Annotated in this window: 53 protein-coding genes and 1 tRNA gene (2 of these 54 only partly in view); 15 read left to right on the forward strand and 39 right to left on the reverse strand. The window is 33.0% G+C overall.

What is annotated here, in order from left to right:
• The 4 genes in view from Q0822_RS07185 to Q0822_RS07200 are tightly spaced (at most 11 nt apart) and all read right to left on the reverse strand, a layout consistent with a single transcriptional unit that may run on beyond the window.
• Positions 1 to 1,099, reverse strand: the 5' portion of a protein-coding gene (locus Q0822_RS07185; RefSeq protein WP_299121923.1) for an efflux RND transporter permease subunit. Its footprint begins 2,465 nt before the window's first position; only the first 1,099 of its 3,564 coding nucleotides appear in the window; it begins with the start codon at positions 1,097 to 1,099; its stop codon lies beyond the left edge, outside the window.
• Between the two features lie 6 nt (positions 1,100 to 1,105).
• Positions 1,106 to 2,275: an efflux RND transporter periplasmic adaptor subunit gene (locus Q0822_RS07190; RefSeq protein ID WP_299121925.1), complete on the reverse strand. Its 1,170-nt coding sequence runs from the start codon at positions 2,273 to 2,275 to the stop codon at positions 1,106 to 1,108.
• Positions 2,276 to 2,286: 11 nt separating this feature from the next.
• Complete coding sequence (locus tag Q0822_RS07195; protein WP_299121927.1) at positions 2,287 to 3,633, reverse strand: TolC family protein; 1,347 nt, start codon at positions 3,631 to 3,633, stop codon at positions 2,287 to 2,289.
• Positions 3,634 to 3,640: 7 nt separating this feature from the next.
• Complete coding sequence (locus Q0822_RS07200; RefSeq protein WP_299121929.1) at positions 3,641 to 4,246, reverse strand: TetR/AcrR family transcriptional regulator; 606 nt, start codon at positions 4,244 to 4,246, stop codon at positions 3,641 to 3,643.
• Between the two features lie 149 nt (positions 4,247 to 4,395).
• On the opposite strand from Q0822_RS07200, the gene Q0822_RS07205 reads away from it, so the two are divergent.
• Together Q0822_RS07205 and Q0822_RS07210 are read left to right on the forward strand one after the other, a co-directional pair.
• Entirely contained in the window at positions 4,396 to 5,370 is a 975-nt protein-coding gene (locus Q0822_RS07205) for a polyprenyl synthetase family protein (RefSeq protein ID WP_299121931.1), read from the forward strand.
• Complete coding sequence (locus Q0822_RS07210) at positions 5,370 to 5,720, forward strand: hypothetical protein (RefSeq protein WP_299121933.1); 351 nt, start codon at positions 5,370 to 5,372, stop codon at positions 5,718 to 5,720. The genes Q0822_RS07205 and Q0822_RS07210 overlap by 1 nt, the downstream gene beginning before the upstream one ends.
• Here Q0822_RS07210 and Q0822_RS07215 read toward each other — a convergent pair whose 3' ends face one another.
• The 9 genes from Q0822_RS07215 to Q0822_RS07255 form a co-directional block, all read right to left on the reverse strand.
• Complete coding sequence (locus Q0822_RS07215; RefSeq protein WP_299121935.1) at positions 5,721 to 6,152, reverse strand: hypothetical protein; 432 nt, start codon at positions 6,150 to 6,152, stop codon at positions 5,721 to 5,723.
• A 2-nt stretch (positions 6,153 to 6,154) separates the two neighbouring features.
• Positions 6,155 to 6,937 (reverse strand): ABC transporter permease, encoded by a 783-nt coding sequence (locus Q0822_RS07220; protein ID WP_299121937.1) that lies wholly within the window; start codon positions 6,935 to 6,937, stop codon positions 6,155 to 6,157.
• The gene (locus tag Q0822_RS07225) at positions 6,930 to 7,637 is read right to left on the reverse strand and encodes an ABC transporter ATP-binding protein (protein ID WP_299121940.1); all 708 of its coding nucleotides are present in this window, start codon (positions 7,635 to 7,637) and stop codon (positions 6,930 to 6,932) included. The genes Q0822_RS07220 and Q0822_RS07225 overlap by 8 nt, the downstream gene beginning before the upstream one ends.
• Complete coding sequence (locus Q0822_RS07230; protein ID WP_299121943.1) at positions 7,631 to 8,872, reverse strand: nitrous oxide reductase family maturation protein NosD; 1,242 nt, start codon at positions 8,870 to 8,872, stop codon at positions 7,631 to 7,633. Before Q0822_RS07230 ends, Q0822_RS07225 begins: the two co-directional genes overlap by 7 nt.
• A 9-nt stretch (positions 8,873 to 8,881) precedes the next feature.
• On the reverse strand, positions 8,882 to 9,310 hold the full coding sequence (locus tag Q0822_RS07235; RefSeq protein WP_299121947.1) for a nitrous oxide reductase accessory protein NosL: 429 nt from the start codon (positions 9,308 to 9,310) through the stop codon (positions 8,882 to 8,884).
• Positions 9,307 to 9,924, reverse strand: a complete 618-nt coding sequence (locus Q0822_RS07240) for a hypothetical protein (protein WP_299121948.1) — start codon at positions 9,922 to 9,924, stop codon at positions 9,307 to 9,309. The genes Q0822_RS07235 and Q0822_RS07240 overlap by 4 nt, the downstream gene beginning before the upstream one ends.
• Positions 9,925 to 10,021: 97 nt before the next feature.
• Positions 10,022 to 11,977: a Sec-dependent nitrous-oxide reductase gene (nosZ, locus tag Q0822_RS07245; protein ID WP_299121951.1), complete on the reverse strand. Its 1,956-nt coding sequence runs from the start codon at positions 11,975 to 11,977 to the stop codon at positions 10,022 to 10,024.
• A 30-nt stretch (positions 11,978 to 12,007) separates the two neighbouring features.
• Positions 12,008 to 12,592 carry a fasciclin domain-containing protein gene (locus tag Q0822_RS07250; RefSeq protein WP_299121954.1) on the reverse strand — a complete coding sequence of 195 codons (585 nt, stop codon included), beginning with the start codon at positions 12,590 to 12,592 and terminating at the stop codon, positions 12,008 to 12,010.
• A 30-nt stretch (positions 12,593 to 12,622) separates the two neighbouring features.
• Positions 12,623 to 13,102, reverse strand: coding sequence for a cytochrome c (locus Q0822_RS07255; RefSeq protein WP_299121957.1), 480 nt, complete (start codon positions 13,100 to 13,102; stop codon positions 12,623 to 12,625).
• Positions 13,103 to 13,223: 121 nt separating this feature from the next.
• Between Q0822_RS07255 and Q0822_RS07260 the strand changes: the two genes are divergently transcribed.
• Positions 13,224 to 13,655, forward strand: coding sequence for an Rrf2 family transcriptional regulator (locus tag Q0822_RS07260; RefSeq protein WP_299121960.1), 432 nt, complete (start codon positions 13,224 to 13,226; stop codon positions 13,653 to 13,655).
• A gap of 1 nt (position 13,656) precedes the next feature.
• On the opposite strand, the gene Q0822_RS07265 is transcribed toward Q0822_RS07260, so the two are convergent.
• Positions 13,657 to 14,202, reverse strand: coding sequence for an alpha-ketoglutarate decarboxylase (locus Q0822_RS07265; protein ID WP_299121963.1), 546 nt, complete (start codon positions 14,200 to 14,202; stop codon positions 13,657 to 13,659).
• Positions 14,203 to 14,316: 114 nt separating this feature from the next.
• On the opposite strand from Q0822_RS07265, the gene Q0822_RS07270 reads away from it, so the two are divergent.
• Together Q0822_RS07270 and odhB are read left to right on the forward strand one after the other, a co-directional pair.
• Positions 14,317 to 17,073, forward strand: coding sequence for a 2-oxoglutarate dehydrogenase E1 component (locus Q0822_RS07270; protein ID WP_299121966.1), 2,757 nt, complete (start codon positions 14,317 to 14,319; stop codon positions 17,071 to 17,073).
• Positions 17,074 to 17,117: 44 nt separating this feature from the next.
• Positions 17,118 to 18,374 carry a 2-oxoglutarate dehydrogenase complex dihydrolipoyllysine-residue succinyltransferase gene (gene odhB, locus Q0822_RS07275; protein ID WP_299121970.1) on the forward strand — a complete coding sequence of 419 codons (1,257 nt, stop codon included), beginning with the start codon at positions 17,118 to 17,120 and terminating at the stop codon, positions 18,372 to 18,374.
• Positions 18,375 to 18,893: 519 nt separating this feature from the next.
• Here odhB and Q0822_RS07280 read toward each other — a convergent pair.
• Positions 18,894 to 19,517: a response regulator transcription factor gene (locus Q0822_RS07280; RefSeq protein ID WP_299121972.1), complete on the reverse strand. Its 624-nt coding sequence runs from the start codon at positions 19,515 to 19,517 to the stop codon at positions 18,894 to 18,896.
• Between the two features lie 61 nt (positions 19,518 to 19,578).
• Positions 19,579 to 20,019 (reverse strand): retropepsin-like aspartic protease, encoded by a 441-nt coding sequence (locus tag Q0822_RS07285; RefSeq protein ID WP_299121975.1) that lies wholly within the window; start codon positions 20,017 to 20,019, stop codon positions 19,579 to 19,581.
• A gap of 47 nt (positions 20,020 to 20,066) precedes the next feature.
• Between Q0822_RS07285 and Q0822_RS07290 the strand changes: the two genes are divergently transcribed.
• The 8 genes from Q0822_RS07290 (at position 20,067) to Q0822_RS07325 (ending at position 25,216) form a co-directional block, all read left to right on the forward strand.
• A complete protein-coding gene (locus Q0822_RS07290) occupies positions 20,067 to 20,834 on the forward strand; it encodes a TatD family hydrolase (RefSeq protein ID WP_299121979.1) in 768 nt (255 codons plus the stop codon).
• A 1-nt stretch (position 20,835) separates the two neighbouring features.
• The gene (locus tag Q0822_RS07295; RefSeq protein ID WP_299121983.1) at positions 20,836 to 21,864 is read left to right on the forward strand and encodes an asparaginase; all 1,029 of its coding nucleotides are present in this window, start codon (positions 20,836 to 20,838) and stop codon (positions 21,862 to 21,864) included.
• 76 nt (positions 21,865 to 21,940) lie between these two features.
• Positions 21,941 to 22,028, forward strand: a tRNA-Ser gene (locus Q0822_RS07300).
• A 74-nt stretch (positions 22,029 to 22,102) separates the two neighbouring features.
• Positions 22,103 to 22,873 carry a MotA/TolQ/ExbB proton channel family protein gene (locus Q0822_RS07305; RefSeq protein ID WP_299121987.1) on the forward strand — a complete coding sequence of 257 codons (771 nt, stop codon included), beginning with the start codon at positions 22,103 to 22,105 and terminating at the stop codon, positions 22,871 to 22,873.
• A 9-nt stretch (positions 22,874 to 22,882) separates the two neighbouring features.
• Positions 22,883 to 23,326, forward strand: a complete 444-nt coding sequence (locus tag Q0822_RS07310; protein ID WP_299121989.1) for a hypothetical protein — start codon at positions 22,883 to 22,885, stop codon at positions 23,324 to 23,326.
• 6 nt (positions 23,327 to 23,332) lie between these two features.
• Complete coding sequence (locus Q0822_RS07315) at positions 23,333 to 23,947, forward strand: biopolymer transporter ExbD (RefSeq protein ID WP_299121992.1); 615 nt, start codon at positions 23,333 to 23,335, stop codon at positions 23,945 to 23,947.
• Positions 23,948 to 23,958: 11 nt separating this feature from the next.
• Entirely contained in the window at positions 23,959 to 24,423 is a 465-nt protein-coding gene (locus Q0822_RS07320) for a biopolymer transporter ExbD (protein WP_299121995.1), read from the forward strand.
• A gap of 94 nt (positions 24,424 to 24,517) precedes the next feature.
• Entirely contained in the window at positions 24,518 to 25,216 is a 699-nt protein-coding gene (locus tag Q0822_RS07325; protein ID WP_299121998.1) for a porin family protein, read from the forward strand.
• Here the strand turns inward: Q0822_RS07325 and Q0822_RS07330 are convergent.
• From Q0822_RS07330 to Q0822_RS07435, 22 genes are all read right to left on the reverse strand, one after another.
• Positions 25,211 to 25,819 carry a hypothetical protein gene (locus Q0822_RS07330; protein WP_299122001.1) on the reverse strand — a complete coding sequence of 203 codons (609 nt, stop codon included), beginning with the start codon at positions 25,817 to 25,819 and terminating at the stop codon, positions 25,211 to 25,213. The two genes, Q0822_RS07325 and Q0822_RS07330, sit on opposite strands and share 6 nt — an antisense overlap.
• Positions 25,820 to 25,831: 12 nt before the next feature.
• Positions 25,832 to 27,298: an RNA polymerase factor sigma-54 gene (gene rpoN, locus Q0822_RS07335; protein WP_299122004.1), complete on the reverse strand. Its 1,467-nt coding sequence runs from the start codon at positions 27,296 to 27,298 to the stop codon at positions 25,832 to 25,834.
• Positions 27,299 to 27,369: 71 nt separating this feature from the next.
• Positions 27,370 to 28,815 carry an asparagine--tRNA ligase gene (gene asnS, locus Q0822_RS07340; protein ID WP_299122006.1) on the reverse strand — a complete coding sequence of 482 codons (1,446 nt, stop codon included), beginning with the start codon at positions 28,813 to 28,815 and terminating at the stop codon, positions 27,370 to 27,372.
• A gap of 24 nt (positions 28,816 to 28,839) precedes the next feature.
• Positions 28,840 to 31,260, reverse strand: a complete 2,421-nt coding sequence (locus Q0822_RS07345) for an efflux RND transporter permease subunit (RefSeq protein WP_299122008.1) — start codon at positions 31,258 to 31,260, stop codon at positions 28,840 to 28,842.
• Positions 31,261 to 31,335: 75 nt separating this feature from the next.
• Positions 31,336 to 32,613 (reverse strand): DUF5686 family protein, encoded by a 1,278-nt coding sequence (locus Q0822_RS07350; protein WP_299122013.1) that lies wholly within the window; start codon positions 32,611 to 32,613, stop codon positions 31,336 to 31,338.
• A gap of 70 nt (positions 32,614 to 32,683) precedes the next feature.
• Complete coding sequence (gene frr, locus Q0822_RS07355) at positions 32,684 to 33,235, reverse strand: ribosome recycling factor (protein ID WP_299122018.1); 552 nt, start codon at positions 33,233 to 33,235, stop codon at positions 32,684 to 32,686.
• A 43-nt stretch (positions 33,236 to 33,278) separates the two neighbouring features.
• Positions 33,279 to 33,986, reverse strand: coding sequence for a UMP kinase (gene pyrH / locus Q0822_RS07360; protein ID WP_299122022.1), 708 nt, complete (start codon positions 33,984 to 33,986; stop codon positions 33,279 to 33,281).
• Positions 33,987 to 34,065: 79 nt separating this feature from the next.
• Entirely contained in the window at positions 34,066 to 36,405 is a 2,340-nt protein-coding gene (locus Q0822_RS07365) for a tetratricopeptide repeat protein (RefSeq protein ID WP_299122027.1), read from the reverse strand.
• A 110-nt stretch (positions 36,406 to 36,515) separates the two neighbouring features.
• Positions 36,516 to 37,490: a translation elongation factor Ts gene (gene tsf, locus Q0822_RS07370; RefSeq protein ID WP_299122032.1), complete on the reverse strand. Its 975-nt coding sequence runs from the start codon at positions 37,488 to 37,490 to the stop codon at positions 36,516 to 36,518.
• A gap of 81 nt (positions 37,491 to 37,571) precedes the next feature.
• Positions 37,572 to 38,372, reverse strand: coding sequence for a 30S ribosomal protein S2 (gene rpsB, locus Q0822_RS07375; protein ID WP_299122036.1), 801 nt, complete (start codon positions 38,370 to 38,372; stop codon positions 37,572 to 37,574).
• 179 nt (positions 38,373 to 38,551) lie between these two features.
• The gene (rpsI, locus tag Q0822_RS07380) at positions 38,552 to 38,938 is read right to left on the reverse strand and encodes a 30S ribosomal protein S9 (protein WP_299122041.1); all 387 of its coding nucleotides are present in this window, start codon (positions 38,936 to 38,938) and stop codon (positions 38,552 to 38,554) included.
• Entirely contained in the window at positions 38,938 to 39,393 is a 456-nt protein-coding gene (gene rplM, locus Q0822_RS07385; RefSeq protein WP_299122046.1) for a 50S ribosomal protein L13, read from the reverse strand. Before rplM ends, rpsI begins: the two co-directional genes overlap by 1 nt.
• A 162-nt stretch (positions 39,394 to 39,555) precedes the next feature.
• Positions 39,556 to 40,653, reverse strand: a complete 1,098-nt coding sequence (locus Q0822_RS07390; protein WP_299122050.1) for a DUF3179 domain-containing protein — start codon at positions 40,651 to 40,653, stop codon at positions 39,556 to 39,558.
• A 5-nt stretch (positions 40,654 to 40,658) separates the two neighbouring features.
• Complete coding sequence (locus Q0822_RS07395; protein ID WP_299122053.1) at positions 40,659 to 41,630, reverse strand: transporter; 972 nt, start codon at positions 41,628 to 41,630, stop codon at positions 40,659 to 40,661.
• A gap of 72 nt (positions 41,631 to 41,702) precedes the next feature.
• Positions 41,703 to 42,659 carry an L-threonylcarbamoyladenylate synthase gene (locus Q0822_RS07400; RefSeq protein WP_299122056.1) on the reverse strand — a complete coding sequence of 319 codons (957 nt, stop codon included), beginning with the start codon at positions 42,657 to 42,659 and terminating at the stop codon, positions 41,703 to 41,705.
• A gap of 42 nt (positions 42,660 to 42,701) precedes the next feature.
• On the reverse strand, positions 42,702 to 44,330 hold the full coding sequence (locus Q0822_RS07405; RefSeq protein WP_299122063.1) for an FAD-dependent oxidoreductase: 1,629 nt from the start codon (positions 44,328 to 44,330) through the stop codon (positions 42,702 to 42,704).
• 2 nt (positions 44,331 to 44,332) lie between these two features.
• Complete coding sequence (locus Q0822_RS07410; RefSeq protein ID WP_299122067.1) at positions 44,333 to 44,611, reverse strand: UBP-type zinc finger domain-containing protein; 279 nt, start codon at positions 44,609 to 44,611, stop codon at positions 44,333 to 44,335.
• Between the two features lie 99 nt (positions 44,612 to 44,710).
• Positions 44,711 to 47,560 carry a DNA polymerase I gene (gene polA / locus Q0822_RS07415; protein WP_299122072.1) on the reverse strand — a complete coding sequence of 950 codons (2,850 nt, stop codon included), beginning with the start codon at positions 47,558 to 47,560 and terminating at the stop codon, positions 44,711 to 44,713.
• A 139-nt stretch (positions 47,561 to 47,699) separates the two neighbouring features.
• Complete coding sequence (locus tag Q0822_RS07420; RefSeq protein WP_299122076.1) at positions 47,700 to 48,239, reverse strand: cupin domain-containing protein; 540 nt, start codon at positions 48,237 to 48,239, stop codon at positions 47,700 to 47,702.
• A gap of 106 nt (positions 48,240 to 48,345) precedes the next feature.
• Positions 48,346 to 49,761, reverse strand: a complete 1,416-nt coding sequence (locus Q0822_RS07425; RefSeq protein ID WP_299122080.1) for a T9SS type A sorting domain-containing protein — start codon at positions 49,759 to 49,761, stop codon at positions 48,346 to 48,348.
• Positions 49,762 to 49,795: 34 nt separating this feature from the next.
• Positions 49,796 to 49,993, reverse strand: coding sequence for a hypothetical protein (locus Q0822_RS07430; RefSeq protein ID WP_299122083.1), 198 nt, complete (start codon positions 49,991 to 49,993; stop codon positions 49,796 to 49,798).
• 156 nt (positions 49,994 to 50,149) lie between these two features.
• On the reverse strand, positions 50,150 to 54,175 hold the full coding sequence (locus Q0822_RS07435) for a response regulator (protein ID WP_299122088.1): 4,026 nt from the start codon (positions 54,173 to 54,175) through the stop codon (positions 50,150 to 50,152).
• Between the two features lie 159 nt (positions 54,176 to 54,334).
• Here Q0822_RS07435 and Q0822_RS07440 point away from each other — a divergent pair, with 159 nt between their 5' ends.
• Positions 54,335 to 55,267, forward strand: a complete 933-nt coding sequence (locus tag Q0822_RS07440; RefSeq protein WP_299122093.1) for an isoaspartyl peptidase/L-asparaginase — start codon at positions 54,335 to 54,337, stop codon at positions 55,265 to 55,267.
• On the opposite strand, the gene Q0822_RS07445 is transcribed toward Q0822_RS07440, so the two are convergent.
• Positions 55,264 to 56,127 carry a cyanophycinase gene (locus Q0822_RS07445; RefSeq protein ID WP_299122100.1) on the reverse strand — a complete coding sequence of 288 codons (864 nt, stop codon included), beginning with the start codon at positions 56,125 to 56,127 and terminating at the stop codon, positions 55,264 to 55,266. The two genes, Q0822_RS07440 and Q0822_RS07445, sit on opposite strands and share 4 nt — an antisense overlap.
• Before the next feature lie 95 nt (positions 56,128 to 56,222).
• Between Q0822_RS07445 and cphA the strand changes: the two genes are divergently transcribed.
• Positions 56,223 to 57,671, forward strand: the 5' portion of a protein-coding gene (cphA, locus tag Q0822_RS07450; protein ID WP_299122101.1) for a cyanophycin synthetase. 1,191 nt of this gene lie beyond the right edge of the window; 1,449 of the gene's 2,640 nt are visible here — the first part of the coding sequence; its start codon is at positions 56,223 to 56,225; its stop codon lies off the right edge, out of view.

Raw genomic sequence — 57,671 nt, forward strand, 5'->3', positions numbered from 1 at the left:
TGATACCGAATATGATGTTGTTGACTAAGTCATCTACTTGTCCAATAGTTTTGGAAGATTGATCATTGGTAATTGTCAGTTTTAAATTAGTTGGTAATACATTAGCTTTAGCATCTGCTACAATGGCTTCAATTTTTTCTGCTGCAGCGACCATATTTTTTCCTGCACGTTTTTTAACATCTAGCATTACTACTGCATCCCCTTCTTCTGTTTCTGTATTAAACTCTCTTGCGTACGTTGTTTTATCTTTAGACTTAAATGTTATTGTAGCTAAATCTTTTAGATAAATAGGGTTATTGTTTTCAGCCTTCACAACAAAATTTTGGAGTTCTTCAGGATTATCTATCTCGCCTATTATTCTTATAGTTCTGCGTTGTCCACTCGTAATAAAATTACCTGCAGACATGGTCATATTACCATTACCAATAGCATCTATAATTTCATTGAAGTTTACTTTAGAAGCCATCATTTTATAAACGTCTACAGCAACTTCAACTTCTTTTTCTTGGGCACCTCTTATGTCTACTTTCTTAATTTCTGGTAGGTCTTCAATCTCTTCTTCTAAATATTCTCCAAACTCCTTTAACCGCTCCACAGTATAATTACCTGAAATATTAATATTAAGAATTGGCATTTCTTCAGACATACTCAACTCAAAAACATTAGGCTCTACTTTGGCACCATTAAATGTTGGCCAATCTTCACTTGAGGTTTCACTGTCAATTTCATCCTTAACTTTTTGTTTTGCAGCTTCTACGGTCAAATCTTCATCAAACTCAACAACAACCATTGAGTAATCTTCAGATGATGTAGAAGTAATCTCAACCACGTTACTCACGTTTTTGAGTTTATCTTCTAATGGATCTGTTATCAGCTTTTCTATATCCTCAGCTGTGTTTCCAGGGAATAACGAACTGATATAAATTTTCGTTTCTCTAATCTCTGGAAAACTCTCTCTTGGCATACTAAAATATGCGGAGCCTCCAAGGTATAGTATTAGTGCAATGGCCACATACATTGTGGTTTTATTATTAATAGCCCAAGACGATAAACCAAATTCTTTATCGACCTTCTTCTTGTTTTTCTTTTTTGGAGTCATTGGTTATTAGTCTTTGTTGATTATCTTTACTGATTGCCCATCTTTAACACTACGAGCACCTTCTTTAATTATCTCAATATTACCTTCTAAACCAGACAGCACTTCAATTTGATCGCCTTGAGTTTTGCCAGTTTCAATAATCACTTGTTTAGCAGTAGCCTTGTCTTCTTTTTTATCTGTAAGAATATATACGTATTGGTCACCATTAGCATTTTCAGAAATAATGCTCTGAGGAATTAAAATAGCTTTATCGTTGGTGTAGTCATTAATTTTTAATCGAGCTGTTAGATTAGGTTTAATAGTTTTATCCTTATTTGGTACATCAATTTCTACTTTAAAGGTTCTATTTGCGGGATTAATAAAATTGCCTGTTTGTCTAATTTTAGATGATATCGTTTTTCCTAAAACAGGAAACATAACTTCTACTTCTTTACCAACTGTAATGCTTGTTATATAACTTTCTGGAATATCAGTTTGAATATACATATTATTAAGATTCACTATGCGTATTAATTCTGATTGACCAGCGGCAACAATACTCCCTTGTTCCGTAATGACATCATCAACCACTCCTGAAAAAGGTGCTCTTACATTAGACTTGCCTAATTGTTGTTTTAACTGATTTACCATTTCTAGAGAACTCTCATATGTTGATTTAGCTTGAAGGAATTGAATTTCGCTACCTATTTTTTGATCCCACAGACGTTTTTGCCTATCATAAGTTGTTTTAGCTAAATCTGCTTGTATTTGAGCAGATGAAATTTGTTGACTTAACCCACCATCATCAATTCTAGCTAACAACTGACCTTTAGATACTCTGTCTCCTTCCTTTACATAAACTTTATTTAGGATGCCTGGCATTTCTGGTGTCAACACAATATTCTGCTTAGTTTCTACACCTCCTTGCAACTCTAAATAATGTTTAAATTCTTCAACTTCTGCTTTTATAGTTGTTATTAGTGGGATATTACGATCTGGACTAATACTCTCCAATTTTTCATCTAATTGTTTAATCTGCACAACAAGTGCTTGTTGCTCATTAACCAATTCATCTTTTCGCTTTTGAATAGCTTCAGCATTGTCCGTAGTTATTAGTTCTTCAATGGATTGTTTTTTTTCGCCTGAGCAAGCTAATACTAGTGTGGCTAGAAGGATTATACTAAATATTTTTTTCATGATGATATATTTTAAAAGTTGGTTGTTTTGTTGGTTATGGTTTCTAGTTCTGCTTTAGCATTGATAACATCGAGCATAGCTTGTAATAATTCTTGCTGTACTATATATAATTGAGTCTGAGCTTGTCTTAATTCAAAACTAGAGCCAATGCCTTCAAAAAATTTGGTTTGATTTTTAGATTCTATACGTTCAGCAAGTGCTAAGTTTCGCTTTTTGTTTTCATAGTCTTCAATAGCGAATTGATAATTGCTTTTTGCAGCCGAAATCTCAAACTTTATACGTTGTTCTGTTTCAGAAAGTACAGTTTGGGCTTTTTCGAGATTTATCTTAGCTCGCTGAGTTGAAGCATTTCGCATACCAGAACTAAAAATAGGAATATCTAAGCTGAGACCTAATAATGATGAACCGAACCATTGCTGATCACTATTAAAAAAGGTGAATTCATTTTCAAAGGCAGAATATCCTCCATTCAAAAATGCATTTAGAGTTGGTAATGCTTTACTTTTTTCGAGCTTTACCATAAGTTCCTTAGCTTTAGTGTCATTTTCAGCAATAAGAAAATCTATAGTGCTTTTCGGATTGTTTTCAATCTCTAAAAGCGAGAGTGAAATATTTTTTTGAGTAAGCGTTTCAAGATTATCGCTCAAAATCAAATCGTTATAAACATCTAATCCTAAAGTGATATTTAGCATTTGATATGAGAGCGTATTAAGGCGCTCCGCATTATTTAAGTTACTTCTTAAATCCGAAAGTGTTATTTGTAATTGTTCTACACTTTCTTCCTCACCCAATCCATTTTCATATATTTTTTGGGTCTCAAAAAGGTTCTTTTCTACCGTTTCTATATTCCTCTTAAGAATCTTTACACTTTCTTCTGTTAAGAGTACATTTCCGTAAGCATCAATAACTGCTCTTCTAACTTCTAAATCGGTTTTGAATTTAGCATTTTCTGAAATTTCCAAAAATACTTTAGCAGACTGAAGTCCAACAATGTAAGAGCCATCGAAGACTTTTTGATTTAAAGTAGCAAAGGCATTTACACTCTGTTTTGTGCCAAAAATGACTTCCGTAAACTCTCCAGCATTACCACCAAAAAATTCAGCAGGAATAACAGAGACTTGCTGTTTTAAGAAATTTTGATAATCTATCGATCCGCTAAGCTGAGGTAGACCACTTGCAGTAGTTTCCCATTTTTGCTGTTTTGCAGCTTCAATGTCTCTAGCTGCATTTAAGGCTTGTCTATTATTTTCCAATGCATAATCTATAGCCTCCTGAAGTGTGAAACTGGTGGGTTCATCTTGCGAAAACCCGATGGAAGAGAAAATTAGACTTAGTATTAGTATGAGTGTTTTTCTCATAAGTATTTTAATTTTTATTGGTTTTTAATAATTCTGTAAGCGTCTCAATACCTTTAGGTGTAGAGATACCTCTTAAGTGATACTCTATGTAATTGTCCATCAACATATGCATTGAAAATTTTTCAATAGGAAAGATGTCGTGATCTTTTAAAGAGAGCATTCCATTAAAATAAAGTCGAGCCATAAAATCAATGTTTATTTCTTTTCTGTATAGATTTTGTGATACTCCACGTTCAAGATTTTGGGAAACACAGCCTAACATTTTTTCGAATTGTTTTTGCTTTAGTGTTGCAAAAATTTTCGGATAATACTTCTGAAGCTGATATTGAGGTGACGATTTCTCGTTTTTAAGATGGAGCATTACAAACTTTTTAATCTCATATATTTCTTCAATAGGATTTTTGTCTAGTTCACAAATACAATCTATACCATGAGAAATGTTTTCAAAAACATGTAAGGTGGTAGCCTCAACTAGTTTTGTCTTATTTGCAAAATGCTGATAAATCGTTTTTTTTGAAATACCCATTTCATTGGCAATGTCATCCATAGTGACACTTTTAAAGCCAAGGTTTAAAAAAAGATCTACCGATTTATTTATTATTTTTTCTTTCATTTTTAAGATTCGACGAATAGGAATCAATTTTATTTTGAGCAAAATTACAATAGGAAACTTTAAAAACCAAAAAAGTTTCCAAAGTTTTAATGATTTTTTAACATACCTAACATTAGCTTAAAATATGTTTAAAGCATTATTTTTGTCTTATGGAACACATCGAAGCCTATCAAAAATCTTTTATTACATATTTAGAGGATTTTGCAGTAACTAAAGAGCCTAAGAATCTTTATGAACCCATAAATTATATATTAAGACTAGGAGGAAAGCGACTGCGACCAGTCTTAACTTTAATGACTTCAGAAGTCTTTGGCGAAACTGCTCAAAACGCTATGGATGCTGCATTATCGGTTGAGGTATTTCATAATTTTTCTTTAGTGCATGATGACATTATGGACGAAGCACCTTTGCGAAGAGGTCAGGAAACAGTACATAAAAAATGGGATTTAAACACAGGAATTCTATCTGGTGATGCCATGTTGATTTTGGCGTATCAGCTTTTTGAAAACTATGAACCAAGCACATTTCAGGCATTAGCAAAACTTTTTAGTAAAACAGCATTAGAAGTCTGTGAAGGGCAGCAATACGATATTGATTTTGAAACACGTAATGATGTTACAATTCAAGAATATCTAAAAATGATAGAATATAAAACAGCAGTTTTAGTGGGTGCTGCTATGAAAATGGGCGCTATTGTTGCTAGAGCTTCAAATGAAGACCAAAATGCTATTTATGATTTTGGTAGATATTTAGGTATAGCTTTTCAATTACAAGATGACTATTTAGATGCTTTTGGCAATCCTGAAACATTCGGAAAGCAGGTTGGTGGTGATATTTTAGAAAATAAGAAGACCTATCTATATCTTAAAACTCTAGAACTTGGTTCGGAGAGTGAAAAGACTAATCTTGTTGAGAACATGTCAAGCAGTTCAATTTCCGATAGTAATAAAGTAGAATCTGTAAAGGAGTTGTTTAATAATTCTGGTGCTTCAGAAGCAACTCAAAATGCTGTAAAGAATTATACCAATAAAGCTTTTACTGTTTTGAAAACATTAAATATTTCGGAAGATAAAAAACAACTTTTAAGATTGTTTGGCGAGCAACTAATGAATAGACGTGTGTAATGCCATTACCCTCTAATTTTGAAGACTTAATAGCAGAAGTAAATGATTTAAATCTCTATCATAAGCTTATCGTTCAACTTAATAAAGATTTGTTATTTGCTAATATAGATTTAGAATTAGATACTGAAATCTTACCAATTAGTTTGAAGTTAGTCTTACAAGAAACTGTTTTTCATCTCATTCAGAATAAATTTTCAGACTACCTCAATCTACTTTATCAGGTTGATGTTTCTGAAAAAAGGATTCGTTCACTTGATAGGGAAGACCTTTTTAAACTCTCTGAAGATGTTACTTTTTTAATTCTTCAACGCGAGTGGCAAAAGGTGTGGTATAAGGCTAATCATTCTTAACTAGGTTGTAAAGAATTCGAAATATATTTTAACTAAACGTTTTAAATAATCGGTTTTAGACTTTAATTGAGCTGTATTTTCTAAATCTTTAATTTCGGTGATTTCCTCTAAAATAGGTACTAAAACAACATGAAGTTGATCGTGCGCTTCACCTGTCATATCACAACTTTTAATGATGTGGCTGGTTTCTTTAGAAAGCGCGTTACCTAATACCTTTCCATCTTTTGATGTATTGTTTTTAAGAATGGAATCTATCCGTTTCATTCCGACATGAGTTTCTTCGTTGGCAACCCATTTTTCATTGTTATTTAGTGTGAGTCCTTCTAACTGAATTTTTGTTTCGGTATTAATCGGATGGCTTTCATCTTTACATGAATGAAAAGCCATAAAAAAGATGGCAATTAATATTATTGACGAGCTAAATTTCTTCATAATTAAAAATCTTTTTTCTTCGATTTAAAGACAATTCTTAAAATTGGTAACACCACCCAAATAGTAAGTGCTAAAAATGATATAATTAAGCCAAAACTAGTGCCAAAAAATTGTTTAAATACGGCTCCTGTATAGCCTAACAATGCTGAGATATCTAGCTTCAAAAGAATTAATGTTCTGGATAAATCAATAGGATTAAGCATGGTACCTATTAAAGACACTTTATCTAGTGGGTAATCTTCAAATAATATTAGTGACATTAAAAACAATCCGTCATAAATTATGGCTAAGAATAACCACATTAATATCGAATAACCGAATCCCTTAATTTTGTTTTCATTAGATAGTGCTATGTTAAAAGCTAAAGCACTAAATATGAAGGTTAAAAACACACCAACTACTAATAATAGTGAGAAGTCCCAAATAGCATTAGATTTAAATAATCCATACGCAATAAATGGTAATCCTAAACCCAGAACTAGACTCATGGAAAGTGAAATAGCTACTCCTAAATATTGCCCTAAAAAAATGGAAGACCGTTTTAACGGTTGTGCCAACAGCAACTCCGTAAATTCTTTAGAATTATAGTAATACATGACGCCGAAAATAGTTCCTATAAGTGGTACTAAAACAATGATTACATTCATTAGTGTTATTACGGCTTTAGATAAATCGTTGTTAAGAAAAAGGAGGACGATTCCTAATAAAAGGTAAAATGCAAAATAGACGTAACTCCAGCTACTACGCATTAAATCAAAAAAACTATATTTTAATATTTTAAGCATGGTTTTCGGTTAAAATGTTAGCAATGGCATGCTCAAAATCTTGTTGTTTCGTCTTTGTTTTTAATTCGGCAATACTGCCTTTAAAGTAAATTTTACCTTCGAGAATAAAAACTATTTTATCGGCAACTTCCTCAACAAAACTCATAATATGAGACGTGATTAAGATCGTTTTACCTTTTGATTTTTCTACTTCAATAAGCTCTTTTAATCGTATTAATGAAATCGGATCTAAACCAGTAGTTGGTTCGTCTAAAATGATAATTGGACTATTAAACATAAAAGTTAAAACGATATTAACTTTTTGCTTAGTACCGCCAGATAAAGTGCCAAGTTTTTTGTTTAAAAATGGCCCTAGTTTAAATTTCTCTATTAGGTTTTGATCTGCATCAGTCTTGCCTCTTAAATCCTTAATCATTTTAATAAGTTCACTGACTTTTAAGTTACTCGGAAAATTAGCAATCTGAGGTAAGTAATCTATTTGATGACGGTAATCTGAATTGTTCTTAACGTCAGTGTTAAAAACCTTAATACTTCCACGATCAGGAATCACCATACCAAGTATGGTTTTTATAATCGTAGTTTTCCCAGAGCCATTTGGCCCAAGTACAGCAAAAATACCACCTTCTTTAATGGAGAGGTCGATGCCATTGAGGACATCATTTTTACCAAACTTTTTATATAAATTGGTTATTTCTACCATTTAACTTGCTTCATTAGAGGTTGGTTATCAATGAGGTTTTCTGGTGTAAAAACAGGAGATACTTTTTCGGAAAAATCGATAATGTCTATAAAAAGACTGCGCAGTAATACGATGCTTTCTGGTGTACGATTTACTAAATACGAAAAGAGTTTTACAGGTCTATAAGGTATATCTCCAATACCGTTTTTATCTAAATCGTAACCCGTATAATTGCTCCAATAGTTATTTTCAAATTTGTTAGAATTTAGGTTGCCAGAATATGATAAGTCAAAAGAGTTATACAAGAAGTTATTTTTTGAATAAATATTGTCATAACATGCCCCATGTACTTTTATCGCATAGCCATTATTTTTGAAGGTATTTTCAGTATATGTTATTCGGTTTGTTCCATCTGCATTAATGCCAATAGTGTTATCTTCAAAAATATTATGTTTTAGTTCGGCATCATTAATTTCTTTTAGAAGAATACCATAGGAAGCTGTTCCCCAATTTTTCTTAAAGATATTGTTATACATTTTTATCTTCTTAGAAAACATCACAGCTACTCCTGCGCCATTAGCCTCGAAGATATTGTTTTCATAAGTATTATTATTTGAAAACATAAAATGTAGACCATAGCGCATATTTTCTGTAGAATAGTTATCGGATATATATGCATTACTTCCAAATTCTAAATAGATGCCATCGCGCATTCGTCTTACATCATTATTAGTAATATTCACATTTTCACAATGCCATAAATGAATGGCGTTACCAGAATCTGCTTCAGCTTTACCTTCTCCAGAAATAACATTATTATGTACAAGACCATCTTTAGATTTTTGAATTAAAAAACCAAAAAACGCATTTTCTACAGTAATATTTTCTATAACAAAGTCGTAAGATTTAAAAAGTAATATCGCAGCAAATTCTTTAGTGTAACTAACCTCGATATTTTTAATAGTTAGATTTTTAATAACAATATCTGTTGCTTCTACTGAAAATCCATAGCCATTATTTTGCGTATCAATTATGGTGCCTTCTTCACCATTGATATGAAGAGATTTTTTGTATATAATAATGTTAGATTCATTATAAAGACCAGCTTTTATAAATATGCGATCACCACTTTTAGAACTATCTACAGCAGTTTGAATAGATTTAAAATCACAACCATCTTTACAAACTGTAACTGTTTGAGCTGTTGTAAAGCAGATTGAGATGAAAAATAGAAGAATACTTAACTGTATTTTCATAGTATGAATTTAGTTCAGTTTTTTAAAAATACCTTCCCAGTCAAAGTATTCTGCTTTAGGATTATTAATTTTTGTCTTAGCTTGTTCTAAAGATGCAAAACCTGTTAAGTTTGCTCCCATAGGACTTGTGATTTCCTCACAAATAACATAACCACCTGTTTTTGCATCTACCATTACCCCAGGTTTTTTATAGTTAGTAATCAAGAGATTACTTTCCTCTATAAGCTCTTGCTTATCACCTAAAAATCTAACCATGCATTCAATAGCATCAAATTTATATTGTTTGCCTTTATCTGTAACCATTTGTGATGCATGTGTTTTTGTGACGATAGTCATTTGGCAAAAATTGCACATATCTGTTCCATAATTTATGGGTTGAGGCGTTTTACTACACCCAAACATTACAAAGAGAATTAGGAATAAGACAATACGTTTCATGCTTTTAAAGATTTTACTTTTTTATTTCCTATCCAATAGGCTACAAAAGTTAAGAACATACCAAAACCCATCATGTATGCTCCTTTGTGTGGATAAGAATGTGCTACAAAATTTAGAATATTCTTAGTGCCAAATAAAGGTGGTTTATAGCTTAAGGGATTACCGTTTGCATCTGTCATTTTCATAATAGCCTTAGGATCTAGATTAGTACCATAATCTACCATCCACGCATTAAAATCGTACATACCTAAGATACCCAAAATTATCATAAGGATCAACCAACCTAGAAACCATTTTGGTGAAATAAATTTAAATAAACCTATTAAACCTATTATAATTCCTAGTGCAGCCATGCTACCTATTACTTTTGGAAATGTACTAAACTCCCACATTTCGTCTGCTTTGGGTAATTTGCGCATACCAATGTAATGGTTAAGACCATCAATATTTTGGAGATCATGTTTTTCTTTACCTTGAAGTCCATCGAGATGAATGTTCATTCCAATTCCACTCGGATATTGTGGTGCTTCGAGTGTTATACTCCATAATGGAAATACAAATAGTCCCAGTAATAGAGCAGAACCTATTATCATTATTATACTTGCGGATTTCATATAAATTTGTTTTAAAAAAATGGGCGAGTTATTTCTACTCGCCCAAATATGAGTTAAATAACATTTTTAACACTAAAACTATTTAACTGCGCTTTTTTTATTCATCATCTAATGTAAACTTAATTGGTGTGTTAGAATTTGCTCCTGACACTCTTATGTAACCTTGCATTTCTTGGTGTAGCGCAGAACAGAAATCTGTACAATAAAATGGCCAAACACCTTCTCGTTTTGGTTCCCAAATTATTGTTTTGGTTTGTCCTGGCATTACTAAAATCTCAGATGTATTGGCACCAATTATTGAGAATCCATGAGGAACATCAAAATCTTGTTCTAGATTAGTCATATGCAGATATACTTTATCTCCAACCTTAACTCCTTCTATATTATCTGGTGAGAAGTGACTACGAATCATTGTCATACTAATATGTACTTCATTACCATTACGTGTTACGGTAGCTTCACTTTCGCTCTTGGCAGCGTAAGGATGTTCATTTTCAGATAATTCATAATATTTCTTACTCTTCTCTTTAATGATATCAGCTCTAATACCTGCTGCATAGTGAGGCTCACCATGTGTTGGGAAATCAGAAAGCAATTCCATTTTATCTCCAGAAATATCGTACAATTGGGCAGAGTGTTCTAACTCAGGTCCAGTTGGTAAGTAGCGATCTTTAGTAATCTTATTTAAGGCTACCATATATTTACCAAAAGGTTTTCTTGAGTTTCCTCCGGGAATCATTAGGTGACCAACAGAATAGAATGTTTTTTGTCGATCTAATATTTCCCAAGTGCCTAGTTTCCATTTTACCACTTCAGAAGAGATAAAAAAGGTTGTATAGGCATTCCCTTTTCCGTCAAACTCTGTATGTAAAGGACCTAATCCTGCAGCAGCCACAGTACCTGCCAATGTGTTTTCATAGCTTAATACTGGGATTCCGTATGCATCATCAACAAAATCTTTGTTTTCAATTGCTGTTAACATTTTGTCAAATGAATACACACTTAAATCTCTTGATAATTTACCACTACCTATAATATATTTGCCAGATGGATCAACATCGCAACCATGAGGTGATTTTGGAATTGGAATATAGAAAACGGCACCTTCAACATCCTTTGGATTGATAGAAATCACACCTTCTTTCATTGTTGATATGGCTGTATGTGTTTTTTCATCATAAACGTTATGCGCATAAGTACCAGCAACTTTCTCACCACCACCATTTTTAACATATTCTACTACTTTTTTCCAGTTAACGGCTGCTATATAATCCTTATCATTTTGTGAAGCATTAACCTCCATCAATGTATTTGCTTCTTCAGTATTGTAACTTGTAAAGAAGAACCAACCATGAGATTTATTACGCCCAGGATGTGCTAAGTCATAGTTGAATCCTGGCATATTTAATTGGAATTCTAGATTCATTCTTCCATTATCAGCAATACTAACAAAAGAAAGAGGGCCTTTAAATTGACCTTTCATTTCATTTATTGGCATATCACGTTGAGGATTAGGTACTGCAAAACGCGTACCTGCAACAATGTATTCCGTATTTTCAGTTACAAATGAAGATGCGTGATTACCTGCACTATTAGGGAGCTCAATAATCTCTTCAGTTTCAAATGTTTCTAAACTAATACGTGCAATACGTGGTGTGTTATTTTCATTAATAAAAATCCATCTACCATCTAATTCACCCTTAGTTTGTGAGATATCTGGATGGTGTGAGTCTCCCCATGGTACAAATCCGAATGAAGTGTTTAACATCGGTTTAGTTTCTTCAGAATAGCCATAGCCAGACGTTGGAAATTGAGAAAACACAGGAATTTCTTTAAGCATTCTACCACTAGGTAAGCCATAAACAGTAAGGTTTCCGCTATAGCCTCCAGACATAAAACCATAGTACTCGTCATGTTCACCTGGTGCAACATATACTTTTTCTGCCTTGCTAGAAGACATAGCGCCAGAGTTACTGTTATTATTGTTATTACCGCAATTTGTCATAAAGATAAGTGCAGAAATACCCAATAAATATTTGCCTATTTTATTCATATTATTTTGATTTTATTAGTTGTTGATTTATTAGTCTTTGGGTAAAATGACATCTTCAGTGACATGAACCCAACCATTACTTACGTTGACAGTGGCTATAATTTTAACACCGTCGACAAATATGTCTCCATCTTTTTCAACGACCTCTAAATACTTACCAGAAGCCATATATAATTTTCTGTTTTTTACAGCATTTTTCTTAAGTGTTTCAATAGGATAATTAGCAGGAGCAACATGATTCGTTAATATAAAAGCCAGCTTACTTTTATTTTCAGGCTTTAGTAAATCATTTAGTGTGGTTTCATCTATTTTAGCGAATCCTGCATTATTAGGAGCAAATACAGTTAGAGGACCAACATTTACTAAAGCATTTTCTACTCCTGCTGCTTGTACTGCAGCAACTAAAGTTGAATGGTCTTCAGATTGTATTGCTAATTGTAATGCGTTCGGTGTTCCACCTTCGTCCTTAATAAAAGCTTGTCCAGTCTTTTCTGTACTAGCTTCATTAGTCTTAGTATCATTTGTTGTGTTTTCAGAAGTCTTAGAATTGCTATTACAAGCAACAAAACATAGTAAAAGCACAACAGAAAATAATGATTTGATTAGTGTTTTCATTGGTTTTATATTTAGTATAATTATTGAAGTTTAGAGTGTTCTAAAATATTCAAGTACTGCTCTAGCTTCTTCTCTGGTCAAATTTTGATTTGCCATTGGAGAGCCATTAAATTCCATTAATAAATCTTTGGCTAATTGATCTTCTTTAACCATTTGTTCTGGGTTTAAAATCATATTCATTACCCATTCTGGTGAACGACGTTGTAAGATTCCTTTTGGCGAAGGACCAATAAATTTTTTCTCAGCTTTATGACAAGCTGTACACATTTTGTCATAAACTTCTTTGCCATGTGCGGCCATATCCTGATCAACTACTAGTCCTAAGTCAATGGATGTGACAGGGCCTACGCCTTTATTATTTAAATCTATTCGTTTAGAGGCAGGTTCTTTAATCTCTTTTTTTACAGGTTCCTTTTTACCATAAGAAGGCTCGTCTTTTTTATCGTTTCCTCCACAACTAAATAGTAATAGGGTTATAAATAAGGTTAATAGTTTTAGTGAATTTTTCATGTGCATCTAAAATTTAGTATGAGGCAAATATAGATGTGAGAAAGTGATTAAAATATGATAAAAATCATATTTAAGACAAAAAAGTCTTTTTTATATTTGTGGTAAATGATTAAATAAATTTATGTTTTCTAATTCTACTAAATACGCAATAAAAGCAACTCTTTACTTAGCAGTTCATTCTTCAGAAAAAAGGAAAATTGTTATAAACGATATTGCAGATCCTATAAACGTCCCCAAAGCATATATTGCTAAAATATTGCAGGTTTTATCAAAGAAAAATCTTATATCATCAACTAAAGGACCCAAAGGTGGTTTTTATACAAGTAAAGAAAATCTACAAGTAAAGATTAGTGATATAGTTAAAGCAATAGATGGGGAAGAAAGGATGAACTCTTGTTTACTGAGCCTAAAAGAATGTGATAGTAATAATCCTTGTTCACTTCATCATTTAGTATATTTTGAAAAGCAAAAAATCATTAAGAGATTAGGTAAAACTAGTCTGCATGATTTAGCTTCACACATAAAAGATGGTAAGTCAGTTCTGCCATTATAGATTAAAACCAAAATCGAACAAATGGCATCCAAGCTTGATTCTGTATGCTCTTGTCTTCATCATATAAAACATCATAGCGTATACCAAATGTTACATTTCCACTTCTGTAACCAGCACCTAAAAATAATGCAGGATACCAATAGCTATCATCTATATTACTTACAAACTGTTCATCAAAATTTCTACTAACATACGATTGTTCAAACTCAGTAGAGATTTGTAGTTCTGGATATGGATTAAATAAGCCGATTATACTTCCACCCAAAACTGTGGATTTAAACACATCGCGTTGTGAGCTATATTGAAAGTTGAGGCCTACACCAGTAGAAACATACGCGTTATGTCTGTACAAAGCAGCAGGTGCTAATCCACCACTAAAAAAGCCATCCCCCAAGTTTAAACCAATACCGCCTCCGAATTGTACATTTTTCCAAAAACTAGATTGATTGTCAGAATTATTTTGAGAAAATGAAAATGTGATAAAAAAAACGGTTAAAAGGCTAAGTATTATAGATTTTTTGATACTAATTGATTTAAACTTTATCATATCGAGAATTGTTATTTTCTAATTGTTATAAATATAATAAAACCAAAGCTATATTTAGCAAAAGTTGTATTTTTGAATAAATTTTGTTGAAACGATAACGTCTCATAAAAAATAATGGATAAATATTCCTTTCTTAACGCCGCACATACAGCATATTTTGCTGATTTATACGAGCAATACCTTAAAAATCCTGATTCTGTTGAACCTAGTTGGCGTGCCTTTTTTCAAGGTTACGATTTTGGTTCAGAAAGCTACGGAATGGAAGGCGAAATAGTTGAAGGCGTTTCTGCACAAATACCAGAACATATTCAAAAAGAATTTCAGGTTGTAAAACTTATTGATGGTTATAGAAATAGAGGTCATCTCTTCACAAAAACCAATCCTGTAAGAGCAAGACGTAAGTATGCTCCAACACTAGAAATTGAAAATTTTGGATTATCTAAAAGCGATTTAAACTCTACATTTTCTGCGGGCGAGATATTAGGTTTAAACTCAGCGACACTTCAAAATATTATTGACCATCTTGAAAGTATTTATTGCGATTCAATAGGTGTGGAGTATATGTATATTCGCAAGCCAGAAGAAATAGAATGGATACAGAAGAAATTAAATGTCAATGATAATCACTCAATATTTACTTCTGACGAGAAAAAGTATATCCTAAAAAAATTGAATCAAGCTGTTTCTTTTGAATCGTTTCTTCATACAAAATATGTGGGTCAAAAGCGTTTTTCTTTAGAAGGAAACGAATCTTTAATTCCTGCTGTAGATGCCATTATAGAGAAGGCGGCAGATGAAGGTGTAAAGGAATTTGTTATGGGTATGGCGCACAGAGGTCGCCTTAGTACATTAACCAATATTTTTGGAAAATCTGCCAAAGACATTTTTAGCGAGTTTGATGGTAAAGATTACGAGGAAAAAGTATTTGACGGAGATGTAAAATACCACTTAGGCTGGACCAGTAATCGTGAGACTTACAATAATAAAAAGATAAACCTAAATATTGCTCCCAATCCATCACACCTAGAAACTGTTGGAGCTGTTGTGCAAGGTATAGCTAGAGCTAAACAAGATAAAGATGAAATTACAGATGCATCTCAGGTACTTCCTATTGTTGTGCATGGAGATGCGGCTATTGCAGGACAAGGCTTAGTTTATGAAGTGGTGCAAATGGCAAAATTAGATGGTTATAAGACTAACGGTACCATACATATAGTAGTCAATAATCAAATTGGTTTCACTACTAATTATTTGGACGCAAGATCTAGTACATATTGTACAGACGTAGCTAAAGTAACCTTATCCCCTGTACTACATGTAAATTCTGATGACGCAGAGGCAGTAGTGCATGCAGCACTTTTTGCGTTACATTTCAGAATGAAGTTTAAGCGCGATGTATTTATAGATCTATTGGGTTATAGAAAATATGGACATAACGAAGGTGATGAGCCGAAATTTACCCAGCCATTACTATATAAAGCTATTGCAAAGCATAAAAACCCAAGAGATATCTATGCACAACGATTACTTGATGAAGGTGTTATAACTGAAGGTTACGTAAAACATATTGAGACTAAGTATAAAGAATCGTTAGAGGAAAAATTAGAGGACTCTCGTAAAGAAGATAAAACCGAAATTACCGCTTTTATGCAAGAGGAGTGGAAAGGTTTTACACGAGTTACTGAAAATACAATGATAGAACAAGTAGACACAACTGTCTCTAAAAAAGTTCTAAAAGATATTACTAAGGTTATTTCTAACCTTCCTTCTGATAAAAAGTTTATTCGTAAAATTCAGCGACTCATAGAATCGCGTCAAACTATGTTTGATGAAAATCGATTAGATTGGGCTATGGCAGAACATTTGGCTTATGGTTCTCTTCTAACCGAAGGCTTTGATGTTAGAATTTCTGGTCAAGATGTTGAGCGTGGCACATTCTCTCATCGACATGCAGTTGTTAAAGTTGAGGATAGCGAAGAAGAGATTATTTTACTGAAAAATGTTTCAGAAAATCAAGGTCAATTCAATATTTATAATTCATTATTATCAGAATATGGTGTTGTAGGTTTTGATTATGGTTATGCCATGGCAAGTCCAAATACACTAACCATTTGGGAAGCACAATTTGGTGATTTTAGTAATGGAGCTCAGATAATGATTGATCAATACATATCTTCGGGTGAAGATAAATGGAAGACCCAAAATGGTTTGGTAATGTTGTTACCGCATGGTTATGAAGGTCAAGGTGCAGAGCATTCATCTGGTCGAATGGAGCGTTATTTACAGATGTGTGCAAAAGACAATATGTTCATAGCAGATTGTACAACACCTGCGAATATGTTTCATTTATTGCGTAAACAAATGAAGGCAAATTATAGAAAGCCTTTAATTGTATTTACACCAAAAAGTTTATTACGTCATCCAAAGGTGGTATCAACTGTGGATGAATTTGCAAATGGAAGTTTTCAGATGCTTATTGATGATACAAATGCGAAAGCTAATAAAGTAAAATCTTTAATTTTCGTGACTGGTAAATTCTACTATGATTTATTAGAAGAACAAGAAAAGCTGGGAAGAGAAGACGTAGCAATTGTTAGAGTAGAGCAATTATTCCCGCTTCCTGCAAAAGAAATAAGAGCAGTTATTGCAAAATATAAAAATGCAGATGATATAGTTTGGGCTCAAGAAGAACCAAGAAATATGGGAGCTTATAGTCATTTATTAATGCATTTAGATGAAGCTAAACAATTTAGAGCAGCAACTAGAAGACCATATGGTGCACCAGCCGCAGGTAGTTCTGTTCGTTCTAAAATTAGACATCAACAAGTTATAGATTACGTTTTTGATAAAACCAAAAACAACCAGAGATAAAGAATTAATACAACTCAAATTAGAGCTTAAATAAAATAAAGCCCATGATTTTAGAAATGAAAGTGCCTTCACCAGGCGAATCGATTACTGAGGTGGAAATTGCAGAATGGTTAGTTGAAGATGGAGATTATGTGGAAAAAGACCAAGCTATTGCTGAGGTAGATAGTGATAAAGCAACTTTAGAATTACCAGCAGAGGCAAGCGGAACGATTACGTTAAAAGCAGAAGAAGGTGATGCTGTTGAGGTAGGTGCCGTGGTTTGTTTAATTGATACAAGTGCAGAACCAAAAGCCGAAGCTTCAACAACTTATAAAGGTGGTGACGAAGGAGGTAATGAAAAAGGTGTTGAAAAAGAACTTGCGAAGGAGCAAAAAGAAACTAAAGATACAGGTGAAAAGGCACCAAATCCTTCTGAAAAAACCTATGCTTCTGGTACTCCAAGTCCTGCCGCTAAAAAAGTATTAGCAGAGAAAGGAGTTAATGCTAACACTGTTACTGGTACTGGGAAAGATGGAAGAATAACTAAAGAGGATGCCGTTAATGCTGTGCCTTCAATGGGAACTCCAACAGGTGGAAACAGAGGTACATCACGAAGTAAAATGTCAATGTTACGCCGTAAGGTTGCGGAACGTTTGGTCGAAGCTAAAAATACAACAGCTATGTTAACCACATTTAATGAGGTTAACATGACTCCGATTTTTGAATTACGTAAACAATACAAAGAAGACTTTAAAGCTAAGCATGGTGTAAGTCTTGGGTTTATGAGTTTCTTTTCTTTGGCAGTGGTAAGAGCGTTGAAAATGTATCCTGCAGTAAACTCGATGATAGACGGAAAAGAGATGTTATCTTATGATTTTGTAGATATTAGTATTGCCGTATCAGGTCCAAAAGGATTAATGGTGCCAGTAATTAGAAATGCTGAAAACCTATCTTTTAGAGGTATAGAATCTGAAGTAAAACGTTTAGCTATAAGAGCAAGAGAAGGTGAAATTACTGTAGATGAAATGACAGGAGGTACCTTCACAATAACTAATGGAGGTGTATTTGGCAGTATGTTATCTACACCAATTATTAATCCACCACAGAGTGGAATTTTAGGAATGCATAATATTATACAACGCCCAATCGCTGTTGATGGTAAGGTTGAAATACATCCAATGATGTATGTCGCTTTGTCTTATGATCATAGAATTATTGATGGAAAAGAGTCTGTTGGTTTCTTAGTAGCTGTAAAAGAAGCGTTAGAGAATCCTGAAGAGTTATTAATGGATAATAATGTGAAAAAGGCTTTAGAGATGTAGGTCTATTATTTAACAAAACTTAAAAAGCGCAATTCTAATTAGAATTGCGCTTTTTTACTCCTAACTAACAAGAGTATAACTAACTAAAATTAACTAAAAAAATTAACAGCTATATTGGCGGATATTACAATTACAGAACTTATAATTAAAAGCACTATAAATATTCTATCGCTTTTTGAGGTATTGTTTTTCATTGTTTCCATAAAACTAATTTTTTTTAAACAAAGCTCTGAATCATAAGCTAATCCAGAGCTTTTAAGAATTTAATCTGAGGCTTTGATTAATAGCTGATGTAAATTTCCGAATAATTTTAATGCAATACTATACGTAGAACTACGTATATTTTGACTTTTTTAATACAAAATTGTAAGTTAATTCCATAAAAAGAGCCTCGAACAATGTCCGAGGCTCAAATAATCCCCTAAGAACTAACTAATAGCTCGTTATTAACCCTTAATTAATAACATGGTAAAGTTCTTAAATAAATCAATGCAATACTATACGTAGAACTACGTATATTTAGATATATTTTAAATTTTCTTTAGCAAATAAGTATAAACTCGCTGATTTTGAGTCTAATGCAAGTTTGGTTCTAATATGACTTTTGTGTTTTTCTACAGTTCTTACCGAAATAAATAACTCATCGGCAATCTCTGTAGCAGTTTTATTAGCAGCAATGAGTTTAAAAATCTTAGTTTCAGATTCCGTTAAAACCTTCAATTTTTCAGGCACGTTATTTACTTCGAGAAAAGTTAAAAGCTCAGGACTAAAATATGCTTTGTCTTTAATTACAGATGCAATGCAATTTTCTATTTCTTCAAGGGCAAATTCTTTAAGAACATATCCATATATACCCAATGTTTTCGCTTTAGTATAGGTTATCTCGTCTTTTTCAAAAGTAATGAGGACAATTTTTGTAGGTATATTGTCAGCTTTACATTTCTCTGCAATTTGTAAACCTGTGTAGAAAGGCATTTTAATATCTAAAATTGCTATATCAGGAACATGAGCTTTTATTAAGGCAAGTGCTTCTTTTCCATTTTTTGCACTCGCCAAAACATTGAAGTTTTTTTCATTTAAAAATTCCTGAAGACCTCTGAGAATCAAAGGATGATCATCAGCAATTATGATGGTTGGGCTCATTTTGCTATTAATTCAACTATAATATCTAAAGATAATAAGAATCTTCAGCATATGAAATTTCTTATAGCTTTAAATACAAGTATTTTTTTTCGTAGTCTATAATAGCTTTTCCTTTTTTTAAAACATCTGCGCCAATGATACCATCTACGGGCTCTGCGTCGTGGTTAATAAGCCCTGTGTTAACGTGTGATAAATTAAATAGAATTAATGCAATACGATTTTTTTTCCAAGTACCAATTTTCAAATGGTTAGAATTTGAGATTTTAGTAGCCATGTCAGATGCACCTGCACCTACAGCCTTTATTTCAGAATCTTTTACAATAAGATTAAAACGTTCAATAGCTTCAAATCCCACACAACTGCTCGAGGCTCCTGTATCTAAAATAAACTGACCCTTTACGTCATTAATTGAGGCCTTAATTTCGAAATGATTAGTTTTAGTAAGCTTAAGTTTAATTTTGGAATACCCTTTATTTATAAGGAAGTCCTTTAATGTTTCCATTTATAGAATTTTTGTAAATATAATATTTAAACGGTTATTTTTGCTTCATGATTATTACTGATACACATACTCACTTGTATAGTGAAGCTTTTGATACCGATAGAATTGAGATGATTAACCGAGCTATAGATGCCAATGTAAAGCGGTTTTTCATTCCTGCAATAGACTCTTCTTATACAGAATCTATGTTTCAACTTGAAAAAGCATTTCCTGATAATGTGTTTTTAATGATGGGTTTGCATCCAACTCACGTAAAAGAAAATTATTTGGAGGAGTTGAAACATGTTGAAAAGCAATTAGCAAAAAGAAAATTTTACGCCGTTGGAGAAATAGGTATTGATTTATATTGGGATAAAACCACTTTAGATATTCAGATTGAAGCCTTTAAGTATCAAATAAACCTTGCCAAAAACTATAAACTTCCTATAGTCATTCATTGCAGAGAAGCTTTTGATGAGATTTTTGAGGTTTTAGAACAAGAAAAATCAGAAGACCTCTTCGGAATTTTTCATTGCTTCACAGGAAGTTTAGAACAAGCACATCAGGCAATATCTTATAACATGAAGTTAGGTATTGGTGGAGTTGTTACCTTTAAAAATGGTAAAATAGATCAATTCATTAATCAAATAGATTTAAAGCATATTGTTTTAGAAACCGATTCACCATATTTAGCACCAAAACCATATAGAGGAAAACGTAATGAAAGCTCCTACATAAATATGGTATTAGAAAAATTATCCGAACTTTACGGAGAAAGTGTTCAAGACATAGCAAGTATAACGACAGAAAACTCAAAAGCTATATTTGGAATTTAAAATGATAGAAAAGCCTAACATACTACTAATATATACTGGTGGAACTATTGGTATGATTAAAGATGCCGATACAGGAGAGTTAAGAGCATTTGATTTTGAGAGTTTATTAGATAAAATTCCAGAACTCCGTCTTTTAGACTGTAATATTGAAACCATATCATTTGAAAAACCGATTGATTCTTCGAATATGAGCCCAAATTATTGGGCTGATATTGCAAAAATTATACATACTAACTACCAAAAATTTGATGGTTTTGTTGTATTACATGGAAGTGATACCATGAGTTATTCAGCATCTGCCCTTAGTTTTATGTTAGAAAACCTCGTTAAGCCAGTCATATTTACAGGTTCTCAATTACCTATTGGCGATTTACGTACAGACGCTAAAGAGAATTTAATTACATCTATTCAAATGGCATCTTTACGAAATAATGGAGAACCTACGATTAAAGAAGTTTGTCTTTATTTTGAATACAAATTATATAGAGGTAATAGAACCACAAAAATAAATGCTGAACATTTTGAGGCATTTGAGTCTCTTAATTATCCTTATTTAGCAGAATCTGGAGTGCATTTAAAAGTCAATACCGAGTTTCTACGACGACCAAAACCAGAAGAGGATTTAATTGTACGAACAGAAATGGATACCAATGTTGGTATTTTAAAACTATTTCCAGGTATATCTAGACCAATTTTAGAAGCAGTTTTAAGAAGTCAATTAATAAAAGGGCTAATAATTGAAACTTATGGTTCTGGAAACGCAACAACAGAATCTTGGTTTATTGATTTATTAAAAGAAGCTATTGACAAAGGACTTCATATCATAAATGTAACTCAATGTGCTGGTGGAAGTGTTAGAATGGGACAATATGAAACTAGTTCACAATTAAAGTCTATCGGTGTTATTTCTGGAAAAGACATCACTACAGAAGCAGCTATTACCAAACTGATGTATCTTTTAGGAGAGAACGTTGATGATAAGGACTTCAAAACTATTTTTGAAACATCACTAAGAGGAGAAATGTCCTAAAAATATTAGATTTAATTTCAGCGTTTAAAGTTTTTTTTGTTATTTGGCACTAATGTAATTTTTAAGCTAAAATTACAGAGAGGTGGCCGAGTGGTCGAAGGCGCACGCCTGGAAAGTGTGTATACTCCAAAAGGGTATCGAGGGTTCGAATCCCTTCCTCTCTGCTTATATTTTAACGATTGTTACATTATTTTTTTTATCTTTAACACTTTAACTAATAAAATTAAGATTCAGAACAATGAAAAGATTATTTTCTATCCTTGCCATAACATGTTTAATGGCTATCGGAACTGTTAACGCCAATGCAACAACATTAGCAACTACAACAGCAACTGTAACAAGTGTAACTCAAGAAACAGCTGAAGCTGTGGAAGAAGATTTGAGTTTCCATCAAGAATTAAAAAAGCGTTTTATTGAAGGTGGCCCTGGCTTTATGGGAATTGTATTATTATGTTTAATTCTTGGATTAGCAATTGCTATAGAGAGAATTATCTTTTTAAACCTTTCAACAACAAACACTAAAAAGTTAACTCAAAATGTAGAGGATGCATTAAATTCTGGTGGTATTGAAGCTGCTAAGGAAGTTTGTAGAAATACAAAAGGACCTGTTGCTTCTATATTCTATCAAGGTTTAGATAGAGCAGACGAAGATATTGATGCTGCTGAAAAAGCTGTAGTGGCTTACGGAGGAGTTCAAATGGGACAGTTAGAAAAGAATGTATCTTGGATATCCTTATTTATCGCTTTGGCACCAATGCTTGGTTTCATGGGAACTGTAATTGGTATGATTCAAGCCTTTGATAAAATTGAAGCTGCCGGTGATATGCAACCGTCTTTAGTTGCAGGTGGTATTAAAGTAGCGCTTTTAACAACAGTATTTGGTCTTATTGTAGCGATTATACTTCAAATTTTTTACAACTATATTATTGCTAAAATAGATAGTATTGTAAACGATATGGAAGACGCATCTATCACATTGATGGATTTATTAGTAAGACACAAAAAATAGAAATCAATTATGCATAAAATATTAAAAATTGTAGCCGCAGTTTTAAGTTTAATCGGAATTGTTTCTCTGGTTAGAATTATTGCAGCTGGTGATGAAGCCATAAAAACAGGCGGAGAGGATGGACTCTTTGAGCCTATGGCTTGGATAGGATATATAACATTAGGTATAACTGTATTGTTTGTATTGTTTTTTGTATTAAAAAATCTATTTACAAATACAGCAAATCTAAAGAACACTTTGATAGGTGTTGGTGCATTTTTAGCAGTGCTTTTGATTGCATATCTTGTTTCAGGAGGTGATCCAATGAAGTATGAGTTGCAAGAAGATAATACCTTTGCGACAGATGGGCAATCTACTATGGTTGGCGCTGGTTTAGTAGCTTTCTATATATTGTTAGCAGTTGCTGCAATAACCATGATTTTTTCAGGAGTAAAAAAAATAATCTCTAAATAAATTAGTATGGCAAAAAGATCAGCACCCGAAGTAAATGCAGGATCAATGGCTGACATTGCTTTCTTATTACTTATCTTTTTCTTAGTGACAACCACAATAGAGAAAGACAAAGGATTATTAAGAAGTTTGCCACCTATTGATGACTCAGAAGTTGAGCCTCCAATTATTAAGCAGAAGAATTTATTCACTGTATTAATAAATCGTCATAACCAATTGCTAGTAGAAGATGAAGAAATGCAATTAAAGGATTTAAGACAAGCGGCAATAGAGTTCTTAGATAATGGTGGAAGTACAAATGCAGCTGGAGAGTCTTGTACATATTGTAAGGGTAAAAGAGATGAATCTTCATCTGATCATCCGGACAAAGCAATTATCTCTATGAAACACGATAGAGAGACGACGTACGAGAAGTATATGGATGTACAGAACGAACTTGTTGCTGCCTATAATACACTTAGAGAACGTGAAGCTCAGCGTCTTTTTAACAGATCATTTAAATCTATGTTAGAAGAGAAAGAAAAGAATCAGTTTAAAAAGGATGAGAAGTTGAACGAGCAAATAGAAACAGTTAAAAAATTGTTTCCATTGAAATTATCTGAAGCAGAACCTGATAAAAATTAAAAGAAACGAATATGTCTAAATTTAGAAAAAAAGGTAAAGGTGAATTGCCGGCAATCTCAACGGCTTCATTACCAGATATTGTATTTATGTTGCTTTTCTTTTTTATGGTGGCAACTGTAATGAGAGACAGTTCTTTAATGATTGAAAACATATTGCCAAGTGCAGATCAAGTTGAAAAATTAAAAAAAGACAGAACTATTTTTATCTATGCAGGTAAGCCTAGTAGTCAATTTAGTCAATTTGGGAAAGAGCCACGAATTCAATTTAACGATGCTTTTATTAGTGTAGAAGATGTAAAGCCCTCTATCCTTACAGGAATTGCAGAATTGAATGAAGAATTACAAAGTAAAGTAGTGGTTGGTCTTAAGGTGGATAAAAACACCAATGCTGGCTTAGTTTCAGACATTAAGCAAGAACTGCGTAAAGCTAATGCTTTAAAAGTAATGTACATTGCTAATGCAAAATTAGAAGAATAATATTTATATATTCTTAATTTTATAAATAGAACGTCCTGTGTAATCAGGGCGTTTTTTTATGTAATCTCATCTAAAGATTTTGTAGTTTTATTACATGAAATTTACATTTTTACTTTTTATCTTTTTTATAGGGCAACTAGGATTTTCTCAAGTAGATGATACTGACAAAGCTGAACTATATAAAAATTACAGAGAAGATCAGTTTTACGCTTCAGTCACTTATAATTTGTTAAATAATAAGCCTAAAGATATTTCTCAAAGCGGATTTTCTTCTGGTTTTCATTTTGGGTTTATAAGAGACATGCCAATAAATGAAAGGAGAAATTTCGCAATTGGTTTAGGTTTAGGTATATCTACAAACTCATACAATCAAAAGAATTTATTGATTGAAGAACTTAATGATGATATTGCACTAAGTATTATTAATGAGGACAATTTCAATGTTTCTAAAAATAAGTTTACGACATACTTAGTTGAAATACCATTAGAGGTTCGTTGGAGAACGTCGACAACAACTGATTATAATTTTTGGAGAATATATACAGGCTTTAAGGTAGGTTATTTGCTTTACAATTCCTCAAAGTTTAAGAGTGAAGAAGTCAACCAGAACTTAAGTAATATAAATGGCTTTAACAAAATTCAATATGGCTTAACGCTCAGTGCTGGTTATGGCACGTGGAATTTTCAGGTCTACTATGGGTTAAATACTATATTCGAAGACAGTGTAAAATTAGACGATGAAGCTTTAAATCTAAAATCTCTTAAAATAGGGTTGATGTTCTATATTCTATAACCAATAATTTACAAGTATAAATTGCGGAAATAGACCAATAAAAAAACCAATAATTAATTCTGGATTAGTGTGTGCTTTCAAATGTAATCGAGATGTGGCAATAGCTCCAAGAATAATCATCATAATTGCAATCGTACCATTAATGTTAATTTGATAGTGAATGCCTAAAGCAACAGCAAACATAAAAAAGCCTGATGCGGCAATCATATGAATACTTGCCTTTACCTTAAATATTGCTAGAATTAAACATGCTAGTGTTGAGCAAAGAATACCTAAAAAGAAATAATATAATTCTACAATTTCTTTCAATGTTAAAACTCGAATAAGAATCAATGTAGTTATAATACAATTTATAAACAGAGGGATTAAACGCTCTTTTGTACTTTTTAAATAAATAGAATCTACTTTATTAATTGTTTTAAGTAAGAAGAATAATAGTATAGGTAATATTATAGTAAGAATAATTATTGAAAAAATCTTAGCCTTTATTACAGGCTCAGGAATAAAACGAGGTGTTTTAGAGAAATAAAAGAGAACGCCCAAAAGAGGCATAATAAGTGGATGAAAAACAAACGAAATGCCTTTTAAAATAAAATTCTTCATCCAAATTTACTATTATAACTCCTTTCTTAAACGCGCAACAGGAATGTCTAATTGTTCTCTATATTTTGCAACTGTGCGTCTTGCAATAGGGTAGCCTTTTTCTTTTAGTATTTTAGAAAGTGCCTCATCAGTCAAAGGTTTCTTTTTATTTTCCTCTTCAATTACAGTTTCAAGAATTTTCTTAATTTCTCGAGTAGAAACTTCTTCACCTTGATCATTGGTCATAGACTCTGAGAAGAATTCTTTGATTAGTTTAGTACCGTAAGGTGTATCCACATATTTGCTATTGGCTACTCTAGAAATGGTTGAAACATCCATTTCTATTTCATCAGCAATATCCTTTAAAATCATTGGTCGTAGATTTCGCTCATCACCTGTTAAAAAGTATTCCTTCTGATAGTGCATAATTGAACTCATAGTCACAAATAAAGTCTGCTGACGCTGTCTTACGGCCTCAATAAACCATTTGGCAGCATCAAGCTTTTGCTTAATGAACATCACGGCATCTTTTTGCGCTTTAGATTTGTCTTTAGTGTCTTTATAACCCTTGAGCATATTATTGTATTCTCGCGATACGTGAAGCTCAGGAGCATTTCTGCCATTTAATGTTAACTCTAGCTCACCGTCAACAATCTTTATAGCAAAGTCTGGTACAATATGCTCCACAATTTTATTATTACCAGCATAAGAACCACCAGGTTTAGGATTAAGACGTTCTATTTCTTCAATCGCATCCTTAAGTTGTTCCTCGTTAATGCTAAATTTATGCATTAACTTTTTATAGTGTTTTTTAGTAAACTGCTCAAAGCCTTTATCGATGATTGCAGTTGCCAATTCAACATTTGGATGCTGTTCCTTTCTATGTAGCTGAATACTTAAACATTCTTGAAGACTACGCGCACCAACACCTGCAGGATCTAACTGATGTACAATGCTAAGTACCTTTTCAATTTCTTCTTCTGTTGTAAAAACATTTTGAGTAAATGCTAAGTCATCAGTAATATCTGATAAAGAACGACGTATATAACCACTTTCATCTACACTACCAACTAAGAAATAGGCAATTTCTTCTTCCTGATCTGAAAGTCTAAATGTATTTAATTGATTGATTAAGTGTTGCGTAAAAGATGTACCGGCAGCATATGGGACACTTTTATCTTCATCATCTGCACTATAATTATTGGCTTGTGTTCTGTATTCAGGGATTTCATCGTCGCTTAAATACTCATCTATATTGATGTCATCTGCATCAATCGTTTCATTGTCATCGTAATCTTCTGTAGAATTGTCAAAATCATCAATGTTATCATCTGAAGCTTCAGATTCTTTGCCAGTATCTAATGCAGGATTTTCTTCTAATTCTTGTTTTAAACGTTGTTCAAAAGCTTGTGTAGGTAACTGAATCAACTTCATAAGTTGAATCTGCTGAGGTGATAGCTTCTGTGATAGTTTAAATTGTAAAAACTGTTTTAGGGACATAAAATTTCTGTTGATTATAAAAATAAGAAAAACCTATTAGGTTATAGAAACTAATAGGTTTAATATTTTATTTAAAACTCAGCATTTTGAGGTGTTCTTGGATAAGGGATAACATCTCTAATATTTCCCATACCTGTAGCAAACATTACTAAACGCTCAAAACCTAATCCAAAACCAGAATGTACAGCTGTTCCGTATTTACGCAAATCTAAATACCACCATAGCTCTTCTTCTGGAATATCTAGTGCTTTCATCTTCTCTTTTAAAACTTCTAAACGTTCTTCACGTTGAGAACCACCAACCATCTCACCAATACCTGGAAACAAAATATCCATGGCTCTAACTGTTTCTCTTCCTTCATTGTCTGGCTCATTTAAACGCATGTAAAATGCTTTAATATTCGCAGGATAATCAAATAATATTACAGGACTTTTAAAGTGCTTTTCGACTAAGAAACGCTCGTGTTCAGATTGTAAATCTGCTCCCCATTCATTTATAAGATACTGGAATTTTTTCTTTTTATTAGGTTTGCAATTTCTAAGAATATCGATGGCTTCAGTATAGCTAACGCGTTTAAAATTATTGTCAACAACAAACTTAATTTTATCAATAATGTTCATTGGACTTCGCTCTGCTTGAGGCAATTTTTTCTCTTCATCTTGCAAGCGTTTATCTAAAAATTCTAAATCTTCTTTATTATGCTCTAGTAAATAACTTAAAACTGATTTCAAAAAGTCTTCCGCTAAATCCATATTACCAGCTAAATCCATAAAAGCGACTTCAGGCTCAATCATCCAAAACTCGGCCAAGTGACGAGAAGTATTAGAATTTTCTGCTCTAAATGTTGGGCCAAAAGTGTAAACCTTACCTAGAGACATAGCATAAGTTTCTGCTTCTAACTGACCTGAAACAGTAAGGTTGGTTTCTTTACCAAAAAAATCCTCTTTATAATTTACCTCACCATCTTCAGTCAATGGAGGGTTTTTAGGATCTAAAGTACTAACACGAAACATATCGCCCGCTCCTTCGGCATCACTACCAGTAATTATAGGTGTGTGCATATTGTAAAATCCATTATCGGTAAAATACTTATGTATAGCGAAAGATAATGTAGACTTTATGCGCATTACTGCACTAAATGTATTGGTTCTAGTTCGTAAATGAGCATTTTCTCTTAAGAATTCAAATGAGTGCTTTTTAGGTTGAATAGGATAAGTTTCAGGATCTGAATCCCCTAAAACATCTAAACTTTTCACAACGATTTCAACTGATTGACCTTTACCTTGACTTTCTACTAATTCACCAGTAACGTGAATAGCAGCTCCAGTAGTTATACGCTTTAAAAGCGCTTCATCAAAATTTTCGAAATCAACAACACATTGAATATTATTTATTGTAGAACCATCGTTTAATGCTATAAACCGATTAGCTCTAAAAGTTCTTACCCATCCTTTTACGGTAACATCTTGCAAGGTCACATCTTGTGATAGTAGTTCTGCTACAGATTTTGTTGTCATGATTTAAATAATTTTGAAATGCTATTATAAATTTTCTTCTTGATTTTCTATGTCATCTTCGGTTTCATCATCTTCCGAAGGAATAATATTAATTGAAGGCTCTCGCAACACTTCTTTATTGGCAATATTACGCTCTAATGAGAGCAAAAGTGATGGCAATAAGAGCAAGTTAGAAAGCATGGCGAAAAGCAATGTAACAGATACCAGAGCTCCTAAAGCAACAGTACCACCAAAGCTCGAAATTGTAAATACAGAGAAACCAAAGAATAATACGATAGAGGTATAGAACATACTTACTCCAGTTTCTCTAAGCGCTGCATATACCGATTTTCTGATTTTCCAATGGTTAGCTTGTAATTCTTGTCTGTATTTTGCTAAAAAGTGAATAGTATCATCAACAGAAATACCAAAAGCGATACTAAACACTAATATTGTCGATGGTTTTATTGGGACACCTAAATAACCCATTAATCCTGCTGTAACTAAAAGCGGTAATAAGTTTGGGATTAACGACACAATAATCATTCTAAAAGAACGAAACAGATAGGCCATGAATAATGAAATAAGGAAGATGGCTAGAGTCAATGATATTACTAGGTTTCTCACTAAATATTTAGTCCCCTTTTGAAACACCAAAGCTTTGCCTGTCATAATAACATTGTAGCGTTCTTCAGGAAACACCTTATTTATCTTATTCTGAAGGTTTTCTTCGATGCGCTCCATCTTGTCTGTACCAATATCTTTCATAAAGGTTGTGATACGCGCATATTGACCTGTACTATCTACAAAATTCTTTAGTAAGTCTACATCAGAGTTAGAGTTTTTAGCATAAGAAAGGATAAAACTATTTTCTTGACTAGTTGGTAATTGGTAATACTTAGGATTGCCGTTATAATAAGCTTGTTTACTATATTTTATCAAACTTACAACAGATATTGGCTTTGATAATTCTGGTGTTTCAACTATAAGTTCTTCGAGTTCATCAATTCGTTTTAAAGTAGCCAATTTCATGACTCCCTTTTTACGTTTGGTATCTACCATGATTTCCAATGGCATAATACCGTTAAATTCGTCTTCAAAAAAACGAATATCTCTAAAGAACTCTTTATCTTGAGGCATATCCTCAATTAGACTACCAGAAATTCTAATTTGGTTTATTCCAAGCATACTTGCAATAATTAGCACAAGTGCCGTAACATAAATAGTAATTTTTTTGTGTTTTACCATGTGCTCCATCCAATTCACAAAACCACCAATCCACCGTTTGTTTAAATGTTCTAAATGGCGTTGTTTAGGGTAGGGAAGAAACGTATATATTATTGGAATAATAAGTAAACAAAGTATAAAAATTGCTAATATGCTTAATGAAGCGACAATACCAAATTCTTTAAGTAATTTACTTTCGGTAAGAATAAATGTTGCAAAACCTGAAGCTGTGGTAACATTAGTCATCAACGTTGCATTACCGACTTTAGTAATAACACGCTGCAATGATTTTACCTTATTACCATGAGATTTAACCTCATGCTGATACTTATTGATTAAGAAAATGCAATTAGGAATACCAATGACAATAATGAGAGGAGGAATTAAAGCCGTAAGAACCGTTATTTCATAACCTAGAATGCCAATAATTCCGAAGGTCCACATTACTCCGGTACATACTACAATTAGAGAAATAAATGTTGCTCTGAACGATCTAAAAAACAAAAAGAAAATTAGAGATGTAATCAAAAGAGCAGCTCCTATAAAAATAGGAATCTCATCGACAATGTTCTGAGCATTTAGTGTTCGAATATAGGGCATCCCAGATATACGAACATCTAACTGGGTTTTTGATTCGAAAGCATCTATTTTTGGTTGAAGGACTTCAATTATAAAATCTTTTCTTGCTGAGGTATTGACAATATCTTTTTTTAGATAGATTGCCGTACGTATCGTTTTTGTTTCAGCATTAAATAAAAAGTTATCGTAAAACGGATATTGTTTAAACAATTCCTCTTGAAGCGTATCAATCTGCTCAGTACTAGAAATTGAGTCTTTAATAAAAGGCTCTAAATCGAACTGTTCTTTTTTAGTATTCTTAACTAATTTCTGAAGATCTTTAATTGATAAAACTGTTTCAACTTCATCAAAAGATTTAAAAGAATCTGCAAGCTTGTTCCAAGCATTAAGCTGTTGAACGGAAAATAAACTCGAGTCTTTTACTCCCAAAACAATAAGATTACCTTCTTCTCCAAAGACTTTTAAAAAGTCATTATATGTAATATTAACTTCGTGTTCGTCTGGTAACATATTGGCTTCGGTGTATGTAAAGCGCATATGTTTCCATTGCATACTAAAAAACACAGTTGCCAAAATGATGGCAATTAATATGAAAATCTTATTACGAAGAATTAACCTCGCAATAGCTTCCCAAAACCCTGTGGTAAATAGTTTTAACATTCAGTAATTAAATGAGCGGCAAAGGTAGAAAAAACCTAAGGATTTGTTAGATAATTAACAGGAATATAATTTAGTTTAAAGTGAAAGATTGAAGGTAAACTTAAATGCAATATTATCTTCGAAATTGGGTAGATGATATCCACCATAACGATAGGCAAAGCTTAGCCCAAAACCAAAAAGTAGTTTGTTAATTTCGAAACCAGATTCTGAGTAGACGTGATTAAGTGTTCCAAATGAAATGTCTTGATGTCTATCAATGCTATTCATATCTCCAACAGCATATCTAGAAATTAGGACCAATTGTGGTCTGAAACGGTCTGAAATTTTAAAAATTGGGAAATAATGTTTTAATTGTAAGGTTGTAAACTTATCACTGAAAAATTCATTAAAGTACATGGTCTCAAAACTGTTTAAACCAGCAACAGAAAAACGTTGTAAAATAGTTTCTTTATTAATATTATTAGGATATGCATGATACAAGTGCGTGAGTGGTGCATCTCCGCCAACTACACCAGCTACTAATGTGATGTTGCTAATGGCTTCATTTTTATAGTTAAATTGCTGAACAGTTCTAAAATCTAATTTTGAAAAATTGAAATCACTTCCCAAAACAGATTTAAAACCTTGGGTGAACTGCAACGTAAATTTTGGATATCCATTTACAACTGTCACTACTCTGTCTTCTACAACATCAAACGTACTGAAAGGACTCCATTGTAAGCTCATTTTTGCTGTACTTAGATCAAACGTTTTATAATTTTCACCATCTAAAACATAAGTGTATTCATATGTAGGGTCAATCTTGTTTAAAGAGAGTTCAGTCTCCGATAATAGATGATTACTTACTCTATGTTCAAGAGAAATAGATTTACTAATGTACTTGTGAAATAAATCAATATTTAATAAACGAGGTTCAAAAAAAGTAAAGAAGCGTTTATCTGTTAAAAACTTTGAACTTCCAGTTTCTGATAAATCATCTGTATAAGCAAAATTTAGCCAAGTGTTAGTAGATTTGTTTAACCTAAAGCCTCCACCAATTTTATATTTAAATCGATGATCCTTAAATCCATATACAACATAGGAGTTAATGCGAAACCACTCAGAGAAGCGATCATTGGTGACTCCTCCGAGACCAGTCCTTAAACCTTCATACTGATTAAATTTTACAAGATAACGTAAGTCCAAATCAAAATACTTAAATGGTAAAAATCCATTTCCAATATTTTTTAGGTACTCACTTTTTTTGATAGAATCCTGAACTGTTTTTATTGAATCTTTCTGAGTAGGTGTTGACTGAGCAAAACTACTTGTTGCGTATATTAAAATAAAAACAACAAACAGTCGCTTAAGCATTTTTTAATTAAGATTTTGATTATAAAAAAACATCCCAATTTATTTGGGATGATATATTAATGAGAAAGACTTAGACTGTCATTATCTCTTTCTCTTTAACATCTAGAATGTCATCTACCCTTTTAACGTAAGTATCGGTTAATGATTGTACGTCAATTTCAGCATTTTTTTGTAGGTCTTCTGAAACATCAGCTTTTTTGATATCATTCATAGCTTCCTTTCGAGCATTTCTAACACCAACTTTAGCATCTTCAGTTTCAGCTTTGGCCTGTTTTGCTAAATCTTTACGACGCTCTTCGGTTAATGGAGGAACATTAATTATAATCATTTCTCCATTATTCATAGGATTAAAACCAATGTTGGCAACCATAATACCACGCTCAATTTCTTGCAACATACTTTTTTCCCAAGGTTGAACAGAAATGGTTCTTCCATCTGGCGTATTTACATTTGCTACTTGACTTAATGGTGTTTGAGAACCATAATAATCTACCATTACACTACCTAGCATAGCAGGACTTGCTTTACCAGCTCTAATGTTAACTAATTGTTTTTCTAAATGCTTAATAGCTGCATCCATGGCTTCTTTAGCTGTATCTATAATAAATTTAATTTCGTCCATTGTATTAAAATTTAATTGAGTTTCATCAATATTTAAGCCAAATTTAAATATTCACTTTAGTTCCTATGTTTTCCCCAGAAACTACTTTGAGTAAGTTTCCTTTTTTATTCATATCAAAAACGATAATGGGTAATTCATTTTCTTGACTCAACGTGAAAGCTGTGGTATCCATAACCTTAAGACCTTTTAGTAATACGTCTTTAAAAGAAATATGGTCAAACTTCACTGCTGTACTATCCTTTTCTGGGTCAGCGGTATAAATACCATCTACTCGAGTACCTTTTAAAATGACATCTGCTTCAATTTCTATAGCACGAAGCACTGCAGCAGAATCTGTAGTGAAATATGGATTACCAGTTCCTCCTCCAAAAATCACAACACGTCCTTTTCGTAGGTGGCTCAATGCCTTTCTTCTTATAAAAGGTTCTGCTACTTCATTGATTTTGATTGCAGTTTGTAAACGTGTTTTAACATCTGCATCTTCTAATGCATTTTGTAGAGCTAAACCATTGATTACAGTAGCTAACATTCCCATGTGGTCACCTTGAACACGATCCATACCATTCATAGCGCCAGCAACACCTCTAAAAATATTTCCACCACCAATTACAATAGCAACTTCTACGCCTAATTCTGTGATTTCTTTTATATCCTTTGCATATTCAGATAGACGTTCTGGATCTATACCATATTGACGATTTCCCATTAAGGCTTCTCCAGATAATTTTAGCAGTATTCTTTTATATTTCATAAGTTGATTTGAAAGTTCAACAAAGCTACATAATTATTAGCATCTGTAAAAGTGAAAAAAACATCAAACCTTTAAAGGTTTATGCACCTAGTCTTTTCTCTAAAGCTTTTGCTTTTTGAAGTGGAATGTAGTTAGCATCTGCATTCGCCAAAAACCTAAGGGTTATATCTAGATATTTCCTAGATTCGGTTTTATCTTCTTTTTCTAAAATTTCTGCGAGTTTTAGATAATTTAATGGGTCCTGAGTTTTTTTAGCGATCTCATTTCTCATTATTTCTAAAGCTCTTTTTGAATTACCACTTTTGTAAAAAACATCAGCAATAAAAAACTTAAAGCCTATAAGTTTTTCTAAATCAGCACTACTGTTTTCAAAAACCTCAATACATTTTGAGTATTTTTTCTCTATATAGGCCTTAGAAAGATTAAATAAATCCACAAATCCTTCACCTTGAGTTTTAAATACTAAATCTTTACACAAAAGGTAATCTGAAGTATCTCCAACTAACGGGTAACCATAATATATGGCTTGGAGATTAATACCGCACCTAAAGTTGTCATAGCTATTAGGCATAAATGTTCCTAACTGTTCGATAACATGCTCAACACCTTCTAATTGCCCTGTAGATTGATAAAGTAATGTTTTTTTTGTATAATTTGAAAACATTACATTAATTATGGGTTGCTGCTTAATCGCTAATTCTTCATAGTCTTTTATAAGACTTAAAGCCTTGTTTACTTGGCCCATGCTATGTGCATAACTATATTTAGACCTCATATAGCTTAAGCTGTCTGATAAAGATGTAGCTTCTGATAAACCTTTGTCTATCCTTTTTAAAGCGTCTTCAAAATTAAGATTTATAAAATCTAAATAAGCAATTCGTCTTTGAATACTAGTGTTAAAAGGGTCTAAGGATTCTTCTTTAAGTAAGATGGTTTTGGCTTCTGTAATTTTTCCTTGTTCTTCGTACAAGTCGGCATACAGTAATCGGTTTTGCTCGCGTTCTGGAAATTCTTTAGTTAGTTGATCTAAAGAGCTCTTTGCATCGTCAAAATCATTATTACTTATTTGTATCTTATATAATTCTAGAAGACCAAGCTCTCTATTACCCTTTTCAATAGCTTTTTGCATTAAGGCTTTAGCTTGCTCAACGCCACCATTAATTGTATAGCGTGTTAGCAATAGCTTATAGGTATTAAAGTCATAAGGATATAAGTCTTTATGAAACTCTAATAATTTAATTAAGGCATCACTGTTGTTCTGTAAACTATAAAACATTTGTTTAGGATAAAATTGCATACGCTTTGGTAAAGCTGCACCATATTTTATAGCATTTTTAAGGTACTTTAAAGATTCTGCCTGATTTCCTTGTCCAAAATATGCGCCACCAACAGTTAAATAACACATGGAGCAGTTAGGGTCTAGTTCTATAGCTTTTTTACCTTCTGCGATCAATTCATTTAAAGCACTTGGATTTTTAAATAGCGTTATACTAGACTTAATATAATATTCTAATGCTTTTACATTTGAAGTTACTAAGGCAGATGCAGGAAGTGTGAAATTATTATCAAAATTAGCTAAATCTCTATCCTTTACATCATAATCGGTAGAAATAGCCTCGAAAATTTGGTCTCGTATAGCGTCTAACGCTATGAATATATCAGCATTTGATACATTCATTTTTAAAATACTTTTATTGTTTTTAGTTTGGTACAAATCACCTGAAAAGGTATAAATACCATCGGTTTTTTTAAAAGTAATTTTGGTAAAATAGTCGTTTCTAGATTGTTTAGAAATATTACGTTGTACAGCAATATTTGGTGTTGTAAATAATGGTACACCTAATTTTTGATAATGTGGGCTTAATTCAAAGCTCGAAGTCACATAAAATTCAGGACGTTGCTCCAAATTAAAATCGAGGAGTGTGGACATGGCAACGCCCATCCAGTCTAGTTCTCTATTGTCAGTTAAGTTTTCAAATTGAAATAGAGCAATACTTTTAACTTTTTTTAAGTCTGGTACTATTGCTTTAAATTCTTTACCTTCTTCATCAACCAAAGCGATAAGTTCGGTTTCTCTATCCTTTATTTTGTCCTTACCTTTTATTAAAAACAAACCAATACCTAGACCTATAATAATATTAGTAATTATAAAATATCTTGGCCATTTCTTTTTTTCATAGACCTCTTTTCCATTAGGTTGATATCCAAAATAAACCAATACAAAAACTGCGGGAGTCAAAATTAACCAAATGAACAAGTACCTGTCTTGCCATATATCACTGATTCCATAACGTTGTATAATAACGCTTTGAATAAATTGAAACAAACCAAAACCAACCGCCAAATAAGTCCCTAAATACTGAGGTATTTTACGATTCCATAGTTTTTCTAAAAACGATTTATTAGTATTCTTTCTCATTGGTTTCAGCTGATTCACGAAAATAGGAATATACTTGCTTAGTTCAAACTCTTATTAAATAAAAAAACCTCCAAATTAACATTTGGAGGTTTATATAAAGTTATGGCATGTTATCCTACAATAGCTCTTTTAAATCCTACAACAGAAACATCTCCATAAGACTTAACGTAGTCTGCAACAGTTTGCTTTTCATCTTTAATAAACTTTTGATCTAATAAACATTGTTCTTGATCTAAAGTCGTATTATCAGAAATAAAACGTTCCATCTTACCAGGTAAGATTCTATCCCAGATTTGTTCTGGCTTCCCTTCAGCTTTTAATTCTGCTTTAGCAGCATCTTCTGCGGCAGTTAAAACCTCAGGAGTTAATTGTGCCATAGAAATATATTTTGGTACATTTTTTAAGGTCTTACCCAAACGTCCTAATTCGATATTATCTTTTTCAATCACAGCAATACGGGCTTCAGTTTCTGAAGCGACAAATGCAGGATCAAAATCTTTATAAGATAAAGTAGTTGCTCCCATAGAAGCTACTTGCATAGCAACATCTTTAACCAAAGTTTCAACATTATCAACTTTAGCAGATAAACCTACTAAAGCAGCAATTTTATTAATGTGAACGTATTGTCCAACGTATGGTGCATCTAATTTTTCAAAAGCTGTTATATCTAATTTTTCTCCAATTACACCAGTTTGTTCAGTTAACTTTTCTGCAACGGTCATACCACCAAAATCAGCAGCTAAAAATTCTTCTTTTGTATTACAGGTTAATGCAATATCGCCTAAATCATTAGCTAATTTTACAAAGTTTTCATTTTTTCCAACAAAATCTGTTTCACAGCCTAATACGATAGCAACACCAGAAGTGTTATCTGCATTAATTTTTGCTACAGCAGCACCTTCAGAAGAATCTCTATCTGCTCTTTTTTCTGCAACTTTTTGTCCTTTTTTACGTAAAACTTCGATAGCTTTATCAAAATCACCACCAGCTTCAACTAAAGCTTTTTTACAATCCATCATACCAGCACCAGTTGCTTGTCTTAGCTTGTTTACTTCTGCTGCTGTAACTTTTACAGTATTTTCCATAGTTTTTAAAATTTAAAAAGTCATTCAATTAATTTTCGAACGAAAAGAACTAAATGACTTTTAATATTGTATAAATGTTATTTATTCTTCTTCTTGAGCTGCTACTGGAGCTTTTTCAGCCTTCTTAACTGCTGGTTTAGCTTCTGCTTTCGCTTCTGTTTTTTGAGCTTTTCCGTCTTTTTCAGCACGTTCTGCTTTTCTTTCGTTTAAACCATCTGCAACTGCTGAAGTTACGATAGATAAAATCTTATCAATAGATTTAGAAGCATCGTCATTTGAAGGAATTAAATAATCTACTTCACGTGGGTCAGAATTAGTATCTACCATTGCAAAGATTGGAATATTTAATTTTTGTGCTTCTTTAATAGCGATGTGCTCACGCATAATATCAACAACAAATAAAGCACCTGGTAAACGTGTCATATCAGATATAGAACCTAAATTCTTCTCTAACTTAGCACGTAAACGATTAACTTGTAAACGTTCTTTCTTAGATAAAGAGTTGAATGTTCCGTCTTTCTTCATTCTATCAATAGAGGCCATTTTCTTAACAGCTTTTCTAATAGTTACGAAGTTAGTTAGCATTCCACCTGGCCAACGTTCGGTAATGTAAGGTTGGTTTACAGCAGCTGCCTTTTCAGCAACAATGTCTTTAGCTTGTTTTTTTGTAGCAACGAATAAAATCTTCTTTCCCGATGCTGCTATTTTAGCTAATGCATCAGAAGTTTCTTGAATTTTTGCTGCTGTTTTGTAAAGGTTGATAATATGGATACCGTTACGCTCCATATAAATGTAAGGAGCCATGTTTGGGTTCCACTTGCGTGTTAGGTGACCAAAGTGTACACCTGCTTCTAGTAGTTCTTTTACTTCTACTTTTTCCATGTTGTAATAGTTTACGTTCTGTTAAATTAGCAATGGCTGAGTGGTTGCTTACGCGCGCCTCAATCATTTAGATGCTAAACTTTTAATTCTGAACTCGTTTCAGAATCTTTTAAATTTCAATAAAATAAGATAATTCAGAATCTGAATGAACAGACTCTGAATTAAATATTGTTTGGATATTAACGTTTTGAGAATTGGAATTTCTTACGCGCTTTCTTCTGTCCGAATTTCTTACGCTCTACCATTCTTGGATCTCTAGTTAATAGACCTTCTGGCTTTAATATTGCTCTGTTTTCAGGGTCTAACTCGCACATTGCACGAGAAAGTCCTAAACGTATTGCTTCTGCCTGGCCGGTGATACCACCTCCATATACGTTAACAGTAATATCAAAGTTGCCATCATTGTTAGTCAAGGCTAAAGGTTGGTTTACTTTGTACTGAAGTGTTCCAGTAGTAAAGTATTCCGCCATGTCTTTTTTGTTCACCGTGATCTTGCCTTTTCCTTTAGCAACATACACACGAGCAACAGCCGTCTTTCTACGGCCAATTTTGTGAATTACTTCCATTAGTTAATTTCGTTTAATTGTATTGCTTTTGGTTTTTGCGCTTCGTGAGCATGCTCTGTACCAGAAACAACTGTTAAATTTCTGAAAAGAACTGAACCTAATTTGTTTTTAGGTAACATTCCTTTTACTGACTTTTCTACTAATCTGGTTGGGTCTTTCTCAAACATTTCAGTAGCAGTCAGGCTTCTTTGTCCACCTGGATAACCTGTGTGACGGATATAACTTTTATCTGTCCATTTGTTACCAGTTAAGTTGATTTTTTCTGCATTAACAACAATTACGTTATCACCGCAATCAACGTGTGGCGTAAAATTAGGTTTGTGCTTACCTCTTAAAAGTATTGCTACTCTCGAAGCTAAGCGACCTAAAGTTTGTCCTTCAGCATCTACTAAAACCCACTCCTTATTGACGGTAGCTTTGTTAGCAGAAACTGTTTTGTAGCTTAATGTATCCACACTAATTTGATTTATTATTGCGCTTTACAGCGCAAAAGATTAAACATTCCTCTTTAAAAAAGAGTTTGCAAATTTACGATAAACTATTGGATTACCAAGCGTTGAGGTAGCTTTTTTTTCCTTGTTATGCTAGCAAGAGAAATTCAATATACAAACTAATACTTAAGGGATGTAAATTGATGGATTTGGAAAAAATGCAGCAATGGCAAACCACATACTTGTAACACTTTTTGAGGGTGCTAATTTTTGCCCCAACCTTGGACCTTCTATGGCTTCTCCAAACATGTTCCATTTATTACCTTCATTGTCCGCAAAGAAAATTTCAGAATCTTGAAAGTCATAAGTAAATGTAAGGTTATCAAAGGCAGCACTCATTTTAAAGGCAACAATGATGTTTTCATTACCGACAATAAGATAATCTGTATTGAAGAAACTATCTCTAATAGCATTGCCGCCAATAAAATTAGAAAATCTATAGACTTTAGATCTATTATTTTCTGTAATTATTGCAAATATGCGTTCTTTATTTGGTAAAGCTGTATTTATTGGACTTGGGACAAAAATAAAAAAGTTATGATCAGTTTTATAAGGACCATACGGATAGCTTCCATATGGCTTGTCGAAACCGGTTTCTAAATTCAGGACTAATGAATTTGGGAATGAATTTTTCCAAGTACCCCAATTTGTTTCAATAACAGATATTTTAGTAGGAGTTTCTCCTAAAAGTTCTCCATTGACACATTCTTGCAAAATTTGAGACCAGTTACTATCAGTCTCCCTATCATATAAGATTAGATTAGCGTTATATAATAAACCGGAAACTCCAAAAGTTGAAAATGTATTATTTGCTCTACTTCGCCAAGCAAATGCGGTTCCTGTAAGAGGGCAGTAGGATAATGTTGTTTTGGTTCCGTCTAAATCATCATTAACAATTTCGTGCCAATCTAAAATGAAATGTGGATATGCTTTTACCATATCGCCTATTTTTATACCAACAACCAATTCATCATCAGATAAGTAATTAACACTACTGGCGATATCGAACATTGGATTATCAATGGATGGAATTCCATCTTTTCCCGGACCACCATCTCTAACCTCTCCTACAGGTATCGACCAAGGATCACTAGGCGCAGAGCCGTCATCATCATTTCCTCCTGTAATACCGCCTCCACTGTCATTATTAGGAGAGTCAGTAGAACTACAGCCAACAAGCATTAGAACAAATAAAGTTATTAGTAAAGTTTGTAAATTTTTCATGGCAATTAATTTATGATAAGAGCTTGTGGTTTATTGAATAAGTTAAACAAAAGTCCTGTTGTTAATCTATAAGTTGGTGTTAATTGTATACCGTCTGGTCTAGAATATAGAGGCAATTCAGCAGCAGCATTAAATGATGCATTTTGAAATAGTTGAATCGAAAAATTTGGTATTATAAATACCCAATCTCCACCTGTATTTGGGATATCAAATCCCAGAGTTCGATCTTTAGTAGCATTTCTATATTTAAAGGTAATGCCAGGGTTTATGAATGTTTTTTTAATGATAAACTGATCAGAAAGACTTATGTAAGCTTGAAGTTCATCTCCGAATTGATATGTGGAGTTCCCAAAATAAGTAGTGTTTTCACCAGGTTGTCTATAAACTACTCTGGTTGAAAATGTCATGGTTGGTCTAAAATCAAATGTTTTTGAAGCTCCTAGTAAATAAATTAAATCCCAAGCGTTGCTTCCTGGCTGTAAATCTGCATTTAAGGTTATACCTTGATCGTTGGTTTCGGTTGATGAGCCAACAGGAATTTTAACTCCAAATCCGAGATTAATACTCCAGTTTTTTTCTATGTTATTTATAATCTTATATCGAGCTAATACAATGGCATCACCAATACCATATGTTTGATCTAAGTTTTCAGTGTCAAATTGAGATATAATACGTCTTTGATTTACCCAAGTAAATAAGCCCTCAATTGATAATTTTTTTGAAAACGAATAACCAGCATTAACTAAAACAGAATGCGTAGTTCTTAATCTTGAATCATCATCTAAAGTTTCAGAATCATTTTTTAGAGTATTTAGATTATTGAAATCGTAGCTTAAACCTAAAATTAAACTATGGTCTTCAGAAAACTCTAGACCAATGTTATTTGATAAAGGAATACCACCCGAGCAACAGGTTTGACTGTAAGTTAAACCAATAGAAAACACTCCTATAATTACAATAAGAAATCTGAACATCATTGCTTTTTATATTCAAGAGAACTTAGAATTTAGACGCTAATTTTTTGATTACTTACAGTAAAATGAGGAAATCTATTTAGTAGCCCGTTTTAATCTATCATTAATGGACTTACCTAAACCATAGTCAGGGAGTTTTTCTGCTATAATAATATCTAAATCTTGCTTATCTAATTGATGTAAGGCATCATATAATTTAAATGCAGCTTCTTCAAGATTTTTGCTTTCAGACAATACAACTTTGAATTCTATTGCGTCATCATTTAAAACATCATTAAAAACTAAAATACCAATACGTTTATTACTATATTCTTCAATAGATTTTGAAAGGTTGCTCGTTAGGATAGTTTTAGTCTTTGGCGCATAATGACGTTCTAGCATTCCGGGAGCTTCAGGAGAAATTTCTTTTTTGTTTTTTATTTCAATTTTGCCAACGACATCTTCAATGGCTTCAATTGGTGTTGAGCCTAAACGGTAAATAACGGGTTCTTCATTTTCAAAACCTATAATGGTAGATTCTATTCCGCTTTTACATGCACCACCATCTAAAACCATTTTAATATTATCTTTAAAATAGTTTTCTACATGCTGAGCAGTGGTTGGACTAATACTGCTAAATGGATTTGCACTTGGTGCAGCTAATGGAAAGGATAAATTATTTAAGAGTTCTAATGTTAAAGAATGATTGGGTATACGAACAGCTACAGTGTCTTTGTCAGCAGTAATTATATCTGGAATTGAATTCTTCTTTTTTAAAACCAAAGTTATTGGCCCTGGCCAAAAAGCCTCAGCTAATAATTTTGCTTTTTCAGGAATATACTCTACAATTTTTGAAAGATATTCTACTGAAGGAATATGTACAATAAGCGGGTTAAACAATGGACGCTGCTTAGTTTCAAAAATTGATTTTATAGCTTTTTCACTGTATATATTTCCCGCTAAACCATAAACCGTTTCGGTTGGTATGGCAACTAATTCTTCAGAATTTAATAATGCAACAGCTTTTGATATGTCTTTTGAAATAATACTCATAATCTCATTAGACTACAATATTACTTCAAAAAAGTGAATTCTCTATTTTAAATCACTTAAGTAACGATGGATCATACTTACAACTACTGAGCCTTCACCAACGGCAGAAGCTACACGTTTCACAGAATCATGTCTTACATCACCAACTGCAAAAATCCCAGGAATGCTCGATTCTAGAGATTGAGGCTCACGATTAGAGTAGATATCACAAGTGGTTAAATCTTTTTTAATTAGCGAAACACCAGTAGATATAAATCCCCTTTCATCTGTAATAACAACATCATCCATCCATTTTGTATTAGGTTGAGCACCTATAAATGAGAATACATTAGAAACCTCCATAACCTCCTTTTCTCCATTATTAGAAATAGTAATTGATTCTAAATGATGATCGCCTTTAAGTTCAGTGATTTCAGTATTTCTAAGAATTTGTATTTTTTCTGAAGCTTCTAAGCGCTGTACTAAATAATCACTCATTTTAGCACCTAAATCATCGCCTCTAATCATTACATAAACCATCTTTGCATGGTTAGATAAAAACATGGCGGCTTGTCCTGCAGAATTTCCACCACCAACAATCACAACAGCTTGGTCAATGCAATTACTCACATCCATACCTGTTGCAGAATAATAAACACCACTGCCTTCAAAATCACTAATATTATCAATTGGTAAACGCCTGTAAGCTGCACCTGTCGCCACAATTATAGATTTAGATTTTATAACTTTATCGTTAGTGGCACAAACCGTGAAATGGTCTTGATTATATTCTAGGCTTTTTGCGCGATGCGGAATAGAAATATTACATCCAAATTTTTGAGCTTGTATATAAGCTCTATTTGCTAAATCTCCACCTGAAATACCTGTTGGAAATCCTAAATAGTTTTCAATTTTAGAACTTTTTCCTGCCTGTCCACCTGGAGCTTCGCTATCAATAGTGACAACTTCTAAACCTTCTGAAGCTGCATAAACACTTGCTGCTAAACCTGCAGGACCAGCACCAATAACAAGAACATCAAAAACCTTATCTTCAAAATCCATCAATACACCACTGTATCTTGCAAGTTCATCTACCGAAGGTTGTACACAGACTTTAGAATCACTATTAATTAAAATGGGTAAATCTGATTCAGATAAATTAAAATTCTTGAGTAATTCAATGGCTTCATCTCCAGAATCTGTGTCAATGAAATTATGCCAAATATGATTTTTTTCTAGAAAATCTCTAATGCGATATGTGGCGTTAGATTTTCCAGAACCAACGAGTTTTAAACCACCAGATATTTCAGATAGAACCGTCTGCTGACGTAATAGAAAGGCATTTAATAAAACATCACTGATATCACTATTTTTAGATATCGCTTCTTTTAATCGATTAGGTTTTATTCGTAATAGGCTCGTATTGGGTATTGTATCTGCATGAAATTGAGCAGCACGATTAGACAGCATTCCACTATCTCCTGAAAATTCATACTTACCATGTTTTACAATAGTAGTATTGTTATAAGGGTCATTAATATTAATAGCGCCTTTCAGAATAACGAAAAAGTCATAAAGATTATCACCAAGTGTAAATACTCTTGTTGGTTCTATAAAATTTTCAATAACACCATAGTCTTTAAGTTTGGTAACTTGGCCGTGTGTTAATTCTGGAAAACGAGGATCTTTCATTCTTAATAAGTCTTTATCAGTTTATGGTCATAGCACCATAGCCATTTTTCATTTGGCTCAGCTGAACTAGCAACAGGATGATTATGAGAAATAGCATGATTACTGGCATGTTTATTTGGTGAGCTATCACAACACAATGTTGTGCCACAAGTTTGGCAAGTTCTTAAATGCAACCAAGAATCACCAGTTTTTATACACTCATCACAATGATAGCTTTCAGCAATTTTTACATCTGAAATTGAGGTGAGATGATCACATGTTTTGGATTTGAATTGTGCCATAGAACGTTTTCAAATTGTGTTATGTAAAGATAAGAAAAGGTAAGTTAATTCTTAAATAGCTTTATCTTTATTAAAACTCATTTCTATGACTGAAATACTTTAGTGTGCTTCTAACCAATTATCACCAATATCTAAATCGACATCTAAAGGAACGGAAAGCTTGTAAGCATTTTCCATTTCGGTTTTAATTAGATTTTTTAAGCCCTCTAACTCTGGTTTGTAAATATCAAAAACCAGTTCGTCATGAACTTGTAAAAGCATTTTAGATTTATATTCACCAGCTAGAAGTTTATCATAAATATTAATCATCGCAATCTTAATAATATCTGCTGCGCTTCCTTGTATTGGTGCATTAACGGCATTACGTTCTGCTGCACCACGAACTACTGCATTACGAGAATTAATATCTTTTAGGTAACGACGACGACCTAAAACGGTTTGAACATAACCATTATCTCTAGCAAAATCTACTTGTTTGCCCATGTAAGCCTTTAGCTTTGGATAAGTTTCGTAATAAGTGTCAATCAATTCTTTAGATTCACTACGTGATAAATTGGTTTGATTGCTTAATCCGAAAGCAGAGACACCATAAATAATTCCGAAGTTGACCGTTTTAGCATTGCTTCGTTGTTCTCTTGTCACTTCAGCAATTGGTACATTAAATACCTTAGATGCAGTTGAGGCATGAATATCTTCACCATTTTTAAACGCTTCAATCATCGTTTCTTCTTCGCTTAAAGCGGCAATAATCCGTAGTTCTATTTGTGAATAATCGGCAGCAAGTAATGTGTACTCATTATTTCTTGGAACAAACGCTTTCCTAACTTGGCGACCACGTTCAGTACGAATAGGAATATTTTGTAAATTAGGGTTATTACTACTTAAACGACCTGTAGCTGCAACAGTTTGCATATAATCCGTATGAACACGACCTGTAGATTCTTCAACTTGCAACGGTAAAGCATCAACATAAGTACTTTTTAATTTTGCAAGTCCTCGGTAATCTAATACTTGCTGAATGATATCATGATCTTTTGCCAAATAACTCAATACATCTTCAGCTGTAGAATATTGACCAGTTTTTGTTTTCTTAGGCTTATCGACCAATTTCATTTTTTCGAACAAAATAACACCTAATTGCTTTGGTGATGCAATATTAAATTCTTCACCAGCAGCTTCATAAATGTTTTTTTCAAGATTAGCGATGTCGTTATTTAATTCCTCCGAGAGTGAATTCAAGAAATCGCAATCGAGATTAATGCCTTCTAACTCCATTGCAGCAAGTACGCGTAATAAAGGCAGTTCAATATTATTGAATAACTTTTGTGTATTAGCCTCACCTAATTCTTTTTCGAAATGTTCCTTAAGTTGTAAAGTAATGTCTGCATCCTCAACAGCATATTCAGTTTGCTTCTCTAAATCTACTTCTCTCATGGACAGTTGATTCTTCCCTTTTTTGCCAATGAGTTCTGTGATAGAAATAGGTGAATAATTAAGGTAAGTTTCAGCTAACACATCCATATTGTGTCGCATATCTGGATTGATGAGATAATGCGCCAACATCGTATCGAATAATTTACCTTTTACCTCAATATTATATTTAGCTAAGACTTTGATATCGTATTTTAAATTCTGACCAATTTTTTCAATTTTTTCGTTTTCAAAAAATGGTCTTAAAATTTCTATGAGTTCTTGAGCTTCATTTTTATCTTCAGGAAAAGGCACATAAAAGCCTTTACCAACTTCCCAAGAAAATGCTATTCCAACCAATTCAGCAGTTAACGGATTAAGTCCAGTGGTTTCTGTATCAAAACACACAGAAGTTTGACTCATTAAATTTTTGACAAACAATTTTGTCGCCATACCAGAAGCCACACTTTGGTAAAAATGAGAGGTAGTATTAAGTGTTTTACGCGTATATTCTGAAACTGTTTCAGCAGATTCAGAATCAGTATCTCCACCAAAAAGCGAGAACTGGCCAGCACCAGCAGATTTTTGTTCTTTTGGAGTTGTTTTAGGAGCGTCTTGTTTTGTAGAGGTCTCTGTTGCAGTTGCAGTCGTTGTTTCTTGAGAAAATGTTTTTAAAAAGTTATCGGTCAGTCGTCTGAATTCTAACTCTTGAAATATCTCTTTTACTTTTTCAACATCTGGATGGTCGAGTTCAAAATCCTTCGCATTAAAAGTGACAGGAACATCGAGCATAATTGTGGCTAGTTTTTTAGATAATAATCCTAACTCACCATTAGCCTCAACTTTTTCTTTCATTTTGCCTTTTAGCTCGTGTGTATTGGCCAATAACCCTTCCATACTACCATAAGCGGCGAGGAATTTTTTAGCTGTTTTGGGCCCAACACCTGGTAATCCAGGAATATTGTCTGAAGCATCACCCATCATACCTAAATAATCTATTACTTGTAAAGGATCTGTAACTTCAAACTTTTTCTGAACTTCAGGAATTCCCCAAGTTTCGTAACCACCACCAAAAACAGGACGATACATAAATGTGTTTTCTGTGACCAACTGCGCAAAGTCTTTATCCGGAGTGACCATAAAGGTTTTGTAACCTTCCTTTTCTGCTTGTCGAGATAACGTTCCGATAACATCATCAGCTTCGTAACCTTCTTTAACCATTATAGGAATATGCATAGCTTCAAGAATGTTACAAATGTGTGGAATTGCAGTTCTAATACCTTCAGGAGTTTCATCTCTATTGGCTTTATAAGCTTCGAACATCTCGACACGATCTACACTTCCACCTTTATCAAAACAAACAGCTAAATGATCTGGTCGCTCACGTTTTATAACATCTAAAAGCGAGTTCATAAAGCCCATAATGGCTGAGGTATCTTCTCCTTTTGAGTTTATTCTTGGGTTTTTTATAAAAGCGTAATAGCCACGAAAAATAAGGGCATAGGCATCAACAAGAAAAAGACGTTTTTGGTCTGACATGAAATTAAATTTTGAAGTCTATAAAACTACAAAACTTAAACCTTGATATGAAAGAATGATTTATTAAATAATGAACAAAAAAAGAAAGTAGCTCTCTAATATGGCTTCCTTGTTTAAAAATATAATTGAAGACAATCAATTATGCGGAAAAGGTGATGCCATATTCACTGCATATTTCTGCAACCTTCTTAAAATCTGGAGGTCCAGCAGGTAAATCGGCTAGTTTTTTGAACATTAGTTCAATGCCTGCTGGAAAAGCACTGGTTATCATTTTGGCTTTTTCTGTTCCTACAACTTTCCATGAATGGGGAATGTCTTTTGGCGCATAAGCCATATCTCCAGCTTCTAAAGTAGTTGTTTTTCCATCTACCATTATTTCAATTTTACCTTTAATTACTCTAAAGATTTCATCCTCTTTAGTATGTGTATGTGGTGGAATGCCGACACCAGGCTCTACATTATCTACCCATTCCACAATTTGATGATTAGTGTCACTACCTATAAGTTTATGAGTTTGTATATCACCTATTACGTTTAAAAGGTTGCCCATATTATTTCTAATGATTTTCGGTTTTGAGTCACCTGCAAATTTAGACCACGATTTAGCAAAAGCATTTTGAGGAATTAAGGTTAATAAGCCTAATCCGCTTATTGACTTTAAAAAAAATTGTCTTTTCATTGCGTTGGAATTTTATGGGTTAATAGATTTAAAAGAAAGCCGCTCTCTAATACGGCTTTCTTAGTCAAAAAATATAATTGAAGACAATCAATTATAGGTTTTTATGTTATTCTATGAGTATACGTTTTTCAACTGATGTGTTATCAATAGTAATTTTTAGCGAATACATACCAGATTTTAGTTGTGAAATATTGATAGTATTTTGATTAGTATTATAGCTAACTCTTTGACCTAATAAGTTATAAATTTCTAGTCTTGAAATAGGGTCAGTAGTTGAAACCGTTAGGTTTTCTTTAGCCGGAATTGGATGTATTTCAATATTAGAAAGCTCTATTATATTAGTGCCGAGTGTAGAAGATTTTGAAATGCTAAAACTCACAAAAGATGAATTTGACCCTTGGGCTAATTCTCTAAATACCCTTAGATGATATGAGCCAGATGGTAAATTTGAGAATGTACCACTTTGTTCAAAACAACCTAAGGATGAGGTATTACAATTAGTAAATAGTTGAAATTTATTCCAGATGATATTACCATCGATAGTGATATCTGATGTTTCATTTAATGTAAATTGAAACCATACATCAGAATAGTCTTGAATATCTGAAGTACATCCTGTTATGTTGTCAATAGTTGCACCACCTATATTAAAAGGAATACTTGTGGTATTTTCGGTAATTATTATGGGTTCTGCAGTACCACAACTATTGTTAGTAGCAGATTCAAAGGCTTGAATAGTAAAATTTAAAAAAAGTTCACTAAAAGCTTGATTTGTATTTCTATAAACCCGCAATTTGTAGTTGGTATTCCCTATGAGTCCTAAAGCAAAGAGTTCATCTTGGCTACAATAAAGACTAGTGCCTCCACAGCCATCATAGATTTCAAATTTGTTCCATAGAATGCTACCGTCTATTATAATGTTGCCATCAAAAGGCATGGTGAAATCGTACCAAACATCGGCATAGTCTAAAGAAGTGTCAGAACAACCAAAACCATTATTAATATCACTGCCACCAATGGTAAAAGAAACACTTTCCTGTAAGGTTTGAGTCAAAGGAATATTGATAGAGGTCTCACAAGAATCGTTACTCGGTATCTCAAATGCATGAATGTCAAAACTTTGAAAGGCACCTTCATCTGCTAGGTTTTCAGTTCTAAAAACACGTAACAGCAAGTTGGTATTGGCGCTGATATTTGTAGCATACAGTTCGCCACTATTGCAAGCTAGTAAGTTGCCATTACAGGCATCGTAAATAGCAAATTGATTCCAGATGATATTACCATCAATATATATATTACCATTAACTGGTATGGTAAAGTTATACCAAATATCTGCAAATGTTTCTGGAGAGTCTGAACAGCCATTTTCATTATTCAGCGTGGCATTATTAATAAAGAAATTTACGGTTAAGTTAGCAGTGGATAATGTGATTGTTTCAGAATTAGCGCAGGTGTCATTTGCTGGTTGACAAAATCCAATATGTGTTCCAATAATAAATAGAATTATATATAAGAGTTTCATGTGTAGTGGTTTAATATTTTTGACGAATCTTTTTTTACAGTTTTATATCTACGTCAAAAACATCACGTACATCCTTGAGAATCCGGTTGGCAAAATAGCTAAGCGCTAAAACGACTTCTGCACCAATCATGACAAATGGATTTACATAGGCAAATAACCAATTGGCAAATTGTGCGAATAATACACTAGAGTTTAGGACAAGAAGAGAGATTAATAGTGTTGAAGTTTTCATGATTTATAGTTTTGTAATTAATAGCTTTTACAAACCTATTCTGTATATCAAAAAATGATATGGATTATTTTTTCAAAAACAAGGAGTATTTTGTCAAAAAGAAAAAAACAGACTAGAATCATTTTTTCTAAAATAAAATAAACAACTGTTAATCAATTAATTACGAAACTCGGTTGGACTTTCTTTAAATTCTTCTTTAAAGACCTTGCTAAACCAATTAGGATCATTAAATCCTGTAGAATATGCAATTTCTGACACAGATAAATCAGTTGTATTGAGTAGTTCTTTACCTTTTTCTAAGCGTACTTTTCTTATAAAAATAGCAGTACTTGTATTTGAAATGGCTTTTAACTTTCGGTATAATTGTGAGTCACTCATGACTAAAGATTTTGAAAGTTCAGTGGGACCAAAATTAGAATCATCTATATGTTGATGAATGACATTTATAACCGAATTTAAAAAGATGAGATTCTTATCTGTTGTTTCTGTTTTCTTTTCTTCTTTTTGAACTATCGTATTTACCGCGTAAGATTCTTGAAGTTTTTTACGTTTTGCAATAAGCATTTGTATGCGCAACTGTAACTCCTCTTTTTGAAATGGTTTAGTTAAATAAGCATCTGCACCACTAGAAATTCCCTCAAATCTGTCCTCTTGCACAGCCTTTGAGGTGAGCATAATGATAGGTATGTGATTAGTGTTATTATTTGCTTGTAGTTTTCGAGTTAACTCAAAACCATCCATAATAGGCATCATCACATCAGTTACTACAATATCTGGTATACTTTGTTTAGCCATGTCTAACCCTTCCTTACCATCTTTGGCAAAACTCACTTTATACTCTGGTCTAAGACAAGATGCAATATAACGTGCCATATCAGAATTGTCTTCTACTATAAGAACACTATTAGAATCTTCGTCCACAACAACATCATTGAGTTGAGGTACTACAGTACCAACTGTCATTTGCCTTTGAATTTGAGAGATCTCTTTAGTTTCTGCATTGTTAGTGATTGGTAATGTAATAGTAAATGTAGTGCCTATGTTTAATTTAGATTTTACTTTAATAGAACCTTTAAATAACTCTACTAACTCTTTGGTTAATGCTAAACCAATTCCAGTACCTTGAGAGACTTTATGCTCTTTACTTTCAACCTGAAAAAAGCGATCGAAAATAAATTGGAGTTCTTCATCAGAAATTCCGAAGCCTTGATCTATAACTTCTATTTGAAGCAATGATGAATTAAGTTTTTGTAGATTAATTTGCAATTCTGAATTTTCAGGAGAAAACTTAATAGCATTAGAAATAAGATTTGTTAATATTTGACGGATTTTTTCGGTATCAAAATCCATAACGATTTCATTGGGTTTGGCAATAAACTCTAAAACAACCCCTTTGTCTGAGGCAATGCTAGTAAAACTATCTACTATTTGGGATGTAAAAGCCACCACATCATTTTGTGTAAGATTAACACTGAGTTGCCCTTTTTCGAGCTTTGCTAAGTCTAGCATTTGATTAACTAAATCGAGAAGATTATTACTATTTTGTTCAATAGTATTAAGTGATATTTCAACTTCATTCTTTCCAGAAAAGCGTTCTTTCAAATTCCCCAAATAACCTAATATAATAGTCAATGGTGTTCTAAACTCATGCGTAATATTGGTAATAAATCTAGATTTTAAATCATCTAAGTCTTGAAGTCTTTTTGATTCTTGTCCTGCGATCTGACGTTGAAGACTTATTCTGTAAAACGCATATACAATACCTAAGAATAATAGTAAGTAAGATAAATAGGCCAAATTACTTTTATACCATGGAGGAATGACTTCAATTCTTAATTGCAGAGGAGATGTTTTCCAAACTTTATTTCTTGATTGTCCTTGTATTTGCAGCAAATGAGATCCTTTAGGTAAACTTAATAATTGAATTTCTCTAGAACCTCTCAATTCATTCCATTGATTATCGTTTAAAGCATATATAAACTGATTATTTTTGTTGGGTCTAAGATCTAAATCTGAAAAATTGATATAACAAGGAAAGTCTGTATGTCGTAGCGTAATTTCATTGGTTTTTGTGATGCTCTCTTGTATTATCTTATTATCTGTTAATGCGTTAATCTCTTTATCTTTTATTTTTAACGATGTAAATGTGAGATGTCCTGGTATGTCAAGTTGTGAAACCTTGCTTGGACTAAAAACATTAAAACCGTTAATTCCACCAACATAGATTTCGTCTTTATCCTTATTATAAAAATGTGCGCCAAGGTTAAACTCTGAGCTTTGAACACCATCTCCTTGGTTGTAGTTGGTAAATTGTCCTGTTGATTTATTGAATCTGAATAGGCCACCATTAGTTGTAAGCCATAAGTTATTATTCAAATCTTCAGTAATGCTGTAGACAAAAGTGTTGGTTAATCCTTGCTCCTTACCAAAACGTTTAAAAGTTTTGTTTTTGGGATTAAACTTGTTAAAACCATCCTGCGATGCAACCCATAAATTTTTATCTGTATCGTGCCATGTGTGTAAGGTTGTATTACTGCTTAGACTAGTGGTATCACTTTTTTCACTGAAGTAATTTATAAACTTTGGTTTTTGATAATTAGCATCTTCAAATTGTAATGAATTTAACCCTTCCTCAGAGGTTATCCAATACCTTAAGTCCTTATCTTGAGACATGTTATATGTAAAATTAGAGCTGATTGAATTTGTATTGGGGTTAGCTTTATAATGCTCAAAAGTTATTGTATTGGTTTTTAGATTACCTGTAAATCTATTAATACCGCCACCATATGTCATAACCCAAACAGTACCTTCATGATCAACATATACGCCTCGCGTAGCATCAGAACTTAAGGAACTTGCATTGTCGCTATCGTGAAAAAAACTGATTATTTTTGGATACTCAGGGTCAAAGTTGGTTAGGTCAATCACTGACATTCCTTTAATGGTTGCTACCCATAAGTAGTTATTGTGATCGATAGCCATGGCTCTAATTACATTGAAGGCCAAAGCTTGATTTGTGTTTTCTTTTGTTATGTAAGTGACCTCACCAGTGTTTTTAATACAGTTTATACCTTTACGTGTACCGACAAAAAGGTAGTCTTCATTTTTGCTAAATGATAAAATAAAGGCATTGTTAAGGGCAACATTAGAAGTTGTATTTACATTCTTAAATACGGGTTCTATCAATGTAACAACATCGAGATTATTAGTGCCTACCCAAAGTAAGTTACCATCAGTATAGGTGTCATAAACTCTATTAGAAGTGATAGAATTGGCTAGCTTTTGCTCGCCTCTGTAGGGAGTTAATTGTTCAAATTGGAGTTGTTTTTCATTGAATTTTTTAGCAATAAAAAGACCATTAAAAGTACCAATGTAAAAGGTGTCATTAAAAACATCAATAGATGCAATATTTAATTTTTCTTTGTCTTCAATTTTTGAATCTAAAGTTATTCTAGAAAGTAGTTTTTGGTCTCTATTATAAAAAAACAATCCATCAGAAGTACCTAACCAGATATAATCTTCAAGCACATACAGCGTATTAATAATGCCAACTGATTTACCAAGTTTAATTTCTTCGAAATTTACATTATTACTTAAAATATTGTCAGAAACAAATAAACGACCTTCTTGCGTACTTACATAGAGGCTATTGGCATATACAAAGGTTGCGTTAAACTGTAATTTTTCATCATTAATTGTAGTGATGGTTCTTGGATAATGATGTCCATTTTTATAGTTAAAAATAACAATACCTTCATTTAACACTGTAGCGATGATAGTACCATCAGAAGTCTTAGAAAGGCTGCTGCAATTTCCTTTCTTTATTGAGGCTTCCCTAAAGCTATTTTTATAAGAATCATAAATTGAAATTCCGTTATCGTTTGTACCAATCCAAATGTTACCTTCATTGTCTTCTACCAGTGCATTAATGAAATTCCCGGAGATGGTTAAACTGTCCTTTTTCTTGTTTTTATAAACTGTAAATGACGTGCCATCAAATCTATTTAAACCATCTTGTGTGCCAAGCCATAGAAACCCATTAGAATCTTTTAATATTGTTCTTATAGTTTCTTGAGATATACCATCTTCTAATCCATAATGATAGAAGGTTAAATTTTGTGCTTTTAGAACAGATAGTTTGAAAACTATAACTAGTAAGCATAAAAAATAGCTATGTTTCATTGAATTAATGGCTCATTATTTATGATTAAAAATACAATAAAATTATTTTAAAAGTATGTAAAAGTTTTTTTCAATAACAACCTTATTTTTCAGCAACAGTAAGACTTTTCAATGATAAATCAAAAGCGTATTTTTGAATTCCAAAAATCAAATTTGTAAATGAAAACATTTTCAATTGCCATACATGGTGGAGCAGGAACCTTAATTAAAGGACTAATGACTCAAGAATTAGAGGTACAGTATAAAAACGCTTTAAAAAGAGCAAGAGATGCTGGTTACGAAATTCTAAAAAATGGTGGCACTGCTATAGATGCGGTTGAAATATCAGTTAAACTTTTAGAAGACTCACCTTTATTTAACGCAGGAAAAGGAAGTGTTTTTACAGCAGAAGGCACACATGAAATGGATGCAGCGATAATGGAAGGGAAAAATCTTGAAGCAGGAGCAGTATCTTTAATTACTGGAATTAAAAACCCAGTGTCCTTAGCTCGTGATGTTATGGAGAAAAGTTATCACGTATTTTTAGCAGGAGATGGTGCTATGAACTTTGCAAAAGATCAGAACTATGATTTAGAAGACCCAGATTATTTTTATGATGAGGTACGTTATAAGCAATGGCAAGGTATAAAGGATAGTAATTCATTTCAATTAGATCATAGCGTAAAAAAAGATGGTAAATTTGGAACCGTTGGAGCGGTAGCATGTGATCATGAAGGTAATATTGCCGCAGCTACTTCAACTGGAGGCATGACCAATAAAAAATGGGGAAGAGTTGGTGATTCGCCAATGATTGGTGCTGGTAATTATGCAAATAATAAAACTTGTGCTGTCAGTTGTACTGGAAGTGGTGAGTTTTTTATAAGAGGTGTTGTTGCCTACGATGTGTCTTGTTTAATGGAATACAAAGGATTGTCTCTAGAGGAAGCATCTAATGAAGTAATAAATAAGCGCATCCTTGAAATAAAAGGAGATGGTGGCTTAATCGCTGTCGATGCTAATGGTAATATTGCAATGCCTTTTAACACAGAAGGTATGTATCGTGCTAGTAAATCTTCAAATGGAATCGAGACAATTTCTATATATAAAGATTAGATAAAAGGCGCTTCAATAGGTAATACGTCCACTTTTCTATTTCTAATATCATACTTATCACCATTAGACAATACATGGACAGTAAGATTTGCCATAGTCATAGGCGTACCTTCTTGCAATATTTTTTCATTATTATGAGTAAGCGTATTACCATCAAAAACGATTACCATTCCAGAACCAATTACGGTACATTCGTTACCATTTTTAATAATCATACCTGTGTCTTCAGCAAGACCAAATCCAATAAGATTTGGAAACTTTGCTACAGCTTCTGATTGTCTTCCAAAACGACCACGACGGATAAAATGTGTATCAATCATTAATTCAGGTATCAATCCTAGCCCTTTATACATATTCACTGCTCCTTTAATAAAGGATTCAGATGCACTTCCACCAGCAATCATTTCATTTGCCATTGCCATAGCACCAGCACTAGTGCCGGCAATAACAAAGCCTTCTTCATTCTTGTAGCGTTCTACTAAAATAGTGTGAATTGAAGTGCCACCTATCTTATCTGTAATTTTAGATTGATCTCCTCCAGAAAACATCACACAATTAGCATTTTTAATAAGACTAATAGCTTGCTCAGTTTCCGAATCTTCTTTAGAGCGAATATCTAAAACATCTACATTTTTACAGCCTAAAGTAGAAAATGCAGTCAAATAATTTTCACCAACTTCAACAGGAATGCTAGATGCTGTAGGAATTACTACAATATTAGAATCTATTCCGCCAGCTTCTTTTACAACGTGATATAAAATACCTTCCTCAATAAATTCCAAAGTGTACATTTCATCTGCTTCAATACCTTTATCTTCATTTCCTCCAATAGGTATTAAAGTTCCCTTAATCTCGTGCATAATTTTAGTCTAAAAATATTGCTCAAAAATAAGCCAAATTTTCTATTGAAAAATACTATATTTATAATCTTTCACTAACAAAAAAACCAACCATAATGGAGATAAGAAGTATTAATGCCATGCGAGGACCAAATTATTGGTCTGTACGAAGACACAAGTTAATTGTAATGGTTTTAGACCTTCAGGAGATGGAGGAATTACCATCTAATAAAATAGATGGTTTCCCAGAGCGATTAAAAGGAATGTTTCCGAGCATGTATTCGCATCGCTGCTCTGAAGGCTGTGAAGGTGGGTTTTTTATGCGTGTAGATGAAGGTACCTGGATGGGTCATGTTATAGAACATATCGCCTTAGAAATTCAGACACTTGCTGGAATGGATACAGGTTTTGGTCGAACCAGAGGCTATGGCGAACATGGTGTTTATAATGTCGTGTTTTCTTATATGGAAGAATCCGTTGGACGATATGCTGCTAAATCGGCTGTAAGAATTTGTGAAGCTTTAATTGCCGGTAAAGAATATGATTTGGCAGAAGATATTCAAGAAATGCGAGAACTTCGTGAAGCTGACCGCTTAGGACCAAGTACTGGTTCTATTGTAGCTGAAGCAGAAGCAAGAGGTATTCCTTGGATAAGACTTAATAAATACTCTTTATGCCAATTAGGTTACGGAGCTAATCAAAAACGAATTCAAGCAACTGTCACCAGTGAAACGAGCAGTATTGGTGTAGAGTTGGCTTGTGATAAAGAAGATACGAAGTACTTATTAGAACAAGCTGAAGTTGAGGTGCCTCGTGGTGATATTATTCGCAGAGAGCGTAGTTTAGAAGAAGCTTGTCGTTATGTAGGTTTCCCTTTAGTAATTAAGCCTATTGATGGCAATCATGGTCGTGGAATTACTGTAGATATAAATAATTATGATGATGCTTTAGTTGCATTTCATCATGCTAAAGACAGTTCTAAAAGTGGTGCCATTATTGTTGAAAAATTTATTGTAGGTGATGATTATAGATTATTGGTTATTAATAACCAGTTAGTCGCTGGTGCTATTAGAACGCCTGCACATGTTATTGGTGATGGTGAATCAACAGTACAAGAACTTATAGATAAAGTAAATAGTGATCCACGTCGTGGCTTTGGTCATGAAAATGTACTAACGCAAATCACAGTCAATGAATTAACCAAAACCATTATTAAAGATGCTGGTTATTCTTTAGAATCTATCATAGCGGAAGGAGAGCGCTTAATTTTAAAAGATACTGCAAACTTGAGTACTGGTGGAACAGCTGAAGATATTACAGATATAATACATCCTGCTAACGTAAGTATGGCTGAGCGTATTTCAAAAATTATTGATTTGGATATTTGCGGTATTGACATCATGACTACTGATATATCTAAACCCTTATCTGAAACAGGTGGAGCAGTATTAGAAGTAAATGCTGGTCCAGGCTTTAGAATGCACTTGGCACCAACATCTGGTTTGCCAAGAAATGTGGCAGCACCAGTTATTGATAAACTCTTTCCAATAAAAGGAGAAACTGGA

It is taken from the genome of uncultured Winogradskyella sp. (assembly GCF_947496485.1).
In the GTDB taxonomy this organism is placed as follows: Bacteria; Bacteroidota; Bacteroidia; order Flavobacteriales; family Flavobacteriaceae; genus Winogradskyella.

Bases quoted from the DNA above. Each gene is read 5' to 3' on its own strand.
- Q0822_RS07345 (WP_299122008.1), bottom strand. From the start codon at position 31,260: ATGTTAAAACTATTTACCACAGGGTTTTGGGAAGCTATTGCGAGGTTA.
- Q0822_RS07315 (WP_299121992.1), top strand. From the start codon at position 23,333: ATGGCAAAAAGATCAGCACCCGAAGTAAATGCAGGATCAATGGCTGAC.
- Q0822_RS07395 (WP_299122053.1), bottom strand. From the start codon at position 41,630: ATGATGTTCAGATTTCTTATTGTAATTATAGGAGTGTTTTCTATTGGT.
- Q0822_RS07405 (WP_299122063.1), bottom strand. From the start codon at position 44,330: ATGAAAGATCCTCGTTTTCCAGAATTAACACACGGCCAAGTTACCAAA.
- Q0822_RS07320 (WP_299121995.1), top strand. From the start codon at position 23,959: ATGTCTAAATTTAGAAAAAAAGGTAAAGGTGAATTGCCGGCAATCTCA.
- rpoN (WP_299122004.1), bottom strand. From the start codon at position 27,298: ATGTCCCTAAAACAGTTTTTACAATTTAAACTATCACAGAAGCTATCA.
- Q0822_RS07205 (WP_299121931.1), top strand. From the start codon at position 4,396: ATGGAACACATCGAAGCCTATCAAAAATCTTTTATTACATATTTAGAG.
- Q0822_RS07310 (WP_299121989.1), top strand. From the start codon at position 22,883: ATGCATAAAATATTAAAAATTGTAGCCGCAGTTTTAAGTTTAATCGGA.
- Q0822_RS07445 (WP_299122100.1), bottom strand. From the start codon at position 56,127: ATGCACGAGATTAAGGGAACTTTAATACCTATTGGAGGAAATGAAGAT.
- Q0822_RS07230 (WP_299121943.1), bottom strand. From the start codon at position 8,872: ATGAAAATACAGTTAAGTATTCTTCTATTTTTCATCTCAATCTGCTTT.
- polA (WP_299122072.1), bottom strand. From the start codon at position 47,560: ATGTCAGACCAAAAACGTCTTTTTCTTGTTGATGCCTATGCCCTTATT.
- Q0822_RS07400 (WP_299122056.1), bottom strand. From the start codon at position 42,659: ATGAGTATTATTTCAAAAGACATATCAAAAGCTGTTGCATTATTAAAT.
- rpsB (WP_299122036.1), bottom strand. From the start codon at position 38,372: ATGGAAAAAGTAGAAGTAAAAGAACTACTAGAAGCAGGTGTACACTTT.
- Q0822_RS07255 (WP_299121957.1), bottom strand. From the start codon at position 13,102: ATGAAAAATTCACTAAAACTATTAACCTTATTTATAACCCTATTACTA.
- Q0822_RS07235 (WP_299121947.1), bottom strand. From the start codon at position 9,310: ATGAAACGTATTGTCTTATTCCTAATTCTCTTTGTAATGTTTGGGTGT.
- Q0822_RS07280 (WP_299121972.1), bottom strand. From the start codon at position 19,517: ATGAGCCCAACCATCATAATTGCTGATGATCATCCTTTGATTCTCAGA.
- Q0822_RS07305 (WP_299121987.1), top strand. From the start codon at position 22,103: ATGAAAAGATTATTTTCTATCCTTGCCATAACATGTTTAATGGCTATC.
- Q0822_RS07265 (WP_299121963.1), bottom strand. From the start codon at position 14,202: ATGATAAAGTTTAAATCAATTAGTATCAAAAAATCTATAATACTTAGC.
- rpsI (WP_299122041.1), bottom strand. From the start codon at position 38,938: ATGGAAGTAATTCACAAAATTGGCCGTAGAAAGACGGCTGTTGCTCGT.
- tsf (WP_299122032.1), bottom strand. From the start codon at position 37,490: ATGGAAAATACTGTAAAAGTTACAGCAGCAGAAGTAAACAAGCTAAGA.
- Q0822_RS07260 (WP_299121960.1), top strand. From the start codon at position 13,224: ATGTTTTCTAATTCTACTAAATACGCAATAAAAGCAACTCTTTACTTA.
- Q0822_RS07190 (WP_299121925.1), bottom strand. From the start codon at position 2,275: ATGAAAAAAATATTTAGTATAATCCTTCTAGCCACACTAGTATTAGCT.
- Q0822_RS07210 (WP_299121933.1), top strand. From the start codon at position 5,370: ATGCCATTACCCTCTAATTTTGAAGACTTAATAGCAGAAGTAAATGAT.
- Q0822_RS07435 (WP_299122088.1), bottom strand. From the start codon at position 54,175: ATGAAACATAGCTATTTTTTATGCTTACTAGTTATAGTTTTCAAACTA.
- nosZ (WP_299121951.1), bottom strand. From the start codon at position 11,977: ATGAATAAAATAGGCAAATATTTATTGGGTATTTCTGCACTTATCTTT.
- Q0822_RS07365 (WP_299122027.1), bottom strand. From the start codon at position 36,405: ATGAGAAAGAATACTAATAAATCGTTTTTAGAAAAACTATGGAATCGT.
- Q0822_RS07420 (WP_299122076.1), bottom strand. From the start codon at position 48,239: ATGAAAAGACAATTTTTTTTAAAGTCAATAAGCGGATTAGGCTTATTA.
- Q0822_RS07250 (WP_299121954.1), bottom strand. From the start codon at position 12,592: ATGAAAACACTAATCAAATCATTATTTTCTGTTGTGCTTTTACTATGT.
- Q0822_RS07295 (WP_299121983.1), top strand. From the start codon at position 20,836: ATGATAGAAAAGCCTAACATACTACTAATATATACTGGTGGAACTATT.
- Q0822_RS07330 (WP_299122001.1), bottom strand. From the start codon at position 25,819: ATGAAGAATTTTATTTTAAAAGGCATTTCGTTTGTTTTTCATCCACTT.
- odhB (WP_299121970.1), top strand. From the start codon at position 17,118: ATGATTTTAGAAATGAAAGTGCCTTCACCAGGCGAATCGATTACTGAG.
- Q0822_RS07200 (WP_299121929.1), bottom strand. From the start codon at position 4,246: ATGAAAGAAAAAATAATAAATAAATCGGTAGATCTTTTTTTAAACCTT.
- Q0822_RS07425 (WP_299122080.1), bottom strand. From the start codon at position 49,761: ATGAAACTCTTATATATAATTCTATTTATTATTGGAACACATATTGGA.
- Q0822_RS07285 (WP_299121975.1), bottom strand. From the start codon at position 20,019: ATGGAAACATTAAAGGACTTCCTTATAAATAAAGGGTATTCCAAAATT.
- Q0822_RS07290 (WP_299121979.1), top strand. From the start codon at position 20,067: ATGATTATTACTGATACACATACTCACTTGTATAGTGAAGCTTTTGAT.
- Q0822_RS07410 (WP_299122067.1), bottom strand. From the start codon at position 44,611: ATGGCACAATTCAAATCCAAAACATGTGATCATCTCACCTCAATTTCA.
- pyrH (WP_299122022.1), bottom strand. From the start codon at position 33,986: ATGAAATATAAAAGAATACTGCTAAAATTATCTGGAGAAGCCTTAATG.
- Q0822_RS07240 (WP_299121948.1), bottom strand. From the start codon at position 9,924: ATGAAATCCGCAAGTATAATAATGATAATAGGTTCTGCTCTATTACTG.
- Q0822_RS07390 (WP_299122050.1), bottom strand. From the start codon at position 40,653: ATGAAAAATTTACAAACTTTACTAATAACTTTATTTGTTCTAATGCTT.
- Q0822_RS07215 (WP_299121935.1), bottom strand. From the start codon at position 6,152: ATGAAGAAATTTAGCTCGTCAATAATATTAATTGCCATCTTTTTTATG.
- Q0822_RS07270 (WP_299121966.1), top strand. From the start codon at position 14,317: ATGGATAAATATTCCTTTCTTAACGCCGCACATACAGCATATTTTGCT.
- Q0822_RS07440 (WP_299122093.1), top strand. From the start codon at position 54,335: ATGAAAACATTTTCAATTGCCATACATGGTGGAGCAGGAACCTTAATT.
- Q0822_RS07220 (WP_299121937.1), bottom strand. From the start codon at position 6,937: ATGCTTAAAATATTAAAATATAGTTTTTTTGATTTAATGCGTAGTAGC.
- Q0822_RS07430 (WP_299122083.1), bottom strand. From the start codon at position 49,993: ATGAAAACTTCAACACTATTAATCTCTCTTCTTGTCCTAAACTCTAGT.
- asnS (WP_299122006.1), bottom strand. From the start codon at position 28,815: ATGACAACAAAATCTGTAGCAGAACTACTATCACAAGATGTGACCTTG.
- Q0822_RS07195 (WP_299121927.1), bottom strand. From the start codon at position 3,633: ATGAGAAAAACACTCATACTAATACTAAGTCTAATTTTCTCTTCCATC.
- Q0822_RS07225 (WP_299121940.1), bottom strand. From the start codon at position 7,637: ATGGTAGAAATAACCAATTTATATAAAAAGTTTGGTAAAAATGATGTC.
- Q0822_RS07325 (WP_299121998.1), top strand. From the start codon at position 24,518: ATGAAATTTACATTTTTACTTTTTATCTTTTTTATAGGGCAACTAGGA.
- frr (WP_299122018.1), bottom strand. From the start codon at position 33,235: ATGGACGAAATTAAATTTATTATAGATACAGCTAAAGAAGCCATGGAT.
- Q0822_RS07350 (WP_299122013.1), bottom strand. From the start codon at position 32,613: ATGCTTAAGCGACTGTTTGTTGTTTTTATTTTAATATACGCAACAAGT.